We start from the raw sequence: 56,084 nt of genomic DNA on the forward strand, positions 1-56,084 counted from the left end.
GCTGTCGATGCGCTCGCGGGAGACGGGCAATCCGCGGCCTGGATGCTGGGCGCGGGCGCTGTGGGGCTGACGGTCGCCTACGGCATGGCGCGGCTGATGACCAACGGGTTCAACCAGCTCCGCGATGTGATCTTTTCGCCTGTGGCGCAGTCAGCGCTGCGGCAACTGGCGCTTGAGACCTTCAACCACATACACGCGCTTTCGATGCGCTATCACATCACCCGCAAAACCGGTGGTCTGTCGCGCATCATCGAGCGCGGTGTTAAGGGCGTGGCCTTTCTGTTGCGTTTTCTGGTGTTTTCCATCGGGCCTCTGGCGTTGGAACTGCTGATGGTTCTGGTGGTCGTCTCCTTTGCCTTCGGGCCGACCTATATGCTCGTGCTGTTGGCTACAATCGCGATCTATATCCTCTTCACCTTCAAAGTCACTGAGTGGCGCGTGAAGCTCCGCAAGGAGATGAACGATCAGGACACGGACGCGAACCAAAAGGCCGTCGACAGCCTGTTGAATTTCGAGACAGTGAAATATTTCGTCGCCGAAAAACGCGAAGCGGCCCGCTATGACAAGGCCATGGAGGCCTATGAAGTCGCCGCCAACAAGACCGCCTATTCGCTTGGGTTCCTGAACTTCGGCCAGTCGTTTTTCATCACGGGCGGGCTGGTGATCGTTATGGTCATGGCCGCCATCGGCGTGCAGAACGGTCAGATGACCGTGGGCGATTTCGTCATGGTCAACGCCTATATGATCCAGATCACCATGCCTTTGAATTTCCTCGGCACGGTCTACCGCGAAATCCGTCAGGCTTTGGTGGATATGGAAGAGATGTTCGAACTGCTGCACCAACCGGCCGAGATCAAAGACGCCCCCCATGCGCCGGACATCAAGGTCACGGGCGGCACGGTCACTCTGAACGCTGTTGAATTCGCCTATGATCCGGCGCGACCGATCCTGAAAGGTGTCGATCTTGAGGTGCCGGCGGGCAAGACCATTGCCATCGTCGGTCATTCCGGCTCTGGAAAATCCACTATCGGGCGGCTCTTGTTCCGGTTCTATGATGTGACCGGCGGAAGTCTTCAGATCGACGGGCAGGACATTCGCGCGGTGACACAAGAAAGCCTGCACCGCGCCATCGGCGTCGTGCCGCAGGACACGGTGCTGTTCAACGATACGATCCGCTACAACATCGGTTACGGGCGCGATGGCGCCACCTATGAAGAGATCGTCGCTGCTGCGAAAAAGGCGCAGATTCACGATTTCATCATGGCCCTGCCGGAAGGCTACGAGACGCAAGTGGGTGAGAGGGGATTGAAACTCTCGGGTGGCGAAAAACAGCGTGTCGGTATTGCGCGCACGTTGTTGAAAGACCCGCCGATCTTGCTGTTGGACGAGGCCACGTCGGCTTTGGACACCCGCACGGAGCAAAGCATCCTTGGCGCGCTGAAACTCGCGGGCGAGGGGCGTACGGTGATCACCATTGCGCACCGCCTTTCCACCATTGCCGACAGCGACGAGATTGTCGTCTTGGACGCGGGTCAGGTGATCGAACGCGGCACGCATGAAGCGCTTTTGAAACAGGGCGGCGCCTATGCGGCGATGTGGTCGGCACAGGCCGAAGACCGCGAGGCGGAAGATGCCGCATAAAATCTGATCCAAATCGCAGGTTCACGCGTTAGCCTTCTAAAGAAGGAAAGACTATGGTTTCGATTTGGTGGATCAGGCGGGATTTTCGCCTCGACGACAACCCCGCGCTGGTCGCAGCTGCCAAGGCCGGGCAGGTGGTGCCGGTGTTCATTCGTGATATCACGGTCGACGGACTTGGGGCTGCGCCGAAATGGCGGTTGGGGCTTGGGCTCGACCATCTCAGGGAGCGGGTCGAAGAGCTGGGCGGCAAGGTGGTCTTGCGCCATGGCTCAGCGAAGGATCATCTTTTGGCATTGGTCGACGAGTTGGGTGCAACAGGCGTCTATTGGAACCGGCTCTACGACAAAGCCGCCATCGCGCGTGATACCGAGGTAAAATCCGCATTGAAAGAGGCGGGTGTTGAGGCGCAGTCGTCAAATTCGCATCTTCTGTTCGAACCCTGGACGGTCGCGACCAAGACTGGCAGCTATTACAAGGTGTACACGCCGTTCTGGAAGTCCGTGCGCGATCATCCCGTGCCGGAGCCTTTGACGAGACCTGAGATACCATGGCCGGACACATGGCCTGCAAGCGACAGCCTGAAGGACTGGCAACTGGGTGCTGCGATGCGTCGGGGCGCCGAGGTGGTCCTGCCGCATTGTCACATCGGCGAGGCGGCGGCCAACGGGCGGCTCTCGGCCTTTCTTCAGCATCATGCGAATGACTACAAAACGCGGCGCGATTTTCCCGCCGAACCGGTCTGTTCCGGCCTGTCGGAAAACCTGACCTATGGCGAAATCTCCCCACGCCGCATCTGGTTCGCGGGCTGGCAATCGATGGAGGAGGGCGCAAAGGGCGCGGAACATTTCCTTAAAGAGCTGGTCTGGCGCGAGTTTGCCTATCATCTTTTTTATCACGAACCCGATCTGCCAGAACAAAACCACCGCGAGGGCTGGGACGATTTCCCGTGGCGTAAGGACAATAAGGACGCCGAGCGCTGGCGTCAGGGCCGCACCGGCGTACGTTTCGTCGATGCTGCGATGCGCGAGATGTTCGTCACCGGCGTGATGCACAACCGCGCGCGGATGATTGCGGCGTCGTATCTGACCAAACACCTGCTGACCGATTGGCGGGTGGGGCTCAGATGGTTCGAGGACTGTCTCATCGACTGGGATCCGGCGTCGAATGCCATGGGCTGGCAATGGGTGGCGGGATGCGGTCCCGATGCGGCGCCCTATTTTCGGATTTTCAATCCCGACGGGCAGGCGGAGAAATTCGATTCCGCTGGCACCTATCTGCGCCGCTGGATCGCCGAAGGGCAGGCGCGCCCGACCAAGACCGCTCTGTCCTATTTTGAGGCTGTGCCAAAATCCTGGGAACTGTCGCCTGAGGACGCCTATCCTGAGCCGGTGGCGAGCCTCAAGGAAGGTCGCGAAAACGCACTTGCGGCCTATGAGACATTGAAAGGGTGACGAAATCTCAGTTTGCGCTAAACTCGTAACAACGAGTGAGGTGAGATGATGCACGACAACAGCAAACTTCCGGCCGAAGAGGTCCTCACCAGCACGGAGGGTCAGGACGGCCTACCGCGCTATTTCAGTAATGTCTTCGCGGTCGCCCAAGAGATGGCGCGCGGCCAGTTAGATTTTGCTCTGCCTGACGGGCGGGTGTTTCGCGCGAGCGGTCAAACACCAGGTCCCGTGGCACGCCTTGAGGTGAAAAGCGACGATGTCTTTGCGCGTCTCATTCGCGAGGGAGATCTGGGGTTTTGCGAGGATTATCTCGATGGTGGCTGGTCGACGCCGGATTTGATGGCTTTCATGGACCTCTTGCATGCGGGCAATGACGACCTTTACGACGGCTTTCCCGGCATGGCCTTTGTGCGCGCCTATGAGCGGATGCGGCATTGGATGAATTCCAACACCAAACGCCAAGCGAAAAAGAACATCTCCTATCACTATGATCTGGGCAATGAGTTCTATGGGCTGTGGCTCGATGACACGATGACTTATTCCTCGGCGCTCTTCGAGACAGGGCAGGAGAGCCTTGAGGCGGCACAGATCGCGAAATACAAAAGCATGGTCGATGAGATGGGCGTGAAGCCCGGCGATCATGTCTTGGAGATCGGCTGTGGCTGGGGCGGCTTTGCCGAATATGCGGCGGGCGAGCGCGGGCTCAAGGTTACGGGGCTGACCATTTCCGAGGAGCAGTTCAAATTCGCTGCCGAGCGCATTCAAAAGGCGGGGCTCTCGGAGCAGGTTCAACTCAAGCTGCAAGATTACCGCGACGAGACGGCGCAATATGACGGCATCGCCTCAATCGAGATGTTCGAGGCGGTGGGCGAAAAATACTGGCCGGTGTATTTCGGCAAAATTCGCGAGTGCCTGAAGGCGGACGCGCAGGCGACGCTTCAGATCATCACGCTGCAGGACAAGCGCTTTGAGACCTATCGAAAAGGCGTCGATTTCATCCAGAAATATATCTTCCCGGGGGGTATGTTGCCCAGTCCGACAGTGCTACGCGAAGAGATCGGCAAGTCCGGGCTTAAGACCGTGAAAAGCAAGGAGTTTGGCGAAAGCTATTCGATCACGCTGCGGCGTTGGTATGAGACGTTCAACGCGAAATGGGATCAAATCGAAGCCATGGGTTTTGACGAGCGGTTTCGTCGGATGTGGAATTTCTATCTGACCTCTTGCGCCGCGACCTTTCACGGGGGAAACTGTGACGTAACACAAATCACAATCGCCCACCCGAGCAGGTAAACATGCCCACAGCCGCAAAACTCGTTGCCGCCATTTGGTTCGCCCTTTTGGCCTGGTTCGCCGCAGAACTTGCTAAGAATTACCTGCCTGAAGGCACACGCTACGGTCTCATGACCTATATCGCCGGTTTTTTCGGCCTTTTGACCGGCTGGGTGTTCTTAGGCAAACGTGCGGGCGACACGATGGCGGCGGCCTATAGCTACGGGTTTTCGTCCTCGGTGATCCTGACTTTCTGGTCGGTGTTTTATTTCGCCTTCGAGACCATGATCCATCGCTCGCTCGATAAACGCTATCGCGGCCCGACAGAGGCGTTGATGTCGATGGTCGATCTGATGCGCGAATACGTCATGTATGTGCTGAAACCGGATGTGCTGTTCATCCTGATCGTCGGAGGGTTCTTTGGCGGATGGCTGACGGAAAAGGCCGCGCGCAAATGGGCGTGAGTGATCCTTTCGGGCCATTGAGCCGACGCTATGCGCCCGATCAAATCGACTTTCTGCGTGAGGTTCTGGACGGCGACGAGCCATTCCTGTCTCCTGAATTCATTACGGCTGCGGCGCATGAGGTGGTTCATTATCACGGCGAGCGCAGCGTTGAAGAATTGCGTCCGCTACGTCCGATGATCTTCACCCGCGCCTGGGCAAGACTGACAGCGGAGGCGGGTGGCCGGCCGCGCGCGCCTCAGCGTGTCGATATGACCCGCGATGACGTAACATCTCTGCGTCGAGAGATCCCTTATAGCTTTTTCTTCGCCCTTGATGATCGCACCATCAAGCATCGGCATTTCGACGGTTCTGAGTCCAACGACATGACCCGCGCGGCTTTTTTGATGGCCGATGCGGTCACGGTGCTGCCCTATGATCCGGTGCGCGACCGTGTTCTGGTGATCGAACAGTTTCGCTTTGGCCCGTTTGCGCGGGGCGACAAACGTCCGTGGATGTTGGAGCCCATCGCGGGGCGTGTGGATGCGGGCGAGGGACCCGAGGCCACGGCCCGGCGTGAGGGCGAGGAAGAAGCCGGTGTCACGATTGGCGCGCTTCATAAGATCGCGGAATACTACCCGTCCTCAGGGGCGATCACCGAATATGTCACATCTTACATCGGGATTGCCGACTTGCCGGACGGCATCACCCAAACCGGCGGCGGACTTGATCATGAGCACGAGGACATTGCGTCCTATCTCATGTCCTTCGACGATCTGATGGCGATGTGTGACGCGGGCCAGCTCGATGTCGGCCCGCTCTATATGTCAGCGCTTTGGCTTGCGCGTCACAGGGAAAAGATCAGAGCGCACGGGTGAGGGCGGTTCAGCCGCGCTCTTTCGACTGCATCCATAGCCAGATCAACGCCCCGCCCGCCAATGTCAGGAAGGGCACCATGGCGAGGTTCACCGCCGCCCAGCCGTCTTGCGCGGAGCCGCCGGAACAGTTCATCAAACCGCCCGAGGCCAGTGACGCCATGGTGACGCCACCGAAGACGATCAGGTCGTTCATGCCCTGAACACGGCCCCGTTCAGACGGCGTGTGCGCCGACGACAGCATTGCAGTTGCACCGATAAAGCCAAAGTTCCAGCCGATGCCCAAGAGGATCAGCGCGACGAAGAAGTTTTCAAGATCAACGCCGATCATGCCGGTGATGCCTGCGCAGGCGAGGATGACGAGCCCTGTTGCCATGATACGCTCGACCCCGAATTTCGAGATCAGGAAACCGGTGAAGAAGGACGGGATGAACATCGCCAAGACGTGCGCGGAGACCACATCGGCGGCGGTGTTTTGTTCGAACCCACAGCCCACGACTGCGAGGGGCGTTGAGGTCATGACGAGGTTCATCAACGCATAAGAGACCATAGCGACGATGATCGCCACCGCCACGCGCGGGGTTTTCAACAGCTCCATCCGCGAGCGCCCGATCAGATGATCATGGGTCGAGACCGGTGGTTTTGGGATGTCGAGAAAGAGAAACAACAACGACCCCACGAGGTTGATCACGATCACCGCCAGATAGGTGCCCAAGAATGGCACGACCATGGCTTGCGACGTCACTTTGACAAGCTGCGGCCCGATGATGGCCGACGCCAGACCGCCCGCCAAGACGTAGGAAATTGCCTTGGGTTTGAAGGCGTCATCAGCGGTGTCGGTGGCGGCGAAACGGAAGAACCCTTGCGACGATTGGTAGACGCCGGTGAAGAGGCCGCCCAAAACGAACAGCCAGAAATTCTGCTGCATCAAGGCAAAGGCGCCGATCCCTGCACCAACGGTCCCCGCGCCCGTGCCGATCCAGAAGCCCACACGACGGCCGTATTTTTGCATCGCACCCGACAAAGGCGTGGCGGCCAGCATGGAGCCCAGAACGGTTGCGGAAATTGGCAGCGTGGCAAAGCAAAGGTTCGCGGCCAGAGATTGCCCGGCGAGCCCGGCGATGGTGAAAATCATCGACATTTGCGCGCCCAGGAAAGCCTGCGCCATGACGAGGATCATCACGTTGCGGCGGGCCTTGGACATGTCCGGCGTGGGCTGCGTTTGGGAAATATCGCTCATCGGGATCTCGTGCGCATTTTTGAATGTGTCGCATAGCGTTTAACGACAGAGGCGCGTTCTGAGAACCCGCGTTCTTGAGGACTGCATGTGCAAAAACGTCTCACGCGATGAAATGCTGTGGGGAAGGGGCTTAGCCTTCTTGCGCAGGTTTGCCGCGTTTCAACGGGTCGAGATCGCGCGGCGCCTCGCCCCGCATGAGCGCCTGCCAGTCCAAAACCTGCCGCATCAAGACGGCGCGCCCGATACAAATGATCGCAGGCGGCTCCATTGCGGCTTTGGCGATGTCCTCGACCATGGCGCCCAGCGTGGTTTCAATCACTCTCTGATCCGGTGTCGTCGCCTGAGAGACCACCGCGACGGGTTCGTCCTCGGGGCGACCTGCGGCCAAGAGACCGGCCTGAATGGTGGGCGCGTGTTTCATGCCCATGTAAATCACCAAAACCCCCGCCGCACGGCCCATGGCGGCCCAATCGAGCTGGGTCGCGGCACCGGTCTTGTCGTGGCCAGTGACAAAGGTGACGGATTGGTTCACGTCGCGATGCGTGACGGGGATGCCGGCATAGGCCAGCCCCCCTATGCCTGCCGAGATGCCCGGAATGATGCGCACCGGCACGCCGTGTTGAATGAGGGTCTGCGCCTCTTCGCCGCCGCGTCCAAAGACAAAAGGATCGCCGCCTTTGAGGCGCAACACCCGCTTTCCGGCCTTGGCCAACTCTACGAGCTGCAGCGAGATATCCGCCTGTTTCGCCGAAGGTTTGCCGCCGCGTTTTCCGGCATAGAGCATCTCTGTTTCAGGCCCGGCCCAACTCAGGATGTCTTTGGACACCAGCGCATCATAGACGATCACATCGGCCTCTTTGAGTGCGTGCACTGCATGCAGCGTCATCAGCCCCGGATCACCCGGACCCGCACCGCAAAGCCAAACCCAGCCGGGTTCTAATGTGGGCCAGTCGCCAGAGGGCAGGGTGAGGGTCGAATCTGTCATGCTTTCTTTATGGCGCAGAGCCTTGCTTCGCGAAAGCGGCTTTCTAAAAGACGTAGTGGAGAAGAGTGCATGCAAAAGAAGCAGCCCGAAACTTGTGCAAACGAAATCCCTGGGGCTGACAAACGCCTGCAGATCGCGCATGACTGCGAGGAGTTTTTGAGGGAATGCACAAATGATCTTACTTTTGGCTGGCACGATTGAGGCGCGCAATCTGGCGGATCATCTGCGCGAGGCCAGCATCAAGGCACTGGTGCGAATGCCCGATGAGACGGAGCCGCTGACGGCGACGCTCACGCGCGAAGAGGTTTCCGCTGTGATCGACGCAAGCCCCGCCTGTTCCGATCTGACGGCGGAAAGCTATGCGCTCTGCGAGGCACGAGGACTGCCGTATCTGCGGTTCGAACGGGCGGCGTTGCGCTCGCGTCCCGGTGATATGTGGCAGGCGGTTTCCGAGGCAGGTGAACTTGCGGCGCTGATCCCAGAGGGCGCGCGGATTACCTGTTCTGAACCACTCTTGCGGGATCGGATCGCGGCGGATCTGCCGGGTCGTGAATTGTCCATTTTGTCGGGGGATATGCTGGGTGAGCAGCCGACAGATTGGCTCGTGGTTTTTGGCACCGAAAGCCATCGCGGGCTTCTGGACAATGCGCGGGAGCGCGCGGTCAAGGTTGCCTTCCTGAGCTGTCCGCCGCCGTTGGGTGCCACCCGACGCGAACATCTTTTGGACGCGTTGGAATGGGCCGAGAGCCACGCCATTGCCTCCGGCGGAATGGTGTGAAGGCGCGGATCATCACCTGTGACGCCGATGTGGCGGAAGGCGCGGCGCATCTGGCCGCAACAGACACGCGCTTTGCCGAGGCGCTGCGTCTCACCGGACCTTTGCCTTTGAGGCGCCGCAAAGACGGGTTTGAGGAACTTCTGGCCGCTATCGTCAGCCAGCAAATCTCGGTCGCCGCTGCGAATGGTATATGGCGCCGGATGAAAGCCGCGAAGCTCACCGGTCCGCGCAAGGTGCGTTGGGCCACAGAAGACGATCTGCGTGCCTGCAGTCTATCTCGGCAAAAGGTGCGCTATGCCAAAGCGTTGGCCGAGGCCCGAATTGACTACCGCGCACTCAGAGAGGCGCCGACAGAGGAGGTTGTCGCAACTCTCACGCAAGTGCCCGGAATCGGCATCTGGACAGCGGAAATCTACGCGATGTTCTCGCTGGGCCATGCCGATGTCTTCGCGCCCGGCGATCTGGCGCTGCAAGAGGGCGCGCGCCTGTTGTTCGATCTGCCAGAGCGTCCAAAAGAGCGCGCCTTACGGCAGATGGCCGAAGAGTGGTCGCCGTGGAGAGCGGTTGCGGCACGCACGCTTTGGGCCTACTACCGTGTGGCAAAGCAACGCGAAGGGGTGCGCTGAATCATGTCCGAACTGACTAACCACAAGCGTGACAGCCTGTCGGGCCGCACGAACTCTGCCGTGATTTTCCTGCATGGCTATGGCGCCGACGCCAACGATCTGTTGGGGCTGGCCGATCCTCTGTCCGAACATATGCCCGACACGATGTTCTTTGCGCCTGATGCGCCCGAACGCTGCATCGGCAATCCGATGGGTTTCCAATGGTTTCCGATCCCTTGGATCGACGGCTCGAGCGAGGAAGAGGCCCGCGCAGGCATGCTTCGCGCCGTCGACGAGCTGAATGATTATCTCGACACCATCATGGTCGATTACGGGTTCGAAGCCGATCAGGTTGCGCTTTTGGGATTCTCGCAGGGCACGATGATGTCGCTGCACGTCGCGCCGCGCCGTGAGGAGGCCGTGTCCTGTGTCGTCGGTTTCTCGGGACGCATTCTTGAACCCGAAATGCTTGAAGACGAGATGCAGGTGAAAATGCCGGTGCTCTTGATCCATGGCGACGAAGATCAGGTGGTGCCGCCGCAATCACTGCCCGAAGCCGGTCAGGCGCTTCAGGCGGCAGGTTTTGAGACCTACGCCCATATCATGCGCGGCACCGGCCACGGGATTTCGCCCGATGGTTTGGGGGTCGCCTTGGCGTTTCTGCGCAAAAATCTCGGCTACGAAGAAGCCTGACATAAGGGAAAATTGCGGGGTCAATTAAGAATTTTGGCAAAAATTAGGCAAGACCCCGCTTTTTTGCGCAAAGGCCCTCGCAATCCCCTTGACCGCCGGCTTTGGAGTGTTACCTAATTTACATATAGTTTGGAGGGATGACCCATGGACATGATCGTGACGACCGCAATCGCCTTTGCTGCAATTGGTGTCATGGTGAGCTATGCCCTCTTCTCAGCTCCGTCTGAGCAACGTCTTCCTATCCGCATCCGTGTTGAGGACCGCCGCAAGCGCCGCTAATGCGCCTGGTTCCAACGGATTATCTGGACAAGCTGCTGGCTTTGACCTGACCTTGGGGTCGGGATTGACGGGTCTTGTCGGGCGGAACGGCTCGGGGAAATCCACGCTTTTAAAATTCATTGCGGGTCGTCTCTCTGAGAAACGTAGTGGTCCACCTTTGATTTCAGGTGACGTTATCCGATCTGGTGCCGTACGCTTGTTGGATCAGACGCCCGATCCCACTATGACGCTCAGCGATCTCTTTGAAGCGACCGAGGCATTGGCCGATCTGCGCCGCGCGCAAAGAGGCGAGGCCACATATGGTCCGTTTGAGGCGGTTGATTGGGGGCTGGAGGATCGCATTCGCGCTCAGTTGGACCGCTTTGGCCTACCGGATTTGGCGCTTGACCGGAGTGTTGGAACGCTTTCGGGCGGACAGCAATTGCGGGCCGCATTGGCCGCGCTGTTTTTTGATCCGCCAGTTTCTGCCCCGCCTGAAATTTTGCTGTTGGACGAGCCAACCAATGCGCTTGATCTGGATGCCCGCGAGGCGCTCATTTCAGCACTGACGCAGCATAAGGGGCTGATCCTGATCGCGAGCCATGACCGTGCACTGCTAGAACATATGGACCGGATCGTGGCGCTGGAGCCGGATGGCTCTGTCTCGGTGACGGGCGGTGGTTGGTCGGCCTATTCGCAAGCCCGTGAGGCCGAGCTAACACGTCTGACGCAGGCCTTGGGGCGGGCTGAGCGCGATCTGAAGCAGCAGAAATCCCACGCCCACGAAGCCCAAGTCCGCCAAGACCGTCGCGCGCGGCAGGGAAAACGGCTGCGCGATGGGTCGCAATCGAAGATGTTGCTCGATAAGGCCAAGGAAGGTGCAGAACGAAGTTCCTGCGGGCGCCTGCGCGCAGAAGAGCGACGGGCCAGCGGACTCGTTGAGCGGCGCGACGCCATGTTGCAGAGGGTCGAAGCGATGACCCCGGTGAGGATGGGCTTTCCAGCTGTGAACTTGCCCGCGTCTAAGGTGGTGCTGGAGCTCGATGAGGCGTGCTTTGTTGCGGGCGCTCACCGGATCGGCCCGCTCAGTTTCTCTATCACCGGGCCGGAGCGGGTTTGGCTTAAAGGGCCGAACGGTTCCGGGAAATCGACGCTGTTGCGTGGGATTTCAGGGGAGATCGCACCCGTTGCGGGGCAGGTTTTACGCCAGACAGAGTTGATGCGTCTGGATCAATCCGGGGGATTACAAGGAGCTGGGACGCTTTTGGAGGTGGCACAAGATGAGCACCCTGAACTCACCTCTGCCGATATTCGTGCAACCCTTGCGCGCGCCGGGTTTAGAGGGGATGCCGCAGAAAAACCGGCCAATGCTCTTTCAGGCGGCGAACGGCTGCGCGCCGCGATTGCATTAATGGGCGCGCGCGATGATCCTGCGCCGCTTTTACTCTTGGATGAACCGAGTAATCACCTTGATCTCGACGCCATTGAAGCGCTGGAAGCAGGCCTGTCGACTTGGGGAGGCGCGATGATTTTGGTGTCGCACGATCCGTCTTTTGTTCAAAATTTGGGGTCTTTTCGCGAAATTGCGCTAGATATTGCCTAATGAAGCGTCACATCGACGTCACGAAAGCGCTGTAGAGAACAGAGCATGACCTTCGCATATACAGGGGCTTGTCAGGTTCAAGCCGCGATATATAGTGAACCTATACAGGGAAAATTCTCAGGGGCGGGTGGCTCCCGGCCTTGATCCCGACAATCAGTTGGCAGATCGACAGACGGAGTACACTCGGAAGATGGACGGGAATTTCAGGACAGAGTTTGTCAGACAACCCAATGCGACGCGAGCGCATCCGGCCTTGGTGCTCAACGCGGATTACCGACCCTTGTCCTATTATCCGCTTTCGCTTTGGCCCTGGCAGGAGGCGATCAAGGCGGTGTTCCTCGACCGGGTCGATATCGTCGCCGAATATGACGACTATGTGCACAGTCCGAGTTGCAAGATCAGAATTCCTTCGGTCGTCGTCCTCAAAGATTATGTGAAACCTCAAAAGCGCGTGGCCTTCACGCGCTTTAATTTGTTTTTGAGGGACGAATTTTGTTGCCAGTATTGCGGCTCGAAGGGCGAGTTGACCTTTGACCATGTGATCCCGCGGGCGCGGGGCGGCGTGACATCTTGGGAAAATATCGTGGCGGCCTGTGTGCCGTGCAACCTCAAGAAGGGTTCTAAGTCGCTGCAACAGGCGCATATGAGTCTGCGCAAACCGCCGCGTGCGCCCGGCGCCGAACAGCTGCGCAACATTGGCCGCAAATTCCCACCGGGGCATTTGCATGAAAGCTGGATGGATTATCTCTATTGGGACACCGAGCTGGAGATGTAATTCAGGCGGAGCAGGACGCGCCGCCCAGCACACAGAATTTCGCACAATGCGGATGGTTGAGCGCGACCGCGCCTGACGCCTCCGCCAAGGTCGATCCTAGATCGAAATCCGCCTCATAGGGCAAAAGCGTACAGGCCACGACAGAGGGGCTTTGCCCCTTGCGCTTCACCACCATACGCTGCGTTGCGCACATCACATCCGAGGGGCTTTTGTTCAATATGCCCCAGCAGGCGGTTGTGATTTCGGGCACTTCGGCACGCATGTCCATTTCTGGAAAAATCACCGTCATGCCGGGATGTTGCGCGTCGATCTTATAGTCGCGCTCGGAAAAGAGCGCCGCAAACCCGGCGCGCGTCTCGGCCTCAGTCTCATGCCAAAGCGAGCGCGCCGCGACAGCCAATCGAAAACCATTGTCGCGCAGCCAATCCATGCCTTCCAAAGTCACCGCGTAACTCCCTGCGCCGCGCATGTCGTCGTGAGGCTCTTGGGCGAAATGATCGAGAGACACGCGAAGCGTGAGCTGCCCGGGAAACTCGGCGTTGAGCGCCAAAAGACCGGCCTGAACGAGAGGGCGCTGCATTGGGCGCATGGCATTGGTGAGGATCAACACCTCATAGCCGCGTTCCAAAGCGGCGCGGGCCATGTTGATCATCTCGGGGTTCATGAAAGGCTCGCCACCGGTAAACCCGATCTCGCGCGGTCGGGGTTCCAGCGCATCGGCCTCGTCAAGATAGCGTGCGACCTCTTCCGTTGTCAGGTAGGTCAGCGCATCATTGGTGGGCGAGCTTTCGATATAGCAGTTCACGCAAGTGATGTTACAGAGCGTCCCGGTGTTGAACCAAAGCGTCTCCATCCGCTCCAAAGCGACCTTCGCCCTGGCCTCGCCATTGGCGGTGAACTCCGGATCGACAAATTTGCCTTCGTTGGCGGCAAAATGTGGAAGGCTTTGATCTTTCATCGCAAATGTCCCGCGCAATTTGCGGTAATCTACTGGTTGGGGAACGTTGTGAAAAGGCCTCACTCCGGCGCCCGCGGCTTTGTGATTGTGAAATTGTCCAACTCGAGACTTGAGAGGTGCACGGGCAATGCTAGACTTCTCGGAGACTGAGCGCTAAGAGGTAAGCGTTAGCGCTAACCATCAAAGCGCTGTGGATCGCAAAAGCTCGCGGCTTCAAGCAAGGTTCGGACACGCCTACGGGCAGAACTGGCAAAGACGAAAAGGAACACAGACATGGTCTCACGCGTCATTCCGGTCGATGATTTCGATCTGGTGATTTTCGGCGGCACGGGGGATCTGGCACGACGCAAGATCCTTCCGGGGCTCTACCGGCGGTTCTGTTCTGGTCAGATGCCTGAGACGGCGCGGATCATCGGGGCTGCGCGCTCCGATCATGATGCCGATGAATTTCGCCAAATGGTGCGTGAGGCGATCCTTGAATTTTCGTCGAAGAACACCTGCGACGAGGGGCAGATTGGCGCGTTTTTGAAACGGCTTGACTATGTGCAAGTCGATGCGCGTGGTGAAGGCGGCTGGAACGATCTTAAAGGCATGATGCGACCGGACGTCATCAAGGCCTACTATTTCTCCGTCGCGCCCTCGCTCTTTGGCGACATCGCGGAGCGACTGATGAGCTATGGCATCGCCGATGAGGCGGCGCGTATCGTGGTTGAGAAACCCTTTGGCCGTGATCTGCAAACGGCCAAGGCGCTCAATCGATCCCTCGCGCAACACTTCGACGAGACACAGATTTATCGCATCGACCACTATCTGGGCAAAGAGACAGTTCAGAACCTGATGGCGGTGCGGTTCGGCAATATCCTCTTCGAGCCTTTGTGGAATTCGCAATATGTCGACCACATCCAGATCACGGTGGCGGAGACCGTCGGCGTCGGCGGGCGAGGCGAATATTACGACCGCTCGGGCGCGATGCGTGACATGGTGCAGAACCACCTGATGCAGCTCTTGTGCCTGATCGCGATGGAGCCGCCGTCGCGGTTTGATCCGGACGCGGTGCGCGACGAAAAGCTGAAAGTGATCCGGGCTTTGGAGCCGATTGATCACCATCACATTGTGCGCGGCCAATATGACGCCACGGATGATCAGCCGTCCTATCGCGAGGATGCGGGCGATCCGCGCTCGCGCACCGAAAGTTTCATCGCTCTGCGCTGTATGATTTCCAACTGGCGGTGGGCGGGCACGCCGTTCTACCTGCGCACCGGCAAGAAGCTCAAGGCACGCACGTCCGAGATCGCGGTGATGTTCAAGGATGCGCCGCATTCGATCTTTGGCGAAGAGGCCGGGCGGCACGCAAACGTGCTCTCGATCCGGTTGCAGCCGAACGAGGGGATGACTCTTAAGGTCACGATCAAAGAACCCGGACCGGGCGGGATGCGCCTGATCGACGTGCCTCTTGACATGTCTTTCGCTGAGGCTCTGGGCGACGATGCCGAAGAGATTACAGATGCTTACGAGCGTTTGATCATGGATGTGATCCGCGGCAACCAGACGCTCTTCATGCGCGGCGACGAGGTCGAAGCGGCTTGGGCATGGACCGATCCGCTGATCCAAGGCTGGGAGGCACGCGGCGATGTGCCGAAGCCCTATGACGCCTATTCCTCAGGCCCCGAGGAGGCAGCGATCATGTTGCACCGCGAAGGGCGTCGCTGGCGGGAGATTAAAGAATGAACTTTCTCGAATATCCAGACCGCGATGTGATGCTTTTAGATCTCGCGAATAAGATCGCAGGCGAACTGCGTATGGCTTTGGAGGCGCAGGAGCGGGTGAGCTTTTGCGTTCCCGGCGGCACCACGCCCGGGCCAGTTTTCGATACGCTATCGGCCGTGTCGCTCGACTGGGATCGGGTGGATGTGTTGTTGAATGACGAACGCTGGGTGCCGGAAAACTCCGAGCGATCCAATACCGCTCTGTTGAAACGCCGCTTGCTGGTCGGGAAGGCCGCTGACGCGCATCTCGTGCCGCTTTACCGCGATGTGCCGACGCCCGAAGAGGGGTTGGAGGCGCTGATGCCTGCGATTGAAGCGGCTTTGCCGCTCAATGTGCTTTTGCTCGGTATGGGCGCTGATATGCATACGGCGAGTCTGTTCCCCGGCGCGGATCAGTTGGAGTTGGGCCTCTCGGACGCGGCGCCGACGCTTTTGGCGATGCGCGCGCCCGGCGCCCCTGAACCCCGGATCACACTCTCGGCCAAGGCACTGAAATCCGCGATCTCGACCCATATCCTGATCACAGGCGCCGAAAAACGTGCCGCTCTGGAACGTGCGCAGAGTCTCGATGAAATGGAGGCCCCGGTGCGCGCCGTGCTGTCGCAAGCGACTGTGCATTGGGCAGAGTGACATCCGGGGCGCAAAATACCCTGACGCTGTCAGGTTAAAACGTGACGCCTTAGTGAGACTGTAATACTTTCGCGTTAAGCGAAGAGCTGCAATGACATCGGGTCCGCATGACCCAAGAAGGAGACGACATGACCGTTGATTTTTCCGCTCTCAAATCTAAGGCAGAGGCGGCGAAGTCCCGTCATATCCTCGATCTTTTTGCCGCGGATGAGACACGCGCCGCCAATTTTTCGGTGCTGAGCGACGGTCTTCTGTTCGATTATTCCAAGACGAACATTGACGCCGAAACGCGCGAGGCTTTGTTCGATCTGTTGGAGCAATCGGGTCTGAAAGACAAACGTGCCGCGATGTTCGAAGGCGCCAAGATCAACGACACCGAGGGCCGCGCCGTGCTTCATACCGCGCTGCGCAATCTCGATGGCGGCCCTGTGATGGTTGACGGGAAGGATGTCGTGCCGGGCGTGCGTCACACACTTGCACGAATGGATGATTTCGCGGATCGGGTGCGACGTGGCTCGATTGCGTCTGTTTCTGGCGTGCCTTTTGAGAATATCGTCAACATCGGCATTGGTGGCTCAGATCTCGGGCCTGTGATGGCCTATGAGGCGCTGAAACCCTATGTCGATGGGCCGCGCTGTCACTTCGTCTCCAACGTCGATAGTGCGCATATCCATGACGTTTTGTCGGGGCTCAATCCGCAGACCACGCTGATCATTGTCGCGTCCAAGACCTTTACCACGATCGAAACGATGACCAACGCGCAGACCGCGCGCGAGTGGTTGGTGAAATCCGTCGGCGAAGAGGGCGTCGCGAAACATTTTGCGGCTCTGTCCACTGCGCGGGACAAGACCGCTGAGTTCGGCATTGACCCCGATCTGGTGTTCGGGTTCGAGGATTGGGTTGGTGGACGCTATTCCGTTTGGGGGCCGATCGGGCTGTCGCTGATGATCGCCATCGGGCCTCAGCGTTTTGCCGAGTTCCTGCGCGGCGGGCAGGCGATGGATGTGCATTTCCAGACTGCCGATTGGATCGACAACCTTCCGGTGCTCTTGGCGCTGGTCGGCGTCTGGCACAATCAAGCCTGCGGGCATGCGACCCGCGCAGTTCTGCCCTATGAACAACGCCTGCTGCGCCTTCCGGCCTATTTGCAGCAGCTTGAAATGGAATCCAATGGCAAACGTGTGGCGATGGATGGCACGACTCTTCCGTTTGACAGCGGTCCTGTGGTCTGGGGCGAGCCGGGCACCAACGGCCAGCATGCGTTTTATCAGCTGATTCATCAGGGCACGCGGGTGATCCCCTGTGAATTCATGGTTGGCCGCGTCGGCCATGAGCCGGGATTGGCGCATCAGCACGAGTTGTTGGTCTCCAACTGCCTGGCGCAATCGGAGGCTTTGCTGCGCGGCAGGTCTTTGGAAGAAGCCACGGAAATCATGTCGAAAAAAGGGTTTGAGGGGCCAGAGCTTGAGCGTCAGGCGCGGCACCGGGTTTTCCCGGGCAATCGCCCGACGACGACGCTCGCCTATGAAAAACTTACGCCCTATGTGTTGGGGCAAATCGTGGCGCTGTATGAGCACCGCGTGTTTGTCGAAGGCGTGATCCTTGGCATCAACTCCTTCGACCAATGGGGGGTTGAGCTGGGCAAGGAACTTGCGCTGGCGCTGCAACCTGTGTTGGCCGGAGAGGCCGATGGCGCGGGCAAAGACGGCTCGACGCTGCAGCTGGTCTCCTATCTGAAGGCCTGATTTTGGCGGCACCCTCCTTTCGTGGTATGCTTTCACATGCTGCCATGGGGAGGGTGTAGCTATGAAAGTTGCTGTTGTCCAAGAAGCGCCAATCTATCTCAACAAAGAAAAGTCCCTGAACAAGGCGGTCACCCTGATCGAACAGGCGGCCGCACAAGACTGTCATCTTATCGTGTTTCCGGAAACCTGGCTGCCAGGTTACCCGACATTCGTCTGGCGTTTGCCGCCTGGTGCCGGAATGTCGAAAACGGATGAATTGTTTGCCTTATCACAGGCCAATTCCATCGACCTGAGCCGCGATGATCTGGCACCAATCAAGACGGCCGCCCATGACAACGATATGGTCGTGGTTATGGGGCATCAGGAAATCGATGGCACCTTGAGCGGCAGTACGCTTTTCAACAGTGTCGCAATCATTGATGCAGACGGCAAGCTCTTGAACAACCATCGCAAACTGATGCCGACAAATCCGGAACGTATGGTTTGGGGATTTGGAGATGGCTCGACTTTGAAGGTCGTGCCGACCGCCGTCGGACGAGTTGGGGCTTTGATCTGCTGGGAGAATTACATGCCTCTGGCGCGCTTCACGCTCTATGCACAGTATATCGACATCTATTGCGCCCCGACCTGGGACAATGGCGCAACATGGCTCGCGACGATGCAGCATATCGCCCGCGAGGGTGGCTGTTGGGTGATCGGATGCGCCACGGCGCTGGAGGCCTCCGACATTCCGGATGACGTCCCTTATCGGGATGAAATATTCCCGGATCCTGAGGAATGGATCAATCCGGGCGATGCGATCATGTATCGCCCGTTCGGTGGGGCTGTCGCCGGTCCCATGCACCGGGAAAAGGGGCTGCTCATTTCCGACTTTTTCCCCGAAGAGGCCCGCGCCTCACGGAGAAAATTCGATGTATCTGGGCATTACGCGCGACCGGATGTGTTCACGCTGCACGTAAACCAAAAGCCGCAACGACCTGTTTCTTTTGACAGTTAGAGATTCACGGACGGATCACCCAAAGAGTGCGCCGAATTTCATCGCGGTTTTCGCGTCGCCTGCGATCTTGAGCTTGCCGAACATCGCGGCTTTCATCGGGTTCAACTCGCCTTTGAGGATTTTCTCAAACGTCGGCTGATCCGCAATGATCGCACAATCGGCGCGTTCGTCGGAAATTTCCGCTTTGTCGCCCGAAATGATCAGATTGCCGATCTCTTTGATCCTGAGCGAGACGGATTTCTCGAAGTTCTCGCCTTTGAGACGCTCCAAAAGCGCGGCCTTTGCAGTGTCCAGAAAGTCTGTCGTCATGTTGCGTCCTCCCTCTGACTTCAGCCGTAGCGGGCAAAGGCACGCGCGCATAGCGAAACCCTGCGTCACGAACGTGCGGAGCGGTCATATGCAATTTAGGGAGAAACGTCTTGGAGCGGGTAACGGGAATCGAACCCGTAACTAAAGCTTGGGAAGCTGCCGTGATACCTTTTCACCATACCCGCGGTGACGGTTTACCTAAGCAAAGCGGTGAGGCCGGTCAAGTGGATTTGCGGCGCCCAATGATGAAAAAGGGCCATCCCCGAAAGGACGGCCCTCATGCTCAGGATTTGGACCACACCTGAGACTTATTGCTTTCCAAAGCGGGTGTTAGAACTCGCCTTAGGAGACGGGCATCAGCACGCCATCAACGAAATACATCACGCCGTTGGACTGTTCGATATCCTTCGCGAGCGTGGTCACGATGTTGCCCGCTGCGTCACGCAGGACCAGCTCTTCGCCAGTGCCTTTTTCCACACGGATCGGGTCGCCGGAGACGGTCGTCAGGGTCACGGTGTTGTTGTCGTAATCGACCTGAACATTGGCCGGGATTGCGACCGCTTCAGACGTATCGTCGGAGACCAGAAGGTCATCGATCATCTGCGGCGTGAATTCGCCTTCGATCAGGTGGGCATTGATCACGTCCTGAAGCATCTCACGGTTTTCCGGTTTCAGGAGCTCTTCAACAGCGCCCTGCGGAAGCGCGTCAAAGGCCTCATTGGTCGGTGCGAAGAGCGTGTAAGGACCTTCCCCCATCAGCTCATCGGCCAGACCGGCAGCCTGCACTGCGGCGATCAGAGTGGTCAGGTTCTGCACCTTCATGGCGTTGTCCGCGATGGTGGCATTCTCGTCGAGAGCCTGTTCATTGATGATTTCCGCACCGTTCACGGCCTCTTGGGCGAATGACGCCATCGGGGCAGCGGCGATGAGAGCAGCGGTGGAGAGGGCGAGAAGTTTACCATGGGTTTTCATAAGAAAGCTCCAATTCGTTGTTCGTCACATTTGGCACAAGCGGCGGTCCCGCTGGCCTTCTGGGGGATCAACTCAGGGGCTTTCGGAAAAGTTTCGCGATCTGCGTTCACATGTTTTTCAACATAAGTGTCGGAACTTTTTGCGAAGTTTTGAAAGTCGACGCGGCCTTGTGATGGCTTGGTTATCGCTTCTTTGAGGGCGTCCATGCCATGTTCGGATCCTCATCGCGCCAGGCGCCATGCTCCAACCCGTTGAGATGCCACGGCCCGATGGAAAGGCGGATAAGACGCAACGTTGGAAAACCAACGGCGGCAGTCATGCGGCGCACCTGGCGGTTACGACCTTCGGAGATGGTCAGTTCCAGCCAGCTGTCAGGCACGGATTTGCGGTAGCGTACCGGCGGCGTGCGTGGCCAGAGCCAATCGGGCTCAGAAACGCGTTTGGCGCGGGCAGGGCGGGTCATGCCGTCTTTCAACTCTACACCCCGTCTGAGTGCCGCCATGGCCTCCTCACTCAGATCTCCCTCGACCTGTGCTAGATAGGTCTTTTCCATCTTGTGGCGGGGGTTCGAAATTCGCGCCTGCAGTTTGCCGTCATCGGTCAAAAGCAAAAGCCCCTCGCTGTCGCGATCGAGCCGACCTGCGGGATAAACTTTTGGTACGTTGATGAAATCGGACAAAGTTTGACGCGTTGTGCCTTCGGTTCCCTTGTCGGTGAATTGCGACAAAACGTCGAAAGGTTTGTTAAGGGCGATCAGTCGCGCCATGTCGATGTCCTGAGGTTTGAACAGAGAAAATTCGAGCGATGACGCAGGACATAAAAGAAAGACCCAACAAAAGAAAGGCGGTGTGCTGTCCTGCACAGTGAGTGTCAGAACATTGTGATAATGTGCGGACATCAGAACACTTGCCCGACGCGCGGAACTTCGCTTATGTTGGGGCTAACTTGATATGGAGGGCGTGACCAATGACGCCCAAGCGTCCCAAAGGTGCGGGCGCGTTCCCGAAAGCGGTCGAGCCTCTCGCACCCAAACCCGCCGATCCGGCCGAGCTTTATGCCGCGCTGGATCTCGGCACAAACTCGTGCCGCATGCTGATTGCCCAACCCAAGGGCAGCCAGTTTCATGTGGTCGACAGCTTCTCGAAATCGGTCCAGCTCGGCAGCGGGCTAGAGGCCTCAGGACGGCTATGCCGGTCCTCGATCACGCGGACCATTCAGGCTCTGCGGGTCTGTCGCAAGAAACTCGAGAAACACGAAGTCAAACACATGCGCCTCGTGGCGACAGAGGCCTGTCGGAGGGCGCGCAACACGCGTGACTTTCTACGCCGAGTACAACGCGAGACCGGCCTGAAACTTGAGATCATCAAGCCGGAGGAAGAGGCGCGTCTGGCGGTGATCTCTTGTGCGCCGCTGGTCTCGACGAAAACCGAACAGCTTTTGGTGGTCGACATCGGTGGCGGCTCGACGGAGCTTGTCTGGATCGACCTGACCAATGTGCCGCGCGCCGAGCGTCCGCGGTCTATCATGCGGCTTCACACTGGGTTTCAGAATTCCGACAGCCGGTTTCCGCATGCCAAGGTCGTGGACTGGATTTCCGTGCCTCTGGGCGTCGCAACCCTGATGGAGCAATTCTCCGATGTAGAAGACGACGCCGCGCGCTTTGCGCTGATGTCTTGGTATTTCGAGGAAAAGCTGGCCGATTTCGCGCCCTATGCCAATGAATCCTGCCGTGAAGGGTTTCAGATCATCGGTACGTCAGGGACGGTGACCACGGTGGCCGCCTCGCATCTGGGGCTCAAACGCTACGACCGCAACAAAGTTGACGGGTTGCGTATGACCTCGGAACAGATTGACCGGGTGATCCGCGATTATCTCGAACTTGGCCCGGAAGGGCGCAAGCGTGATCCTCGCATCGGGCGCGACCGTCAGGAATTGATCATGTCCGGATCCGCGATCCTTCAGGCGCTTTTGCGGATTTGGCCGACAGATCGCCTGTCTGTGGCGGATCGGGGCCTGCGCGAAGGACTGCTTTATGCGCAGATGTCGGCGGATGGCGTGCTCGAAGAAGCCGTTCCGTAGGATTTTTGCAGGAAATACATAAACAAAAAGCGGGCCTTGGCCCGCTTTTTTCATGCAATGATTTAATTGCGGAATTAAGGAATGATCCGCGTGTATTTCGTACCCTCGACGGTCGCGCCCGCGATCAGTCCGGCCTGACCAAAGACCACGGCAATCACAGGCGAGAGCGAGGTCATGGTTTCCGCAGAGAGGTTCTCGCCACGGTTGGAGATCGCATACTCCATATCGGCGCCGGCGGACCAGCCCGGGGAGTTGCGGAAATCGGCCAATGCTTCGTTGGTCATGAAAAACAACACATGGGCATATTGCTGGGCGCCGATCTGAAGCCCGAATGTGGCCTGCGTGGAGGAATAATAATCCACCGTCACACCGCCCACGCGCAGAGCGCCACGTCCATAGGAGCCACCGACGCCAAAACCCGCCTTGGTGATCAGCGGCATCACCAGCATACCGACGGATTTGTCGCGCAGCGCCTGCGTGCCGGGATAATCGGAGTAGAGGTAGTTCAGCGTGCTATCGACACGTGCATCAATCGTGGCCGCGCCATTCGAGCGCATGGAGTTGTCGCAGGCGGCCAAAAGACCGGCGCTGCCCAGACCGATCATGAAGGTCCGGCGATTGGAAATCGTCATAAGGGTATCCCTTTACTGCTTTGCCTCAGGAGGGCTCTGAACGGCCCGATTGCGAATACTATAACCGCAATCTTTCGCCTATGTCATCGGCAAAACACCACCTATGGTGTGCTTCGGTGAGGTTTTGCCGATCTGTAGCCGCTATTTTGCGAGCAGTTTTGCGGCTTCCGGGGCGAAATAGGTCAGAATGCCGTTACAGCCTGCGCGTTTGAAACACATGAGGCTCTCCAGAATGATCTTTTCTCGGTCGAGCCAGCCGTTCTGAAATGCGCCTGCCAACATCGCGTATTCGCCGGAGACCTGATAGGCGAAAGTCGGCACTTGGAACGTGTCCTGAACGCGGCGGCAGACATCGAGATAGGGCATGCCGGGTTTTACCATCACCATGTCGGCGCCCTCCAAAAGATCACGCTCGACGAGGCGCAGCGCTTCGTCCGTGTTGGCCGGGTCCATCTGATATGTCTTCTTGTCGCCTTTGAGCGCGCCCGATGCGCCCACCGCATCACGGAACGGGCCGTAAAAACCAGAGGCGTATTTCGCGGCGTAGGACATGATCGAGACCTTGTCATAGCCTTCGGTTTCCAAAGCGCGGCGAATGGCGCCGATGCGCCCGTCCATCATGTCCGACGGCCCGATGATATCGGCGCCCGCTTCGGCCTGTGCCACGGCCATCTTGACCAGTGCCTCGACAGTCATGTCGTTGACGATCTCGCCATTCACCACATAGCCGTCATGGCCGTTGATGTTATAGGGGTCCAAGGCGACATCGGTCATGATCGCAAGCTCCGGCACCTCGGCCTTGATCGCGCGAATGGCCCGGTTCACGAGGTTGTCCGGGGCCCACGCGCCCGCGCAATCCTCGGTTTTCAGCTCAGGCTCGATATAGGGAAAAAGACAGATCGCCGGAATCCCAAGAGCATAGGCTTCGGCTGCGGCCTTCACCAGCCGGTCGATGGTGAGACGCTCGACGCCGGGCATAGAGGCGATCGGCGTCGCATCATTCACGCCTTCGCGCACAAACACCGGCCAGATCAAATCCTCGACCGACAGGTGGTTTTCCCGCACGAGACCGCGCAGTGCCTCCATCTTTCGCGTGCGACGTAGGCGGGTCAGCGGGAAGGGGGCGGTGGTGCGGTTCATGGGACGGCCTCAGGTTGCGATATTTCCTTTGAGGTGGCATGGATTTTCCGGCGCTTCAAGGGTAGGAATCGGAGATCGGCGCCTCCAACCGGTTCAAAAGGTGGGGAGCGCCCTCGCTATGCCGCGACATATGCGCGCCACGATACAGATAACACGACAGAAAAGAGCAGAGCTTTGGACATCTACGCAACCCTCTTCGAAGTGATCGACATGCGGTCCTTTTCGAATATGTGGTATTGGATCGCCTTGGCGGTGCTTTGGTCCACGGCCTCACATTTTGTGCTCGGTGTGCCCTTCGATCTGGCGCTCAAGGCCAAGCGTCAGGGCGGCGACAGGATGCGCGATCTCGAAGATCTCGTACGGATCAACTGCGGGCGCCTGTCGAATATCGCCGAAGTGTCCGGTCTCGTACTGACCGCTCTGGGGGGCGCGTTGATCTCTATTCTCGCGATCACGGGATTTGGATACGGCGTGCAATTTTCTCAGGCTGTCTTTCTAATGGCTTTTCCGATGACCTTTGTTGGCGCACTTAACATTCGCACCGCGCAAAAGATCATTGCGGCAGAAACCAAGGGCGAGGCGCTGGTCGCCGAATTGCGCCAACATCGTTTCTACGTCCAGCTGATCGGCATGTTTTCGATCTTCGTGACCGCCATGTGGGGCATGTATCAGAACATTGCCACCGGGCCTTTGGGGGGCTGAACCCATGAGCAAATCCACTCATCTGACCGTCGGGGGCGCGCCCGAAGGGTTCGACGCGCATCTTTTGGCTCGCGAGGTCACACGCACAGGCGGGCCCGTGATCCATGTGGCGCGTGATGACAAACGGCTTGCGGCACTACGCGAAGGACTGAAATTCTTCGCGCCTGACCTGCCGGTGATTGAGTTTCCGGCTTGGGACTGTCTGCCGTTTGACCGGATGTCGCCCAATGCCGATCTTTCGGCGCAGCGGATGGCGACTTTGGCGGCACTTGCACATGGCTCGGTCCCAAAGCGTTTCGTGCTTTTGACCACGCTTTCGGCCGCGACGCAAAAGCTGCCCGCGCGTGAAACGCTCGCAGGCGCGGCTTTTACACTTGCAAAAGGACAACGCGTCAATGAGGCGGAGCTGCGCGCATTTTTTGTGCGCATGGGCTTCACCCAAGCGCCAACCGTGGTCGAACATGGCGATTACGCGATCCGTGGCGGCATTATTGACGTTTTCCCGCCGGGGCAGGTTCTGCCTGTGCGGTTGGACTTTTTTGGTGACGAACTGGACGGCATCCGACGCTTTGATCCCGCTTCTCAGAAGACCGTCGATAGCCTCAAAGAGGTGAGTTTTACGCCGGTCTCCGAAGTCATTCTCGACGAGGCTGCGATCACTCGGTTTCGGCAAAACTACCGCATTGAATTCGGCGCAGCGGGCACTGACGATCCGCTTTACGAGGCGGTCTCGGCCGGGCGCAAACATGCGGGGATGGAGCATTGGCTGCCCTATTTCCACGACCGTCTGGAAACGCTGTTTGACTACCTGCCGGACGCACCAATCTCTCTGGATGATCAATCGACTGCGGCGCGTCTTTCACGTTGGGATGGCATTGAGGATCAATATCAGACCCGGCGCGAGGCGCTGAATGCAAAGGGGCGGATGGACTCGGTCTATAAACCCTGTCCGCCAGGCATGTTGTATCTGGATGACGCCGCGTGGGAGACCGCGACCGAGGGGCGTCGTGTGATCCATTTCCATCCCTTGCCACAAGCCACAGGCCCCGGCGTGCTTGACGCCGGAGGGCGTGTAGGTCGCAATTTCTCGCCCGAGCGCCAGATGGAAGGTGTCAATCTTTTCGAAGAGCTAGCGGTCCATGTTCAAAAGCGCCGCGCCCTTGGCCAAGTCGTGCTGGCGAGTTGGTCCGAAGGTGCGCGGGATCGCTTGAAATCCCTGCTCGAAGATCAGGATGTCGCGGGCAAGGAAATCTCCGATTGGCGCGATGTACCGGAGGGCAAGGGCGGGGTCTATCTGTCAGTTTGGGCGCTGGAGCAGGGGTTTGAGGCGCCCGTCGGCGAGGGACAATCCGTCACGGTCATCTCAGAGCAAGACGTTTTGGGCGACCGCCTTGTGCGGCGTCCGGGACGGCGCAAAAAAGCCGAGAACTTCCTGACCGAACACAGCTCTCTGAGTCCCGGAGATCTGATCGTCCATGTCGAACATGGCGTGGGGATTTTCCGCGGGCTTGAGGTCGTGACCGCCCTAGGCGCCGCACATGAGTGTCTTTTGCTCGAATATGCGGGCGGGGATCGGCTTTACCTTCCCGTTGAAAACATTGAACTTCTAAGCCGCTATGGCCATGACGAAGGGCTTTTGGACAAGCTCGGCGGTGGCGCATGGCAGGCCAAGAAAGCGCGGATGAAGGAACGCATCCGCGAGGTGGCCGAAAAGCTCATCCGTATCGCCGCCGAACGCCACATCCGCAAAGCGCCGATCATGGAGCCGCCCGCCGATATGTGGGAGGCCTTCTGCGCGCGTTTTCCGTATTCCGAGACCGAGGATCAGCTGAAAGCCATCGAGGATTGCCTCGACGATCTGGAGCGCGGGATGCCGATGGACCGGCTTGTCTGTGGCGATGTGGGCTTTGGCAAGACCGAGGTGGCGATGCGCGCGGCCTTTGTCGCGGCGCTGTCGGGCGCGCAGGTTGCGGTGATCGCGCCGACAACGCTTTTGGCGCGGCAACACTTCCGCAGCTTTGCCGAGCGGTTCCGGGGTTTTCCGATCAATATCAGGCCGATGTCGCGCTTTGTTTCAGCAAAAGACATGGCGAAAACCCGCGAGGATCTGGCCGAGGGCACCGTCGATATTGTCGTCGGCACCCACGCTTTGCTGGCGAAATCGGTGAAATTCGCCAATCTCGGCCTGCTCATTGTGGATGAGGAACAACGCTTCGGCGTTACACACAAAGAGCGCCTTAAGTCATTGAAATCCAACATTCATGTGCTAACTCTTTCGGCCACGCCGATCCCGCGGACGCTGCAAATGTCGCTTACAGGCGTGCGGGACCTCTCCATTATTGGCACGCCGCCGGTCGATCGGCTGTCGATCCGCACCTATGTGTCGGAATTCGACACGGTGACGGTGCGCGAGGCGCTGTTGCGCGAACATTATCGCGGCGGGCAAAGCTTTTTCGTCGTGCCGCGCGTCAGTGATATTCCGGAGATCGAAGAATTCCTGAAAGCTCAGGTGCCAGAGTTGACCCATGTGGTTGCCCATGGGCAAATGGCGGCGGGCGAGTTGGACGACAGGATGAACGCCTTTTACGACGGCAAATATGACGTGCTTTTGGCGACAACGATTGTGGAGAGCGGCATCGACATTCCTACCGCGAACACGATGGTGGTGCACCGCGCCGATATGTTTGGTCTCTCGCAGCTCTATCAAATCCGGGGCCGGGTGGGCCGCGCCAAGACGCGGGCCTATGCCTATCTGACCACGAAACCCCGCGCACCTTTGACGCCTCAGGCGGAAAAGCGGCTGCGTGTGCTCGGATCTCTCGATACCCTTGGGGCCGGATTTACCCTTGCGTCTCAAGATCTTGACATACGCGGCGCAGGTAACTTGGTGGGCGAGGAACAATCCGGTCACGTGAAAGAGGTCGGCTTTGAACTCTATCAATCCATGCTCGAAGAGGCGATTGCCCGGATCAAGTCAGGTGAGGAGGCGGTAAGCCTTGAGGACGACGGTCAATGGGCACCGCAGATCAATCTCGGTGTGCCGGTTCTGATCCCGGAGACCTACGTTCCCGATCTCGACGTGCGCTTGGGGCTCTATCGGCGCCTGTCTGGTCTCAAGACCAAAGTGGAGTTGGAAGGCTTTGCCGCAGAACTGATCGACCGGTTCGGGAAATTGCCCAAAGAGGTCAATACCTTGCTGCTCGTTGTTCGGATCAAGGAAAAATGCCGCGAGGCGGGCATCGCGCGGCTGGACGGCGGACCGAAGGGCGCCACGCTCCAGTTCCACAACGACAAATACGCCAATCCGGCGGGGCTTGTGGAATTCATCCACGCGCAAAAGGGTCAGGCGAAGGTCAAGGACAACAAGATCATCATCCGCCGTGACTGGAAAAAAGACAGCGATAAGATCAAAGGCGCTTACGCGATTGCGCAGGACCTTGCGAAGTTCGCGAAGGGCGCTGCGCAACCGGCAAAGAAATAAGGATTATTCTGCAGGCTTCGGAGGCGCGCCGTGCGGTGCCGTGGCGCTGTCCTCGAAGCGGAACAGAATGAGCGCCAGAGCTGAGCAGAGCGCACCCGCCATCATCACCGGGATCGGGGTGCCGTTGAAGGCGAGGCCCACCGGGGCGGCGATCAGCACGGAGCCCATCGTGAACACCGCGCCAATCAGCGAGTTGGCGAGCCCGGCGAGACGCCCCAGAGGCACCAGAGCCAAGGCGTTCAAGTTGCCGAAGGTGAAGGCGTTGATCGAGAACATCGCCACGGTCCAGAGGAAGAAGACGACAAAGCCGAAGGTGCCGGACCCGAAGCCGAAGAGGTTCAGTGCCAGCGCAATGACGGAGGCGGTCAACGCAATGCCGTAGCCCAGACGGATCAGGAAGTGCATGCCTTTCTCGCCGACGAGACGGCCGTTCATGATCGCGCCAACGGCGGAGATCAGGGCGGTCGCGCCGAAGAAGTAGGGGAAGACCTCCTCGAGATCGAAGGTATCCGCATAGATCTGCTGGACGGAGGAGAGGATGGAGAACATCTGGCCGAAGCCCAGCATCAGGATCACGGTGTAGATACGGACGTTATAATTGCCGAAAACTTCTTTGGTGCCGGATTTCAGATCGGCAAAATTGAGGTGGCGTCGGTTCTCCGGATCCAGCGTTTCGCCTTGGCGCAGGCTCATCCAGGTGGCGCCGATCAGGGCAACCAGAACGAAGGCGGCGAAGATGCCGTGCCAACCAAAGTCAGCAATGATCATCGCACCGATCGAGGGGGCCGCAGCCGGCACGACCATGAAAATGGTCATGACGAAAGAGGTGATCTTGGCCATTTCGCGGCCCTCATAGAGGTCGCGCACCATGGCAATCCCGACAGTGCGGGGGAATGCGCCACCAACACCCTGAATGGCGCGGCCGATCAGCATCATCTCCATCGTGTTGGAAAGCCCCGCGATCACAGCGCCGACAATATAGAGGCCGAGGCCAAAAAGGATGACGGGTTTGCGCCCGAAGTGATCCGAAATCGGACCCGAGATCAACGTGCCACCGCCCATACCAAAAACAAAAGCGGTGAGCACAAGCTGCGCGCGGTTCACATCATCGGGCGACAGATCGGCGGCGATTTGCGGCAGACCGGGCAGCATCGCGTCAATGGAAAAGGCCACGGTCGCAAACAGCATGGCAAGCAGGATCGTAAATTCGAGTTGCGGCAAACGACGCGGCATAGGAGACACTTTCAATAAGGAAACTATCGGGGACCCTATTGGCCTCCGAGTGATTTGAACAGTCTGTGACTTGGCGGGGCGGCTCTGCGGGAATGCACAGATGCCGCCTGCATGGGGACTTAGAGCGTGTTGCGAACGGTCAGTTCGTCGATCACCTCGAGCCACAATTCGGTCGGCTGCGCCCCCTCGACCGCGTGGAGGTTGTCGATGATGAACATCGGAACGGCCTTGATCCCGCGCTCGCGGGCGTGAGCGTCGCGAGCGACGATTTCTTCGATATCCGCGTCAGTCTCGAGCAGGCGGGCGATGGCATCCGGGTCCATCTCAATCTCACCAGCGATCTCGGCCAGCACAGCACGGGATCCGATGTCGCGGCCTTCCTTAAAGTAAGCGCGGAAGAGGGCGGAGACGGCAGCCGTCTGGCGCCCGTCGATGCCTGCCCAATGCACGAGACGATGCGCGTCGAGTGTATTTGGTGTGCGTTTGATTTTGCCCAGATCGGCCTGTGGGATTTCCTTGTGAAGAACGTCGATGATCGGGCGATAGGCCTTCATCGCGCCCTCAGTGCCGTGAAATTTCATCTCGAGATAGTTGAGGCGATCCATGCCCTCTTTCGGCATCGTCGGGTTCAGTTGGAACGGATGCCATTGGATCGAGAAGGGGTGATCCGGGCGCGCTTCGAGGGCGCGATCGAGGCGGGTTTTGCCGATGTAGCACCAGGGGCAGATCGGGTCGTGAAAAATGTCGAGCGTGATCATCGGAGCCTCGTGAGGGTTTCGGAGTGAAATTCGAGTTGCGTGGTTTTAGCCGATCCGCACGGCGGAGGGGAGGGGTGAGAAAAGGAAAATATTCTCCCACCTCACAAATCGCGCAAATTCGGATGTTCTCATTGACCCATATCTTGTGTTTGGGGTGGGTTTGCAACTTTGCAAACTGCGTGAATTCTCGATTTGTTCCCCATTTGATCTTCCAACTCCGCGCCGCCCAGCAATGAGAATTATGTCAGGCCAGCGCGCATGACATAAGCACCAGAATCGTGATTAACTCATTGCAACATATAAGTTTCTACGGGTATCGAGGGTTCTCTCATGGCAGCGCAGGACATCAATCACTTCTCCACATTTCAGGGCCGGTCGCTTCAGGCGATGCTCAACGCGAAACATCGTCGCTTTCAGGTGCCGGTGGCCACGCTGGTTCTGGGCTTTATTGCTGCTGTCGCGATTGCCGGCGGGGCGCTCGACAGTCTGGTGGCACATCAGGTGACCGGCGGATTGACGGAGGTTGAATTCCTCATCACGCCGCTTCCCGATCTGGAGTGACCCGAACTTGGACTTAGGGCAGGCATAAAACCTCACGAGCAGTCCCCCCAACTGACCCTGCCCCTAAAGAGCCCCCGAAGATGCGGTAACAGCATCCGGGGGTTTTCTTTTGTCGTTTCACACATTCCCTTTGCCAAGCCGCCGCGATAAAAAGCGCCCATGCAAGACGATCACGCCCAAGATCACACCCCGAGCCTCATCCGGTTGGCCCGCGAAGGTGTCGAAGGCGCGCCCGAAGAGGCGCGGCCTTTGGATTTGGGGTTGCGGGTGCGGGAGCTACGCAAAGCGCGCGGATGGACTTTGGAACAGGCGGCAACACATGCTGGTCTGGCGCGTTCAACACTTTCCAAGATTGAAAACGGGCAGATGTCGCCCACCTATGATGCGCTCAAAAAGCTCGCCGTGGGGTTGGAAATTTCTGTGCCTCAGCTGTTTACCCCGCCACAGAAGGCGCAGATCTCGGGCCGCATGGCGGTGACAAAATCAGGCGAAGGTGCGGCCCATCCGACCGCGACCTATGAGCATGAGATGCTGGCGGGGGCGTTGACCAAAAAGTCGATGCTGCCTTACCGCGCCACCATTCGGGCGCGTGCATTCGAGGAATTCGACGGCTGGGTGCGCCACGACGGCGAAGAATTTCTTTATGTGCTCACCGGCGTCATCAAGCTGATCACCGAGTTCTACGAACCGGTCGAGATGCGACGCGGCGACAGCGCCTATTACGACGCCTCGATGGGGCACAATGTGATCTCGGTCAGCCCGGAGGATGCGACGATCCTTTGGGTCACATCGCTCAGCTGAACTTATCTAACTGATCACGCGCGCGGTGGTTTTGACCGTTGCCTTTGTGGCTTTGGCGCCAACACGGGCGACCGCGCAGCCGGAGAGGCTGGCGATCACCAGAGCCGTGACAGTCCAACGTAAAATCACCGATCAGAACCAACCCTGAACCGTGCGCGACGCGCCGGTGATGTCTTCGCCGACGCCAGCGACGGTGCCGCAAGCGGTTAAGGAGAGGGTGAGGAGGAGGGCGACTGCTGCTTTTTTCATGTTCATTCTTCCCATGCCTAAAGGGGGCTGTGTCCCGGACCTCATTGGTGTTTAGATCCGGCTCTTGAGGGTTATTCTTCCCAGTACCAAGTCATTTCCCGCCACATGATCCAATCGCCATACAAAGGCAAGGGCTCAGGATAGTGCAGCTCCTTCACATGTGCGTTGAAGCTTTCGTTCCAGGCGTAAAGCGGGATTGCGTAGCGGCCGGCGGTCAAGAGGCGATCAAGCGCGCGTGTGGCGGCGAGACTGTCTTCGCGGTCGGTGGCGTCGAGCATCTTGGCGATCATCGCGTCTACCACCGGGTCCTTGACGCCCGCAACATTGCGTGATCCGGGCTGATCGGCGGAGGTCTGTCCGAAATAGGCGTATTGTTCGTTGCCGGGGCTTAGAGAGGTGCCGTAGCGCACAGGCGTCATGCCAAAATCGAAGGTTTCCATGCGCTGGATATATTGCGGTTTGTCGACGACGGAAATCTTCGGTTGGATGCCCAACTGGTTGAGCATCTGCGTGTAGGTGTCGATGATGGATTGGTTTTCATCGTCACCCACCATCAGTAAGATTTCAAAGGTGAAGAGCTGGCCGTCGGCGTTCTTCATCTGGCCATTGTCGATGGTCCAACCTGCCTCTTCCATCAATCCAAGCGCACGGCGCATGGCGCCGCGGTCGATCTCGCGGCCCGAGGTCTCGGGCAGAGTGTAGCCCTCCATCACGCCGGGGAGCAGTTCGTCCAAATAGGGCTCCAAAAGTTCCTTCACACGCCCCTCGGCAGGACCCGGTCGCATGCCCAGCGGTGAGTTGGAGAAGTAAGAGGTGATGCGGGTCTGTTGGTTCTCGGTCTGGGCCTCGTTGATATAGTTGAAATTAAATGCCTCGATCATGGCCTGCCGCACGCGCCAGTCGGAGAATTGCGGCAGGCGGGTATTCATCGCAAAGCCGGTCATGCCGGTGGGGCGTTGGTGTGGAATTTCGGATTTCACCACATCGCCGCGCTCGACGGCCGGGAAATCATATTGATCCTGCCAAGTCTGCACGTTGAATTCGCGGTGTGCGTTCAGCTCTCCGGCTTTGAAGGCCTCGATCACCAGAGAGGGATCAGCGAAGAACTCGAACCGGATGGTGTCGAAATTTGCCTGCCCTTGCATCACGGGCAGGTCCTTGCCCCAATAATCGGGATTGCGGGTCATTTCGATGAACATACCCGGATTTGCATCTGTCACTTTGTAAGGTGCGGAGGTCACCGGGATCTGGTCCATACCGGATTGCGTAAAGTCTTTGTCGTCCCAATAGGCTTTTTTCAGGATCGGACGCGTGGCGACCAAAAGCGCCAATTCGCGGTTTTCCGTGTTGAAGGTGAATTTCACGGATCTGTCGCCGGTCTGCTCCACGCTTTCGATCTGGTTCCAGAGCGAGGCGTAACGGCCGTGGCCCTCTGTGCCCAAGGTCTCAAAAGACCACATCACATCCTCAACCGTCACCGGCGTGCGGTCGGAGAATTTGGCTTCGGGACGCAGGGTGAACTCGACCCAAGTGCGATCTTCATCCGTTTCGACGGTTTCACACAGGAGGCAATAGAGCGAGAAGGGTTCGGAGTAGGCCTGCAACATCAGGCTTTCGGCCATCATGTAGCGCAGCTGCCAAGGCACGTTGCCTTTCTCGATATAGGGGTTGAGGCTGTCGAAGGTGCCACCTTCACCGGTGACGATTTTGCCTCCCTTGGGGGCATCCGCGCGCACATAGGGCAGAGCGGCGAAATCAGCGGTCAATTCCGGGTCGCCATACATGGCCAACCCGTGAGTCGGCTCCGCCAAAGCGGCGCCTGAAAGGCAAGTCGCCAGTATGGTGGTTTGGGCCAGAGCGGCTGCGCCGGTCTTGACCAGAGAAAGATACTGCTGTGCCATGGTGTTGTGACTGCCTCCGCCCGTCTTGTTCTTGACCATCAAACTAAGCCGCCTCGGATGTGTTTTCAAACTTTTAGCTTGGAGTACGGCGTGGAACCGCGTATAAAGAGATCACTGCTCGATAGGTTTCTTGCCTGTATGAAACCTGCCTCAATAACTCAGCGCCCGCCTCGTGCGGGCGTTTTTTTTGGTTCAAAATTGGCGGTATTTCCAAGCGGGCTTGACCAAAAGCGCCTTTTGAACAGGCAGATAAAAATCTTATCCGTCAGCGCCTTCCCAAAGATTTGTCGCCGAATTTACCGATTCTCATACGGTTACGGCGATTCTCCCCTTTGATTTGCAGATGCAGCATCTAAAGTCGTGCGCAAAGACATGGGAGAGATAAATGACTGTTCAAGGTAAAACCGCCGTGATCACCGGATCGAACTCTGGAATCGGGCTTGGCGTGGCGCGCGAATTGGCGAAAGCCGGCGCGAATGTTGTGCTCAATTCCTTCACCGATCGCGACGAAGACCACGCGCTGGCCGACGAGATCGGCAAGGAATTTGGCGTCACCGCGCGCTACATCAAGGCGGATATGTCGAAGGGCGACGAATGCCGGTCGCTGATCGAGAAGGCCGGGACCTGCGATATCCTCGTCAACAATGCGGGCATTCAGCACGTCGCGGGGATTGATGAATTTCCGACCGCGAAATGGGACGCGATCATCGCGATCAACCTCAGTTCCGCCTTTCACACGACGGCGGCGGCTTTGCCGACGATGCGCGCGGCTGGCTGGGGGCGGGTGATCAACATCGCTTCCGCCCATGGCCTGACCGCCTCGCCCTATAAATCGGCTTATGTCGCCGCGAAACATGGCGTGGTGGGGCTGACCAAGGTGACCGCACTTGAGACCGCCGAGGAGCCGATCACCTGTAACGCGGTCTGTCCGGGCTATGTGCTGACTCCGCTGGTCGAGGCGCAAATCCCCGATACGATGGAGAAATACGGCATGGACCGCGAGACGGTGATCCGCGAGGTTCTGCTGGATCGCCAACCGTCGAAACAATTCGCCACGGTCGAAGAACTGGGCGGCACCTGCGTGTTCCTTGCCTCAAGTGCGGCCAATCAGATCACCGGGACGACGATCTCGGTCGATGGTGGCTGGACCGCTCTGTAATGGCCAAAAAGGCGTCGAAACCCGTCAACAGCGCTGTCAAGCGGATCAATCTCGCGCTTCAGGGTGGGGGCGCGCATGGCGCCTTCACTTGGGGTGTGCTCGACCGGATGCTGGAGCATGACGAGCTGGAGATCGCTGCGATCTCCGGCACCTCTGCGGGGGCCTTGAATGGAGCGGCGCTGAAATCCGGACTGGTACAGGGAGGGCGCGCAGGCGCGAAAGCCGCGCTCGATGGCGTCTGGGCGCAGATGGGCGCGGTGTCGGACATGCGCCTCAATGCCTGGATGTCGCAATTCGGCCCGACGACCGAGCTCTTCACCAAGATGATGCAATACACCGTGCCTTTTGCGTTCCTCGATTCCATCGCCACGGTGACCAGCCCCTATGTTTACGGCGCCTTCTATCAAAACCCGCTGAGCGACGTGGTCGAAGGCCTGAATTGCAGCGTCCTGGGTGCCGAAGATGGCCCGGCACTTTTTATTTCCACCACCAATGTGCGGACCGGAAAGATCCGGGTGTTTTCAGGCGATGAGGTGAACACGGATGTGATCCTCGCCTCGGCATGCCTGCCGGAATTGTTTCAGGCGGTGCAGATCACCGACCCGGTGACCGGGGTGACCGATCCCTATTGGGATGGCGGCTACACGGGCAATCCGGCGCTGTTTCCGCTGTTCGAGCCGGAATTTCCTGCGGATGTGGTGATCGTCAACATCAACCCCCTAGAACGCCCCGGCACGCCCAAAACGCCCGAGGAAATCCAGAACCGGATCAACGAGATTTCTTTCAACTCATCTCTCCTGCGCGAATTGCGCGCGGTGCAATTCGTGCGCGAACTGATCGCGGCGGAACGTCTCCCGCGGGGCACGATGAAAGATGTGTTGGTGCATATGATCGCTGATGACACGCTGATGCAGGAACTGTCCGCGCGCACCAAATTGGTGCCATCGCCATTGATCCTGTCGCGGCTGAAAGCGGCGGGCAGGGCGGCCTGCGATATTTTCCTAAAGGCGCATTTCGACGATCTGGGCGAACGCGCCAGTGTCGATCTTCATGAGATGTTTACTTGAGCGACGTCACTCGGCCTTTTCGAGGCTTTTCTCTGCAGGCGGCTGTGTCGGGTCCTTGGCGTTCGGGTAAACGAGACCGGCGGAAATCACCAGCTTCGCCGCATCCTCGACCGACATGTCGAGCAAAATCACGTCGCTCTCCGGAAAGAACAGCAAAAAGCCCGAGGTCGGGTTCGGCGTGGTTGGCACAAAAACAGAAAGATATTTCTCATCCTCAGGCGTGCGGCGCGCCACCTCGCCCTTGGCCTTGGTGGAGACAAAACCGATCGCCCAAATCCCGCGACGTGGATATTCGATGAGACAGGCCTTGTCGAAAGAGGTGCCAGATTGCGAAAACACGGTTTCCGCGATCTGTTTCACGCCATTATAGATCGACCGCACCACGGGCGTGCGGTCCACAAGGTTCTCCGCCCAGCGAATGAGTGACCGACCCACGAGACCCTTGGCGATCCAGCCGACCACCACAGTGAAAATCAGGAAAATCACAACGCCCGCACCGCGCAGGTTGATGTGAATTTGCTCGCCCGGCTCGGTGTAGCCAAGGAAGCGGTTGATCAGCGCATCCGGATGATAGCTTGACGGCACAAAAGTCAGCACCCAGCCGTCGACCCAGCCTATCACGGTCCAGATCACATAGGCGGTCAGCCCAATCGGCGCGACCACGACAAGCCCGGTAAGAAACGCCGCACGCAAATGCGCGAAAAGCCCCGGCTTGCGCGGTTGGGGCGGGTGGGTTTCGTCTTCGAAAGGGTTGTTCATGTGTCGGGATCTGACCGTTAGAGGGGCGCGGGTGTGAGGAACTTAGGGGGGCATCTGTTAAGACACAATAAGCCCCCCGGCGTTTTTCAACACTGTGACGTTTATTTCACGTATTTGCGTTTATTTAGCGGTCAATTCAGAGGCGATTTGGGCCGCAAGCCGCGCGTTGTTGCGCACCAATGCGATATTGGCGACCAAAGATTTGCCCTCGGTCAGCTCGAACATGCGTTGAAGCAGGAAAGGCGTGACCTCTTTCGCGGCGATGCCCTTGTCTTCGGCCTCTTTGAGGGCGGTTTCGACATAGGGCATGATCACCTCGCGCGGAATCTCATCCGCTTCGGGGATCGGGTTGGCCACCAGTTGACCGCCCTTAAGCCCCATCGCGGCGCGCATCTCCATGGCGCGCGCGATCTCACCGGCGCTGTCCATGCGCAACGGCGCGGGCAGGCCAGAGGCGCGCGACCAAAACGCCGGGATCTCGTCCTGTCCATAGGCGATCACCGGCACGCCATGGGTTTCCAGCACTTCGAGCGTCTTCGGAATGTCGAGAATGGCTTTCGGACCGGCAGCCACAACGGTGACGGCGGTTTCGCCCAGCTCCAAAAGGTCGGCGGAGATGTCAAAGGTCTCTTCGGCACCGCGATGCACGCCGCCGATGCCGCCGGTGGCAAAGACTTTGATCCCGGCAATCTCAGCCGCAATCATGGTGGCGGCCACGGTGGTCGCACCTGTCGCGCCGCGCGCAATACAGACCGGAAGGTCAGCGCGGGACACTTTCATCACGCCCGTCGCCTGACCAAGCGCTTTGAGCTGTGTCTCTGTCAGGCCGATATGGAGCACACCGTCAAGCACCGCGATGGTCGCAGGAACGGCGCCCGCGGCACGAATGTCCTCTTCGACCGTCTGGGCGGTCTCGACATTTTGCGGGTAGGGCATGCCATGAGTGATGATCGTGGACTCAAGTGCCACGATCGGACGGCCCGCCTCCAGCGCGTCGGCGACTTCGGGGGCGTACATCATCGGAAGGGTCATAGGGGGGTATCTCCGGAAACATAGTGAGCGGCCGCTTCAAGCGCCGCCGTCAAAGCGTCGGCGGCATCTGCGCCACGCATTTCGGCGGCAATATGCGCCGCCATGAACGTATCGCCCGCGCCGGTCACACGCGCGACCAGAACTTCGGGCGGGGTTTGGGTCAGCACTTCTCCGTTGCCGGCAATCGAGGCGCCTTTGCCGCCGTTGGTCACCAGCACGCGATGCGCGCCACGGTCTTCGACGAGCACCTTTGCGGCCTCCGCCGAGGTCTCAAACTGGGTCTGGGCCAAGAGCCCGGCCTCTTCGAGATTGACATAAAGCGTTGCCCGCGGGTGATCCAATAGCGGCAACAATCGCTCGGCCTTGCCCGGCGAGGCGGGAGCCACTCGTAGATCGGCCTTCGCAAACAAAGGTGATTGCGCGATCTCTCGCAACAACTGGGTCGTCAGGTTGCCATCAAGTGCGACGGGGCCCTCATAGGGTGCATTTACCGTCCCCAGACGCCCGTCGGCCAAAGGGCGCAGGATTTTGTCGCCCGCGCGCTCAAGCGAATGCGCATCCGCAATGGCAGCGATCAGCCCGTTGGCGCCTTCGACGGCCATATAGCTGTCGGTCGGCAGGTCTTCCGACAGGTAGACGTGATCGGTGCCGATGCCGCGCACTTTCGCCGCCTCAATCAACTCGGCGCCTGCCGGATCGCGCCCAATGGCGGTCAAGAGATCGGGCACCATCCCAAACCGCGCCAAAGCCATGGCAATATTCATCGCCACACCGCCCGGCACCCGCACGATGCGTCCCGGCACGTCAGAGCCCACGCGCATCGAACGATCGGTGCGCCCGATCACGTCCCAAAGCACCGAGCCGATGCACAGAATGTCATGTGATTTGTCCATAGGACTATTGCGCCTGTTTTTGACCAAATGGCAAGAGATGCCGTGCAGGATAGACTGGGCTTTGTATTTCCTTCGCTGTAAAAATACTCAAAGCTGACCCTGAACAAGGGGTAGGGGTTGCCAAGCCCCACAATCCTCTCTATATGCGCGATCACTTCACAGGCGGAGGCGGGTCCTCGGGGGAGACATCCTCGAACGATCCACCGGTTGGGGCATATGCCCTGAGACCCTCCGCTCAGGCGTTAAACCGGAAAGGAAACACGAATGGCGCTTCCCGATTTCTCCATTCGTCAGCTCTTGGAAGCTGGCGTCCACTATGGCCACCAAACTCAGCGTTGGAACCCGCGTATGCAGGAGTTCATCTACGGTGAGCGCAACGGCATCCACATTTTCGACCTTACCCAGACCGTCCCGATGCTGGACCAGGCTCTGCAGGTCGTGCGCGACGTTGCTGCCAAAGGCGGCCGTATTCTTTTCGTCGGCACCAAACGTCAGGCTGCTGGCGCAATCGCCGAATCCGCTGAGAAATGCGCTCAGTACTACATGAACCACCGTTGGCTCGGCGGCACGCTGACCAACTGGAAAACCGTGTCCCAGTCGATCCAGCGTCTGAACGCCATTGATGAGACCCTCGCCTCCGGCGCAGAAGGCCTCACCAAAAAAGAGCGTCTGAACATGGAACGCGACCAGCAGAAACTGCAGGCGTCCCTGGGCGGCATCCGTGAAATGGGCGGCGTGCCGGATCTTCTCTTCGTCATCGACGTGAAAAAAGAAGACCTCGCCATCCTCGAAGCCAAGAAACTGGGCATCCCGGTTGTGGCTGTTGTTGACTCCAACTGCTCCCCCGAGGGCGTGGACTACATCATCCCGGGCAACGACGACGCCTCCCGCGCGATCTCGCTCTACACCGACCTCGTCGCTCGTGCGGCTCTCGACGGCATGACCGCTCAAATGGGCGCAGCTGGCGTGGACATCGGTGCTTTCGAAGAAGCGATCGCTGAAGAAGCCGTCGCAGAAGAAGCGTCCGCTGAGGCCTGATTTTTTCGACCGTGAAGGGATAACCCTACGCGGTCGTTACAAAATTGATACGGGGGCAGGGTATCCCGCCCCCGATACTTCTATCCTAGACATTCGAGGAGAGCCGACATGGCAATCACTGCTGCTCAGGTGAAAGAACTGCGCGAATCCACTGGCGCGGGCATGATGGACGCGAAAAAAGCGCTGGTCGAAACCGATGGCGACATGGAAGCCGCCGTTGACTGGCTGCGTACCAAAGGTCTGGCGAAAGCCGCCAAGAAATCCGGCCGTACCGCTGCCGAAGGCCTCGTGGCCGTCGCTGTGAACGGTGGCGTGGGTGTCGCTGTCGAAGTGAACTCCGAAACCGACTTCGTTGCGAAAAACGCTGAATTCCAAGCCATGGTGAACGACATTGCCGCGGCCGCTCTGGGCGTGTCCGACGTCGAAGCTCTGAAATCCGCTGACGTGAACGGCAAACCGGTCTCCGAGCTGATCACGGACAAAATCGCCACCATCGGCGAAAACATGTCCGTGCGTCGCATGGCGAAAATCGAAGCTGAAACCGTTGTGACCTATGTCCACAACGCAGCCGCTGACGGCCTCGGCAAAATCGGTGTGCTCGTCGGTCTCAAAGGCGGCGACGAAGCCTTTGGCAAGCAGGTTGCGATGCACATCGCGGCTGCCAACCCGCAGGGCCTCGGCGAAGCCGATCTCGACCCGGCTGTGGTTGAGAAGGAAAAGCAAATCCAGATCGACATCGCTCGCGAATCCGGCAAGCCGGAAAACATCATCGAGAACATGATCAAAGGCAGGATGGCGAAATTCATCGCCGAATCCACCCTGCTTGGTCAGGCTTTTGTTGTGAACCCGGATCTGACCGTCGAGAAAGCCGCGAAAGAAGCAGGTGCTGAAATCACCGGTTTCGTGCGCCTCGAAGTTGGCGAAGGCATCGAGAAAGAGACCGAAGATTTTGCTGCTGAAGTCGCGAAAGCGATGCAGGGCTGATCTCAGTCATCTCTGACGACATCGAAAGGGCTGCCTTCGGGCGGCCCTTTTTTCATTCCAGACAGAAGTCTGACGCTCTGTTTCTGCGGTGGGGATGAGTTATCTGAGGAAAAGTGAAGGACCGCAAAGCCGAATATAAACCCGCGGTCCTCATGAAGTGTCGGTAAGCCGAATGACCCTGGCGATCCCGCCACCCCAGTCCCAAAGGCCAAGCCTTAGAAAGCCGGAACAGGGTCAATTTCTCTTTATATTCATAGTTGTGCAACTACGGACATCCTTACCTTTTACTCACAGGTAAAAGATGCGATCATCCTTCGGTTGCGAGATAATCATCCCGTTCACAGCAACATCCTCTTAAGCGGCTAAACCGATTAGAACGTGAAAATCTGATTATGCATCGAGGCCTTCAACACGGCCTGCGCCGTCGTGTCCACACTCAGAGACTCGCGCGCGAGCCGCAAATGCTTTTCCACCGTGGCCTTGTTCAGCCCCATGATCTGAGCCGTGTCGGCGACCGTCTTGCCATCGCCGATCCATTCCAAGACTTCACGCTGACGCTTGGTCAGAATACGTTTCGGAAGGGGCAGGCTGATCAATTTGAGATGCGCCACACCACAGATGAGCTCCAACTCATCGCCATGACGGGCCCAGATATCATCAGCCTCTTCTTGCGTTCCCACATGCGGTTCAAGGCACATGCCAATCGCGCCCTTTGCGCGTTTCAAAGAATGCGGGAAGGCGATGGTGTAGCCACTGGTCACCCCCAAGGATTGGTTGAAGGCCACAACCTCACGCTCTTGATCGTTGAAGCTGTCGATATTGTCCTTGATCCAGCTCCACGGACAGGCACCGGTATTCTCGACGGACCAACGCACCATAGGGGCATGACGGTAGCGCCCGTCGAGAAAATACCCCTGCATGTAGTCCGAACCGAAATTGGTGAGAAACAGATGATCCTTGTCATCACCAAAGCCGGAGGACGTGTGAAATCTGGTAAACCCATAAAGGGCGTGATGAAAGCCGAGTTCCATCAATCGAGAGAGCAGACAGTCCCATACCTCGGCAACGGTCGAGGCATAAAGAATAGTGTGAACGTGGTCTTTCAGGTGCGTGTCCCCCATGGCCCGACCGTAGAAAGAACGCCTCGGCAACGCAAGATGTCCCGTGGGTCAACGGGCCGGCGCGTTTTTGCAGAGGATGCCATCTCGTCGGCCTTTCGATGCACAGCTTTTACCCCACAACATGGGCCAAGAGAAGACAGCTTTCCGAGTTCACGACGCCCGGAACCTCCCGAATTTCCCTAAGAATTCGGTCAAAATGCACCAGACTGTCGGTGCGAATATCCGCCACGAGATCCCAGGCCCCGTTGGTCGCATAAACGGTGCTGACACCCGGAATACGACTGAGCGCTCGGATCACCTGCCGCGACATTTTACCCTGCAGCGCGACCAAGGTGATGGCGCGCACCTCGCCTTCAACATCCACATCAGTCTCAATGGTAAAGCGTCTGATTCTGCCCTCAGCCACCAAGGCATCAAGCCGCGCTTTTGCCGTGTTGCGTGACAACCCGGTATGCTGCGCCAACTCGGTGATCGACATGCGGGCGTTGTCGCGCAAGGCGGCGAGGATGGCGTGGTCGCTTCGGCTCAAATCGGCGTTGGACATATAGACCCCATCACTTTGTTCACTGGGCTTATCATTTTGCTCAAATTTAAGATCGAAATGCGCAATTTAAAAGCATGAAAGCCTCCCAAAGCGGTGCATAATCGACGCAACGCACATCTTTTTTTGAGGGATTCATTCACATGCGCAAATCCTGCCACATCCTTGGCGCACCGATTGAGACCGGCGCGTCTCAGCGCGGCTGCCTCATGGGCCCCGCAAGCCTGCGCACGGCAGGGCTCATGGAAACGCTCACAAGCCTCGGCTGGGATCTCACCGATCTTGGAGATGTCCAAATTGCGCAGCAAGCCGAGACTCCGCACGACAATCCTGCGGTGCACAATCTCTCGGAAACCCGCGCGTGGATTGAAGCGCTGGAACCCATGGCCTATGAGGCGGCGCGGAACAGCGATTTGCCGATCTTCATGGGTGGCGATCATTCCATGTCTGCGGGCACTGTGCCCGGTGTTGCGCGCGTCGCCGCGGAAGAAGGCCGTCCGCTTTTTGTTCTCTGGCTTGATGCACACCCGGATTTGCACACGCTGGCGACCACGGAAAGCGGCAACCTGCACGGCACGCCGGTGGCTTACTTTACCGGACAAGGTGAGTGCGACGCCTATCCTGCGCTCTCGCAGACCGTCGATCCGGCACATATTTGCTTCATGGGCATTCGCTCCGTCGACCCGGCAGAACATGCACGGATCAAGGATCTGAACATGGAAGTCCATGACATGCGCGCACTCGATGAAACCGGCGTTCTGGCACCGCTTCGGGCGTTTTTGGAGCGGGTGAAGGCCGCCAACGGACGTTTGCACGTCAGTTTCGATGTCGATTTCCTCGATCCCGGGATCGCACCTGCCGTTGGCACCACCGTTCCAGGAGGGGCCACGTTCCGCGAAGCGCATCTGATTATGGAAACACTCTGCGACAGCGGGCTTGTCGGCTCGCTTGATCTTGTTGAATTGAACCCTTTCCTCGATGAACGCGGTCGCACAGCGAAACTGCTCTGCGACCTGACGGCCAGCCTCTTTGGCCGCCGCGTGCTTGACCGTATGACCCGGAGTTTCGGATGATGGACCTTTCGCCTCTCGCACCCTCAAAATTGGCTTTCGTGCCCTTCGTATCTGTTCACAACATGATGCGGTTGGTGAATTCCATGGGGGCAGAAGCCTTCATGACCGAACTCGCGGGCTACATCGAAGAGGATTTCAAACGCTGGCCGGAGTTCGACAAAACGCCGCGCGTCGCCTCGCATTCGCATGAGGGTGTGATTGAGCTGATGCCGACGGCGGATGCCGAGCTATATGGCTTCAAGTATGTGAACGGCCATCCGAAGAACATGAAAGAGGGCTATCAGACGGTGACCGCCTTTGGTGTTTTGTCATCCGTTTCAAATGGCTATCCGGTGTTATTGACGGAAATGACGGTGCTGACCGCGCTCAGAACAGCGGCGACCTCTGCGCTCGTCGGCAAATATCTCGCGTCGAAAGGGGCCGAGGTCATGGCGATGATCGGCAATGGCGCGCAATGCGAGTTTCAGGCACTGGCGTTCCGGGCGCTCTGCGGTATCAACACACTGCGCCTTTATGACGTCGATCCGGCTGCGACGGAAAAGGCCAAACGCAACCTCACGGCGCAAGGCTTTGACATCACAACCTGTTCCTCCGCTCAGGAGGCGGTCGAAGGGGCGCAGATCGTCACCACCTGCACCGCCGACAAGCAATATGCAACGATCCTGACCGACAACATGATTGGACGCGGCCAGCACATCAACGCCATCGGCGGCGATTGTCCGGGCAAGACCGAACTGCACAAAGACATCCTTTTGCGTGCCGATATTTTCGTGGAGTATCCGGAGCAAACCCGCATCGAGGGCGAGATTCAACAACTCGCCGAAGACCATCCGGTCACCGAACTTTGGCAAGTGATGCGTGGTGAAGTGCCGGGACGGCGGGATGAGACGCAGATCACACTGTTCGATAGTGTGGGATTTGCGATCGAAGATTTCTCCGCACTGCGCTTTGTGCATGACAAGGTGGCGGGCACGGATTTCGCCGAACCTCTTGATATGCTAGCCGATCCGGACGATCCGCGCGATCTCTTTGGGATGGTGGAACGGGCAAAGGGTTAAGCCTTGCCCGTTTTCCAAGCTCAGCCAATCCCAAGCGCGCGGTAGATCTCCGCGATGCGTTTGACAGCAATGATGTAGGCGGCGGTGCGCAGATCAGGAATGTCATCGCTGCTGTTCCACAGCCGGGACATTTCGCCGTAGGCCGAGCGCATTTTCTCGTCCAACCCAGAGCGCACCAAATCAATCTCACGCGCGCCCGACAGGAAGGGCTCGGCACTCTCCGCCGGGAAATGACAGCCTGTCATGTTTTCGATCTGGCGGGCCAGCATGCGGCTACCTTGCTCGTCGCGACGGCGTTCCATCAGGCCAAAGGGAATATGGGTCAGGTTTTTGACCCATTCGAAATAGCTGACCGTGACGCCGCCGGCATTGGCGTAGAGATCGGGTATGATGACCACGCCGCGTTCGCGCAGGATGGTGTTGGCGGCATAGGTCACTGGGCCGTTCGCAGCCTCGACGATCAGCTTTGCCTTGATTTCATGGGCATTTCCGTCGTGGATCGCACTTTCCAAAGCCGCCGGAATGAGAATGTCACAGGCGTCACTCAAGGCCGAGCCGCTGTCAAATTCGCCGCCCTCAAAGCCGCTGATGCCGCCCGTGTCGGTCATATGTTTGCGCAGCGCCTCGATGTCGAGGCCGTCGGGATTGCGGATAGAGCCATCACGCTCCACCACGGCGATGATCTTACAGCCGCTGTCCTCGCTGAGGAATTTCGCGGCGTGGTAGCCGACATTTCCGAGCCCTTGCACAACGACGGTTCGGCCCTCAAGGCTTTCATCAAGGCCGATCTTGGCCACATCCTCAGGCGTCTGGAAAAAGGCTTCGATCGCATATTGCACCCCGCGCCCCGTGGCCTCAATCCGGCCTTCGATACCACCCATGGCCAAGGGTTTGCCCGTTACACAGGCGCTTGCGTTGATGTCATGGGATTTCATCCGCCGGTATTCATCGGCAATCCAAATCATCGTCGTCTCATTGGTGCCGACATCCGGGGCAGGGACGTTCTGTGAGGGGCTGAGGAATTCGTGCCGCGCCAGCTCCTGGGCAAAGCGGCGGGTGATGCGTTCCATCTCATGCGGGGCCCATTCCGTTGGGTCGACCTTGAGCGCGCCTTTTGAGCCGCCGAACGGCAGGTCCATCAACGCACATTTGTAGGACATGAGCGCGGCGAGCGCCTCAACCTCTTCATGGTTGGCGTAGGGCGCAAATCGAATGCCGCCCTTGGCGGGGCTTGGATGGTTGGAATGCACCGAGCGCCAGCCTTCGAAGGTGTACATTTTACCTCTGAGCCGCACGCCGAAGCGGGTCGTCAGCGTCGTGTTGCAGACCGCGATTTTTTCGGCGAGGCCTTCTTCGAGTGCCAAAATCTCGGCCGCATCGTTGAACATACTGGTGACGTCAGCCAAAAATCCGTGACTGTTGGACATAAAACCCTCCCTAAATTGAAAAAAGGGCGGCTAAGGCCGCCCTCATGGATCAGTTCAACCCGCCGAAGCAGAGGTTCTTGATCTCCAGATAGTCGTCGCAGCCGTATTTCGAGCCTTCGCGGCCCATGCCGGACTGTTTGACCCCGCCAAAAGGCGCCATTTCCGTCGAGATCGCGCCGGTGTTGATGCCGACCATCCCGGTTTCCAAGGCTTCGCCCACACGCCATGCGCGTTTCAGATCGTTGGTGTAGAAGTACGACGCCAACCCGAATTCTGTGGCATTGGCAAACTCCAGCGCCTCGTCTTCGGTGTCGAATTTCACCAGCGGCGCCAGAGGGCCAAAGGTTTCTTCCGTGGCGACTTTCATGGCTTGCGTCACGCCCTTGAGCACGGTCGGCTCAAAGAAGGTCTGCCCGAGGTTGGACCGATTGCCGCCGACAACGACTTCGGCGCCTTTTTCGACCGCATCCTTGATGTGATCCTCGACCTTGGCCACGGCAGCTGCGTTGATCAGCGGGCCGGTGTTGACGCCCTCAGCAAAGCCATCGCCCAATTTGAGCGACCCCAAAGCCGTGGCGAGTTTTTCAGAGAACGCATCGTAAACGCCCGCCTGCACGTAAATCCGGTTGGCGCAGACACAGGTTTGGCCGTTGTTGCGGAATTTGGCGAGCATGGCGCCTTCGACAGCGGCATCCACATCGGCGTCGTCAAAGACGATAAACGGCGCGTTGCCGCCCAGTTCCATCGACATTTTCTTAACCGTCTCGGCGCCCTGCGAGAGCAGGATTTTGCCCACGCGGGTCGAGCCGGTAAAGGTGATCTTGGCCACTTTCGGGTTGGCGCACATCTCAACGCCCATCCCAGCGGCATCAAGACCCGTGAGCACGTTAAAGACACCCGCCGGAATGCCCGCACGTTCGGCCAGAACCGCCAGAGCCAGCGCGGACAAGGGCGTGAATTCGGAAGGCCGCGCCACCATGGAACAGCCAACGGCAAGGGCAGGGGCCATCTTGCGCGCCAGCATGGCGTTGGGGAAGTTCCACGGCGTAATCGCGCCCACAACACCCACGGCTTGCTTGACGATCACCATCCGCTTGTCGTTTTGAGGACCGGGGATCACGTCGCCGTAGATGCGCTTGGCCTCTTCCGCGAACCATTCGATGTAGGACGCACCATAGAGGATTTCCCCGCGTGCCTCAGCCCAGGGTTTTCCCATTTCAGCGGTCAGGATGGTCGCCAGATCATCGGCATTTTCAACCATGAGATCAAAGAGTTTGCGCAGGGTGTTCGCGCGGGTTTTGACATCCGCGCGCGCCCAGGCGCGCTGCGCCACATAGGCCGCATCAATCGCCATGGCGACATCTTCGGCGCTGAGGTCGGCGACATGGGCGATCACTTCGCCCGTGGCCGGATTCTCCACCGGAAATGTCTTTTTCCCCTCAACCCAAACGCCATTCACATAGGCGCGTGTTTCCATCAGGCTGGGATCGTTCAAAGCCCGCATATTAGCTCTCCCGCGCGGCTTTCACCGCATCTTTCAGAATGTTCATTGCCTCATCGAACACCGGCTCGTCGATGGTCAGAGGCGCGAGGAACCGGATCACATTGCCATAAACGCCGCAAGTCAAAAGCACGAGACCGCGCTTGAGCGCCTCGACGCGGATTTTGCCGGTCAGTTCGGCGTTGGGTTTACCGTCCGCGGTCATGAACTCGGCGGCGACCATGAAACCGGGGCCACGAATGTCGGCAAGTTCGGGCGTGGTCGATTGAATATTGCTCAACACCGCTTTGAGTTTGTTGCCAAATTCCTCGGCGCGCGCACACAGACCTTCCTCTTCGATCACGTCCAGAACGGCGTTGCCCGCAGCAATCCCCAGAGGGTTGCCGCCATAGGTGCCGCCCAGACCGCCCGGGGCCGCCGCGTCCATGATCTCGGCCTTGCCGGTGACCGCAGAGATCGGCAGACCGCCACCCAGACCTTTGGCCATGGTGGTGATGTCGGCGGCCACGTCGTAATGTTCCATGGCAAAGAGTTTGCCGGTGCGGCCAAAGCCGGTTTGCACCTCATCGGCGATCATCACCATGCCGTGGGCGTCGCAGAGTGCGCGCAGGCGGGTGACGAATTCGGCAGGCGCCGGGTAGAAACCGCCTTCGCCTTGCACAGGTTCGAAAATCACGGCCGCAACGCGGGCCGGATCGACATCGGCTTTGAACAGCGCATCCAAGGCGGCAAAGCTGTCGTCGACGGAGACACCATGCAGCGCGCAGGGGTAGGGGACGTGGAACACATCGGGCATCATAGCGCCGAAGCCGACCTTGTAAGGCACCACTTTGCCGGTCAGGGACATGCCCATGAAGGTCCGGCCATGAAAGCCGCCACCAAAGGCGATCACCGCCGGGCGCCCAGTATAGGCGCGAGCACATTTCACTGCGTTTTCAACAGCTTCTGCGCCGGTTGTGACAAAGACGGTTTTTTTGTCAAAGGCGCCCGGAACCTTGGCGTTCAACCGTTCGGCCAGCGTCACATAGGGCGCATAGGGCAAAACCTGATGGCAGGTGTGGGTGAAACCGTCGAGTTGGGCTTTGACAGCGGCCATGACTTTCGGGTGGCGGTGGCCGGTATTGACCACGGCGATACCTGCGGCGAAGTCGATCAAGCGATTGCCGTCTTCGTCCCATACTTCGGCATTTTCGGCGCGGGTGATGAAGTGGTCGGTCATGACGCCGACGCCACGGGCCATGGCGTCTACGCGGCGGGCGGCGAGATCTGCGTTGGTCATTTTTGCTATCCTGTTAGATGAAGTGCGAGAGTGCAGTTCGTGATTGATGTGACGCTACGCGGTTTCCCGATCTTTAAAAACTCTGTTTCTTATTCTTCGTAATGCATTATAATTATGCAAAAAATATCTAGGGTTTGGTGAATAATGAACGGATCAAACACTCCAAAGGATGACTTCGATGATTTGGCCCTGGGTCAAAGGCTACGCGCTGTGCGGGAACGCGCCGGGCATTCTCAGCGCGCTTTGGCCAAGAGAGTCGGCATTCCGAACTCGACAATTTCTCTCATTGAATCCGGCAAGATGAACCCATCCGTCGGCGCGCTTCATAAGATCCTCGCGGGCGTTCCGATCAGCCTGTCGGAGTTCTTTGCCTTTGAGCCGGTGACCGAACAACAGGTGTTTTACGCCGCCGAGGAGCTCACAGAGATCGGCAAAGGCAAGCTCTCGCTGAAACAGGTCGGCAAGTCGCTCTTTGGGCGAGCCTTGATGATGCTGCGCGAGCGCTATGAGATCGGCGCCGACACGGGACGCGTGATGTATGGTCACGAAGGCGAAGAAGCCGGAATCGTGATCTCTGGGCGCATCGAGGTCACCGTAGGCGAGCAACGCAAGATCCTTGGCCCAGGAGACGCGTATTATTTCGAGAGCCGCACACCACATCGCTTTCGACAGATCGGGCCAGAACCGAGTGAGGTGGTCAGCGCCTCAACGCCTCCAAGTTTTTAAAAGCGCGACAAAACAAAGGGTCAGACGCATATTTTCATGTTTGTGCATACCAAAGATTATACATAATACAGATTATAAGATATGCGCACGAGCTGAAATGCCCAAGCGGCCTCTTGCACGCATCTGCCCCTGACGTCCTGTAAACGTTGATCTGGAGGCCCTCTCAGCGCGGCCGTGGATTTGCCGATACATGTCGACTGCAATACGCACGAATTTTCTTCCAATACCTCCAGACGTCCGACGGAGCGCTCTCGTTGCTTCGAAAATATGCAGAGCCGTCTTCTCCGAGACGCATTCACCGCAGATCCCTTGACCGTAAAATAATTTGATCATATTTCTCGGTGGTAGATTTTCGGGCGAAACCGCCCGTCCACCCTAAAGACCTCGACCGGATCGTCTGAAGGCACAACTTTCACTTTGTGCCGTAGAGGTTTTCATGGTCGAGAAAGGATCAGACGCATGAGCGACAATCACTTGCCCACTGCAGAGCTTCAGGCTCTCGACGCAGCCCACCACATGCATCCGTTTACCGACGGCAATGAGTTGGCGAAAAAAGGTGCCCGGATCATTACCAAGGCAAAGGGCGTCTGGCTGACCGACAGCGAGGGCGAAGAGATTCTCGACGCTATGGCCGGTCTGTGGTGTGTGAATGTTGGCTACGGGCGCGAGGAACTGGCCGATGTGGCCGCACGCCAGATGAAGCAACTGCCCTACTATAATACGTTTTTCCAGACCTCTCACGTGCCCGCAATCATGCTGGCGAAGAAACTCGCCGAGATCGCGCCGGGCGATTTGAACCACGTCTTCTTCAACGGCTCGGGTTCGGATTCCAACGACACCAACCTGCGTATGGTGCGGCATTACTGGGAGCTGAAAGGCCAGCCGGAACGCTTCAACGTGATCTCGCGCTGGAATGGCTATCATGGCTCGACCATGGGCGGTGGTTCCCTTGGCGGGATGAAGGGCATTCACGCCCAAGGTGGCCTGCCCATCCCCGGCATTCATCACATCGACCAGCCCGATTGGTGGTCCGAAGGCGGCGATCTGAGCGCCGAAGAGTTCGGCCTAAAACGCGCGCAGGAACTTGAGGCGAAAATCCTCGAACTTGGCCCCGAAACTGTCGCCGCCTTTATCGCGGAGCCGGTGCAAGGCGCCGGTGGCGTGATTGTGCCGCCGGAGACCTATTGGCCGGAAATTAACCGCATCATCGAGAAATACGGCATCCTCTTGATTGTCGACGAGGTTATCACCGGCTTTGGCCGCACCGGCAATTGGTTCGGGTCTGAAACCATGGGCATCACGCCCGACATCATGACCTGTGCCAAGGGCATCACCTCCGGCTACATTCCTCTCGGCGCCTCCATCGTGTCCGACGAAATCGCCTCTGTCATCAACGGCAGCGAATTTGCTCACGGCTACACCTACGCGGGCCATCCGGTGGCCTGCGCTGTGGCTCTGGAGAACATCCGCTTGCTCGAAGAAGAAGGCATCGTAGAGCATGCCAGCAAAGAGATCGCACCCTATCTCAAGGAAAAATGGGAGGCTCTGGTCGATCATCCTATGGTTGGCGAGGCCAAGATCGTCGGCCTCATGGGCTCAATCGCCTTGACGCCGAACAAGGCCACGCGCGCCAAGTTTAAGGCCCCCGGCGGCACCGTCGGCTATATCTGTCGCGAGCGCTGCTTTGCCAACAATCTGGTGATGCGCCATGTCGGGGATCGTATGATCATCTCCCCGCCGCTGACCATCACCAAAGCAGAGGTCGACATCCTGATTGAACGCGCCCGCAAGTCTCTGGACGAGGCGCTTGAGCGGATCGAGGCGGAGGGGCTAAACGTCTGATCTCATGGACATCCTGACCATCAACGACCGGCCCGGCGAACACGCCTCCTCATGGTATGCCGCCACAGCTGAGGCGCCCGGCCCCTACCCGACTGCCACTGGCACGCTCAAGGCGGACGTCTGTGTCATCGGCGGAGGCTACGCGGGCCTGTCGGCGGCGCTTCATATGGCGCGCCGCGGCCTTGACGTGGTGCTGTTGGAGGCCTCGCGTGTGGGCTCTGGCGCCTCGGGGCGCAACGGTGGTCAGGTGTCGATGGGGCAACGGCTCGAACAGGACGAGCTGGAAACCCATGTTAGCATGGATGACGCGCGGATGCTCTGGGATCTGGGCGCAGAAGCCGTTGATCTGGTCAAGACGATCCTCGCCGAGAGTGGTGATGACTGCGACTGGCGCGATGGTGTGATCCACGCCAACCATCGCGCGCGGTTTTCCGATCATTCGCAAAAGCATGTGGACCACATGCACAGGGTCTACGGTTACGAAAAAATCCGCTACCTCGACCGCGACGCGGTGCGTCACGAGACCGGCTCAGAGGACTATTACTCCGGCACGCTCGACATGGGCTCCGGTCACCTGCACCCGCTGCGCTACGCCTTCGCGATCGCGCGTCTGGCCGAGGCCGCTGGCGTGCGCATTCATGAGCTGTCGCGGGTCACGCGCGTTGAGACCGAGGGCAAACCGCGCGTCCACACCGATCAAGCCGTGATCGAGGCCGATCACCTGATCCTCGCGCTCAATGGCTACCACAACAATCTCGACCACGACGTCGCGCATCACGTAATGCCGATCAACAATTTCATCGCGGTGACAGAGCCCCTGCCCTCTGATCTCGCCGCGCGTCTGATCCCGAACCGTTATGCCGTGGCGGACAGCCGGTTTGTGATCAATTACTACCGCATGTCGCCGGACAACCGGATGATTTTCGGCGGCGGCGAGAGTTACGGCTATAAGTTCCCTAGCGACCTGCGCGCCAAGGTGCGCGGGCCGATGCTGGGCGTCTACCCGGAGTTGAAAGACGCCAAACTCGACTACGCCTGGGGCGGCACTTTGGGCATCACCATGTCCCGCTTGCCGCATTTTGCGCGTCTCGGGCCGAACGCCATCTCCATCGCGGGCTTCTCCGGTCAGGGCGTTGCTTTGGCCACGCTTGCCGGGCAAATCGCGGCGGAGGCCGTCGAAGGCCACGCCTCGCGTTTCGATCTCATACAATCGCTGCCATGCCCGCGCTTTCCCGGCGGGCCGAGACTTCGGACGCCACTTCTGGCGCTTGCGATGACGTGGTATGCTTTGCGCGACAAACTATAAGTTTCAAAAGGATAAGAGGCATGACGGAATTGAAAACCGACCGGTTCTATATCAACGGCGCGTGGGTTAAGCCGCTCGGCGACACGATGATGGACGTGATCAATCCGGCGACTGAAGAGGTCTTTGCCGAGGTCGCGATGGGCGCATTGGCAGATGTGGACGCCGCCGTGGCGGCCGCCAAAGCCGCCTTCCCGTCGTTTTCGCGCACGACAAAGGCTGAGCGCCTCGATCTTCTGGCCTCGATCCGCGAGGTCTATCAAAGACGCTACGACGAAATGTCCGCCCTCATCACCGAAGAAATGGGCGCGCCGATTTCTCTGTCGGACCGAGCGCAGGCCGCCGTAGGCATCGGGCATCTCGACGGTGTTGTAAAAGCGCTGGAAGAGTTCGAGTTCGAATACCCCAACGGTCCCGGCGATCTGATCGTGCACGAGGCCATCGGGGTTTGCGGTTTCATCACGCCGTGGAACTGGCCGATCAACCAGATCGCTTTGAAGGTCATACCCGCGCTGGCTGCTGGCTGCACGATGGTGCTGAAACCCTCGGAACTCACTCCGATGAACGCGCTTTTATATGCCGAGATTCTACATGAGGCGGGCGTGCCGAAGGGCGTATTCAACCTCGTGAATGGCGACGGCCCGGGCGTGGGTGCTGCGATCTCCGCACATCCCGATATCGCCATGGTCTCCTTCACCGGCTCTACCCGCGCGGGTGTCGAGATTTCCAAAGCCGCAGCACCCACGGTCAAACGTGTGACGCTCGAGTTGGGCGGCAAATCTCCGAACGTGTTGCTGGACGATTGCGATTTCGAAGAGGCGGTGAAACGCGGCGTGCGCCATTGTTTCCAAAACACCGGCCAATCCTGCAACGCCCCGACGCGAATGCTGATCCCGGAAAGTCATTACGAGACCGCAATGGAGATCGCCAAGGAAGTGGCCGAGGCGACCGAGGTCGGCCTGCCCTCCCAGACCGGCAACCACATCGGCCCGCTTGTGTCGCAGATGCAATATGACCGGGTGCAGAGTCTCATTCAGGTTGGGATCGAAGATGGCGCGCGACTTGTTGCTGGCGGTCTTGGTCGCCCCGAAGGGTTCAATCGCGGCTATTTCGTGCGCCCGACCGTGTTTGGCGACGTGACCAACGATATGCGCATCGCACAGGAAGAGGTCTTTGGTCCGGTTCTGGCGATGATCTCCTACCAAGACGATGCGCAAGCCGTCGAGATTGCCAATGACACGCCCTACGGCCTCGCTGCCTATATCCAGACCGGCGCGTCCGAAGAGAGCAAAGCGCGCGGTCTCGCCATGGCACGAGACATTCGCGCAGGCATGGTGCATTTGAACGGGTCTGATATTTCCTACGGCTCGCCGTTCGGAGGTTACAAGCTTTCCGGAAATGGTCGCGAAGGCGGAGAATACGGCATCGAAGATTTCTGCGAAATCAAGGCCATATCTGTCTAAGTTTACGCGTCTTCCGCGCTTTCGGCGACGATGGCGCGGATATTTTCCATGCCCTGAAGGATGTCGCGACGAATGGCCTCTGCCACGCCGTCGCCATCGCCGTTGCGCAGGGCATCGATCGCGATTTGGTGCATGTCCGGCAGGTTCTGTGACCCGAACCGTGTGCACATCACCCGAAGCGCCGGACCGGACCGCAGCCATAGCGTGTCGACGATGGGGCCGATGACCTCAGTGCGCGCTGCGCGGTAAAGCATCATGTGGAACCGATGGTTGTGGATCATGTAGCCGCGCATGTCGCCCTTCCGCATGGCCTCGTCGATCTCGCCGTCCACCATTGTGAGCGCGGCAATCTCTGCCTCTCCCATCTGTTCAGCGCCGCGCTTCGCGAGCTCAGGCTCAAGAGCCAGACGGGCAAAGATCAACTCGTCCACTTCCGAAAGGCTCAGCACCGGAACCGTCACCCGGCGGTTGCCATGAAACACCAAAGCGCCTTCTGAGGTGAGGCGCCGGATCGCCTCGCGCACCGGTGTCATGCCGGCATTCAACCGATCCGTGAGACCCTGAATCGTCACCGGCTCCCCCGGCACCAGATCGCCCGACAGGATCAGATCCCTGATCCCGCGGTAGGTCCGCATATGCGCCGGTTCCTTGGTGAAGATTTCTGACATTTGGGCCTCTGAGAATTTGCTCAAATGATTTGAGCATATATTCCAAGAGTTCGGCAAGCCGTGGCGCGCCTCTTCATGTCGGAAATGTAAAAATGCGCCGAAGCCCATCGGACTTGGCGCATTTTCTGATCTTCTGGATCGAAGCTCGTTAGCCCAAAGCGTAACCCGCGCCGCGCACGGTGCGGACGGGATCCTGGCCACCATGCTGACAAAGTGCTTTGCGCAGCCGACCAATGTGCACATCCACCGTGCGGGTGTCGACATAGATGTCGCGGCCCCAAACACGATCCAGTAACTGTTCGCGCGACCAAACACGCCCCGGCTTTTCCATGAAGGTGGACAGCAGGCGGAATTCCGTCGGACCGAGTTTCAGCGCATCATCACCACGAGTGACGCGATGGGTCTCCGAGTCCAAACGAATATCTTCGAATTCAAGCACTTGCCCCGTCGAGGCCGGACGCACGCGGCGCAGTTGGGTGCGGACGCGAGCCATCAGTTCGATCACGGAATAGGGCTTCACCACATAGTCATCCGCGCCGGTTTCAAGACCGCGCACCCGATCCACCTCTTCGGAACGGGCCGAGAGCATGATGATCGGAATCTCGCGCGTGTCAGGCCGGGTTTTGAGGCGACGACAAATCTCGATGCCGGAGACGCCCGGCAACATCCAGTCGAGGACGATGATGTCCGGGCTGTCTTCGTCGACATACAACAGCGCATCATCGCCGTTTTCCGCCTTCGACACCGCAAAACCTTCAGCTTCGAGATTGTAGGCGAGGACTTCCCGCTGAGCAGGCTCATCCTCCACCACGAGTACACGGGGTTGGTCGGCAGACATCAGACTTCCTCAGCGCCCAGAGCGGTTTGCGAGGTGACATCGCCTTTCGGACGCGCATCTTCGGGCATCTCGCCGGTGGTCAGGTAGATCACCTGCTCGGCAATCGAAGTGGCGTGATCGCCCATGCGCTCAATGTTTTTGGCGATGAAATGCAGGTGCATACAGGCGGTGATGTTGCGCGGGTCTTCCATCATATAGGTCAGGAATTCGCGGAACAGCGCATTGTACATCTGATCGACGTCGAGATCGCGGTGACGCACCTCATTGGCGAGGCCTGTGTCGCGCTGGATATAGGCATCGAGCGCCAGACGCAGCATTTCCTCAACCTCACGCGCCATACGACGGATCGACGGCGCGGCGCCCTCGATCGGCGACATGTTGACCAGAACACCCGTGCGTTTCGCCAGGTTCTTCGCATAGTCGCCACAGCGTTCGAGGTTGGTGGAGATCTTCATCACGGTCAGAACCGTCCGCAGATCGGAGGCGGTCGGAGAGCGCAGCGCGATGAGGCGCGCGGCCTCTTCGTTGACGCTTTCCTCGAGCTGATCGATGGCCTTGTCGGAGCTGCGCACCTTTTCGGCCAGCTCGACGTCACGCTCTTCGAGCGCTTGAGCGGCGTCCTTGATGGCGGCCTCAACCAGACCGCCCATTTTCATGATCATCGCCTGAATGGCTTCGAGATCACGGTCAAACGCCGAGGCGATATGTTTGCTATCGTTATGCATCAATTTGCTCCTTACCCAATCCGACCGGTGATGTAGCTCTCGGTGCGCTCATCATGC

The 56,084-nt window shown here is 58.7% G+C and carries 56 protein-coding genes and 1 tRNA gene (2 of these 57 cut by a window edge); 30 read left to right on the forward strand and 27 right to left on the reverse strand.

The annotated features are described in order from the left end of the window. The 5 genes in view from J5Y17_RS05400 to J5Y17_RS05420 are tightly spaced (at most 53 nt apart) and all read left to right on the forward strand, a layout consistent with a single transcriptional unit that may run on beyond the window. Positions 1-1,641 carry the 3' portion of an ABC transporter ATP-binding protein/permease gene (locus tag J5Y17_RS05400; protein ID WP_219784216.1) on the forward strand. Its footprint begins 198 nt before the window's first position, so the window shows 1,641 of its 1,839 coding nt (coding positions 199-1,839); its start codon lies beyond the left edge, outside the window; it ends in the stop codon at positions 1,639-1,641. 53 nt (positions 1,642-1,694) lie between these two features. Then, complete coding sequence (locus tag J5Y17_RS05405; protein ID WP_219784217.1) at positions 1,695-3,092, forward strand: deoxyribodipyrimidine photo-lyase; 1,398 nt, start codon at positions 1,695-1,697, stop codon at positions 3,090-3,092. Positions 3,093-3,140: 48 nt separating this feature from the next. After that, positions 3,141-4,382: a cyclopropane-fatty-acyl-phospholipid synthase family protein gene (locus tag J5Y17_RS05410; protein WP_219784218.1), complete on the forward strand. Its 1,242-nt coding sequence runs from the start codon at positions 3,141-3,143 to the stop codon at positions 4,380-4,382. Between the two features lie 2 nt (positions 4,383-4,384). Beyond that, positions 4,385-4,825: a TrgA family protein gene (locus tag J5Y17_RS05415; RefSeq protein WP_219784219.1), complete on the forward strand. Its 441-nt coding sequence runs from the start codon at positions 4,385-4,387 to the stop codon at positions 4,823-4,825. Next, positions 4,789-5,682, forward strand: coding sequence for an NUDIX domain-containing protein (locus tag J5Y17_RS05420; protein ID WP_219784220.1), 894 nt, complete (start codon positions 4,789-4,791; stop codon positions 5,680-5,682). Before J5Y17_RS05415 ends, J5Y17_RS05420 begins: the two co-directional genes overlap by 37 nt. Before the next feature lie 7 nt (positions 5,683-5,689). Here J5Y17_RS05420 and J5Y17_RS05425 read toward each other — a convergent pair whose 3' ends face one another. After that, positions 5,690-6,919 (reverse strand): MFS transporter, encoded by a 1,230-nt coding sequence (locus J5Y17_RS05425; RefSeq protein WP_219784221.1) that lies wholly within the window; start codon positions 6,917-6,919, stop codon positions 5,690-5,692. Between the two features lie 130 nt (positions 6,920-7,049). Next, a complete protein-coding gene (gene cobA / locus J5Y17_RS05430) occupies positions 7,050-7,904 on the reverse strand; it encodes a uroporphyrinogen-III C-methyltransferase (protein ID WP_219784222.1) in 855 nt (284 codons plus the stop codon). Positions 7,905-8,076: 172 nt separating this feature from the next. Here cobA and J5Y17_RS05435 point away from each other — a divergent pair, with 172 nt between their 5' ends. From J5Y17_RS05435 to J5Y17_RS05455, 6 genes are all read left to right on the forward strand, one after another. Further along, positions 8,077-8,682: a hypothetical protein gene (locus J5Y17_RS05435; RefSeq protein WP_219784223.1), complete on the forward strand. Its 606-nt coding sequence runs from the start codon at positions 8,077-8,079 to the stop codon at positions 8,680-8,682. Next, positions 8,679-9,308: a DNA-3-methyladenine glycosylase gene (locus J5Y17_RS05440; RefSeq protein WP_370628871.1), complete on the forward strand. Its 630-nt coding sequence runs from the start codon at positions 8,679-8,681 to the stop codon at positions 9,306-9,308. Before J5Y17_RS05435 ends, J5Y17_RS05440 begins: the two co-directional genes overlap by 4 nt. A 3-nt stretch (positions 9,309-9,311) precedes the next feature. Then, positions 9,312-9,980, forward strand: coding sequence for an alpha/beta hydrolase (locus J5Y17_RS05445; RefSeq protein WP_219784225.1), 669 nt, complete (start codon positions 9,312-9,314; stop codon positions 9,978-9,980). Between the two features lie 144 nt (positions 9,981-10,124). Continuing rightward, positions 10,125-10,259: a hypothetical protein gene (locus J5Y17_RS19160; protein ID WP_255571892.1), complete on the forward strand. Its 135-nt coding sequence runs from the start codon at positions 10,125-10,127 to the stop codon at positions 10,257-10,259. Continuing rightward, a complete protein-coding gene (locus J5Y17_RS05450; RefSeq protein ID WP_370628873.1) occupies positions 10,231-11,841 on the forward strand; it encodes an ABC-F family ATP-binding cassette domain-containing protein in 1,611 nt (536 codons plus the stop codon). Before J5Y17_RS19160 ends, J5Y17_RS05450 begins: the two co-directional genes overlap by 29 nt. A gap of 190 nt (positions 11,842-12,031) precedes the next feature. Then, the gene (locus J5Y17_RS05455; protein ID WP_219784227.1) at positions 12,032-12,616 is read left to right on the forward strand and encodes an HNH endonuclease; all 585 of its coding nucleotides are present in this window, start codon (positions 12,032-12,034) and stop codon (positions 12,614-12,616) included. A gap of 1 nt (position 12,617) precedes the next feature. Here J5Y17_RS05455 and J5Y17_RS05460 read toward each other — a convergent pair whose 3' ends face one another. Continuing rightward, positions 12,618-13,574, reverse strand: a complete 957-nt coding sequence (locus tag J5Y17_RS05460) for a radical SAM protein (RefSeq protein WP_219784228.1) — start codon at positions 13,572-13,574, stop codon at positions 12,618-12,620. Between the two features lie 273 nt (positions 13,575-13,847). Here J5Y17_RS05460 and zwf point away from each other — a divergent pair, with 273 nt between their 5' ends. From zwf to J5Y17_RS05480, 4 genes are all read left to right on the forward strand, one after another. Then, a complete protein-coding gene (gene zwf / locus J5Y17_RS05465; protein ID WP_219784229.1) occupies positions 13,848-15,302 on the forward strand; it encodes a glucose-6-phosphate dehydrogenase in 1,455 nt (484 codons plus the stop codon). Continuing rightward, positions 15,299-15,970 carry a 6-phosphogluconolactonase gene (pgl, locus tag J5Y17_RS05470; RefSeq protein ID WP_219784230.1) on the forward strand — a complete coding sequence of 224 codons (672 nt, stop codon included), beginning with the start codon at positions 15,299-15,301 and terminating at the stop codon, positions 15,968-15,970. The genes zwf and pgl overlap by 4 nt, the downstream gene beginning before the upstream one ends. Before the next feature lie 128 nt (positions 15,971-16,098). Continuing rightward, positions 16,099-17,715 carry a glucose-6-phosphate isomerase gene (pgi, locus tag J5Y17_RS05475; RefSeq protein ID WP_219784231.1) on the forward strand — a complete coding sequence of 539 codons (1,617 nt, stop codon included), beginning with the start codon at positions 16,099-16,101 and terminating at the stop codon, positions 17,713-17,715. 61 nt (positions 17,716-17,776) lie between these two features. After that, positions 17,777-18,712: a carbon-nitrogen hydrolase family protein gene (locus J5Y17_RS05480; RefSeq protein ID WP_219784232.1), complete on the forward strand. Its 936-nt coding sequence runs from the start codon at positions 17,777-17,779 to the stop codon at positions 18,710-18,712. A gap of 15 nt (positions 18,713-18,727) precedes the next feature. On the opposite strand, the gene J5Y17_RS05485 is transcribed toward J5Y17_RS05480, so the two are convergent. The 5 genes from J5Y17_RS05485 to J5Y17_RS05505 all read right to left on the reverse strand — a co-directional run bounded on the left by J5Y17_RS05485 (position 18,728) and on the right by J5Y17_RS05505 (position 20,759). Next, a complete protein-coding gene (locus J5Y17_RS05485) occupies positions 18,728-19,021 on the reverse strand; it encodes an SCP2 sterol-binding domain-containing protein (RefSeq protein ID WP_219784233.1) in 294 nt (97 codons plus the stop codon). A gap of 111 nt (positions 19,022-19,132) precedes the next feature. Then, positions 19,133-19,206, reverse strand: a tRNA-Gly gene (locus tag J5Y17_RS05490). Positions 19,207-19,363: 157 nt separating this feature from the next. Then, entirely contained in the window at positions 19,364-19,993 is a 630-nt protein-coding gene (locus J5Y17_RS05495) for a fasciclin domain-containing protein (protein ID WP_219784234.1), read from the reverse strand. Then, a complete protein-coding gene (locus J5Y17_RS05500; RefSeq protein WP_219784496.1) occupies positions 19,990-20,199 on the reverse strand; it encodes a hypothetical protein in 210 nt (69 codons plus the stop codon). The genes J5Y17_RS05495 and J5Y17_RS05500 overlap by 4 nt, the downstream gene beginning before the upstream one ends. Next, positions 20,175-20,759 carry a pseudouridine synthase gene (locus J5Y17_RS05505; protein WP_219784235.1) on the reverse strand — a complete coding sequence of 195 codons (585 nt, stop codon included), beginning with the start codon at positions 20,757-20,759 and terminating at the stop codon, positions 20,175-20,177. The genes J5Y17_RS05500 and J5Y17_RS05505 overlap by 25 nt, the downstream gene beginning before the upstream one ends. A gap of 200 nt (positions 20,760-20,959) precedes the next feature. Between J5Y17_RS05505 and J5Y17_RS05510 the strand changes: the two genes are divergently transcribed. Continuing rightward, positions 20,960-22,072 (forward strand): Ppx/GppA phosphatase family protein, encoded by a 1,113-nt coding sequence (locus J5Y17_RS05510; RefSeq protein WP_219784236.1) that lies wholly within the window; start codon positions 20,960-20,962, stop codon positions 22,070-22,072. Positions 22,073-22,146: 74 nt separating this feature from the next. Here J5Y17_RS05510 and J5Y17_RS05515 read toward each other — a convergent pair whose 3' ends face one another. Then, on the reverse strand, positions 22,147-22,704 hold the full coding sequence (locus J5Y17_RS05515) for a YSC84-related protein (RefSeq protein WP_219784237.1): 558 nt from the start codon (positions 22,702-22,704) through the stop codon (positions 22,147-22,149). A gap of 141 nt (positions 22,705-22,845) precedes the next feature. After that, positions 22,846-23,844, reverse strand: a complete 999-nt coding sequence (hemB, locus tag J5Y17_RS05520) for a porphobilinogen synthase (protein WP_219784238.1) — start codon at positions 23,842-23,844, stop codon at positions 22,846-22,848. 174 nt (positions 23,845-24,018) lie between these two features. Between hemB and J5Y17_RS05525 the strand changes: the two genes are divergently transcribed. Together J5Y17_RS05525 and mfd are read left to right on the forward strand one after the other, a co-directional pair. Further along, positions 24,019-24,546, forward strand: a complete 528-nt coding sequence (locus J5Y17_RS05525) for a component of SufBCD complex (RefSeq protein WP_219784239.1) — start codon at positions 24,019-24,021, stop codon at positions 24,544-24,546. Between the two features lie 4 nt (positions 24,547-24,550). After that, positions 24,551-28,027, forward strand: a complete 3,477-nt coding sequence (gene mfd / locus J5Y17_RS05530) for a transcription-repair coupling factor (RefSeq protein ID WP_219784240.1) — start codon at positions 24,551-24,553, stop codon at positions 28,025-28,027. A 3-nt stretch (positions 28,028-28,030) separates the two neighbouring features. On the opposite strand, the gene J5Y17_RS05535 is transcribed toward mfd, so the two are convergent. Together J5Y17_RS05535 and J5Y17_RS05540 are read right to left on the reverse strand one after the other, a co-directional pair. Next, positions 28,031-29,260, reverse strand: a complete 1,230-nt coding sequence (locus J5Y17_RS05535; RefSeq protein ID WP_219784241.1) for a multidrug effflux MFS transporter — start codon at positions 29,258-29,260, stop codon at positions 28,031-28,033. A 119-nt stretch (positions 29,261-29,379) separates the two neighbouring features. Further along, complete coding sequence (locus J5Y17_RS05540) at positions 29,380-30,018, reverse strand: DsbA family oxidoreductase (RefSeq protein ID WP_219784242.1); 639 nt, start codon at positions 30,016-30,018, stop codon at positions 29,380-29,382. Between the two features lie 330 nt (positions 30,019-30,348). On the opposite strand from J5Y17_RS05540, the gene J5Y17_RS05545 reads away from it, so the two are divergent. Both J5Y17_RS05545 and J5Y17_RS05550 read left to right on the forward strand, forming a co-directional pair. Next, on the forward strand, positions 30,349-30,579 hold the full coding sequence (locus J5Y17_RS05545; protein ID WP_219784243.1) for a hypothetical protein: 231 nt from the start codon (positions 30,349-30,351) through the stop codon (positions 30,577-30,579). Between the two features lie 159 nt (positions 30,580-30,738). After that, positions 30,739-31,380, forward strand: a complete 642-nt coding sequence (locus tag J5Y17_RS05550) for a helix-turn-helix domain-containing protein (protein ID WP_219784244.1) — start codon at positions 30,739-30,741, stop codon at positions 31,378-31,380. Positions 31,381-31,386: 6 nt separating this feature from the next. Here the strand turns inward: J5Y17_RS05550 and J5Y17_RS19165 are convergent, their stop codons facing one another. The 3 genes from J5Y17_RS19165 to J5Y17_RS05560 form a co-directional block, all read right to left on the reverse strand. Then, positions 31,387-31,509 carry a hypothetical protein gene (locus J5Y17_RS19165; protein WP_255571894.1) on the reverse strand — a complete coding sequence of 41 codons (123 nt, stop codon included), beginning with the start codon at positions 31,507-31,509 and terminating at the stop codon, positions 31,387-31,389. A 3-nt stretch (positions 31,510-31,512) separates the two neighbouring features. Continuing rightward, positions 31,513-31,629, reverse strand: a complete 117-nt coding sequence (locus J5Y17_RS05555) for an entericidin EcnA/B family protein (protein ID WP_219784245.1) — start codon at positions 31,627-31,629, stop codon at positions 31,513-31,515. A 71-nt stretch (positions 31,630-31,700) separates the two neighbouring features. Further along, the gene (locus tag J5Y17_RS05560; protein ID WP_219784474.1) at positions 31,701-33,530 is read right to left on the reverse strand and encodes an extracellular solute-binding protein; all 1,830 of its coding nucleotides are present in this window, start codon (positions 33,528-33,530) and stop codon (positions 31,701-31,703) included. A gap of 385 nt (positions 33,531-33,915) precedes the next feature. Here J5Y17_RS05560 and J5Y17_RS05565 point away from each other — a divergent pair, with 385 nt between their 5' ends. Both J5Y17_RS05565 and J5Y17_RS05570 read left to right on the forward strand, forming a co-directional pair. Continuing rightward, on the forward strand, positions 33,916-34,689 hold the full coding sequence (locus J5Y17_RS05565) for a 3-hydroxybutyrate dehydrogenase (RefSeq protein ID WP_219784246.1): 774 nt from the start codon (positions 33,916-33,918) through the stop codon (positions 34,687-34,689). Continuing rightward, the gene (locus J5Y17_RS05570) at positions 34,689-35,756 is read left to right on the forward strand and encodes a patatin-like phospholipase family protein (protein WP_219784247.1); all 1,068 of its coding nucleotides are present in this window, start codon (positions 34,689-34,691) and stop codon (positions 35,754-35,756) included. Before J5Y17_RS05565 ends, J5Y17_RS05570 begins: the two co-directional genes overlap by 1 nt. Positions 35,757-35,762: 6 nt before the next feature. Here the strand turns inward: J5Y17_RS05570 and J5Y17_RS05575 are convergent, their stop codons facing one another. From J5Y17_RS05575 to J5Y17_RS05585, 3 genes are all read right to left on the reverse strand, one after another. After that, entirely contained in the window at positions 35,763-36,515 is a 753-nt protein-coding gene (locus J5Y17_RS05575; protein WP_219784248.1) for a DUF502 domain-containing protein, read from the reverse strand. A gap of 120 nt (positions 36,516-36,635) precedes the next feature. Beyond that, a complete protein-coding gene (locus J5Y17_RS05580; protein WP_219784249.1) occupies positions 36,636-37,547 on the reverse strand; it encodes a pseudouridine-5'-phosphate glycosidase in 912 nt (303 codons plus the stop codon). Further along, entirely contained in the window at positions 37,544-38,440 is an 897-nt protein-coding gene (locus J5Y17_RS05585) for a PfkB family carbohydrate kinase (RefSeq protein WP_219784250.1), read from the reverse strand. Before J5Y17_RS05585 ends, J5Y17_RS05580 begins: the two co-directional genes overlap by 4 nt. Before the next feature lie 264 nt (positions 38,441-38,704). Here J5Y17_RS05585 and rpsB point away from each other — a divergent pair, with 264 nt between their 5' ends. Both rpsB and tsf read left to right on the forward strand, forming a co-directional pair. After that, positions 38,705-39,478, forward strand: a complete 774-nt coding sequence (rpsB, locus tag J5Y17_RS05590) for a 30S ribosomal protein S2 (RefSeq protein WP_167600352.1) — start codon at positions 38,705-38,707, stop codon at positions 39,476-39,478. A gap of 108 nt (positions 39,479-39,586) precedes the next feature. Further along, on the forward strand, positions 39,587-40,462 hold the full coding sequence (tsf, locus tag J5Y17_RS05595; protein WP_219784251.1) for a translation elongation factor Ts: 876 nt from the start codon (positions 39,587-39,589) through the stop codon (positions 40,460-40,462). Positions 40,463-40,833: 371 nt separating this feature from the next. Here tsf and J5Y17_RS05600 read toward each other — a convergent pair whose 3' ends face one another. Both J5Y17_RS05600 and J5Y17_RS05605 read right to left on the reverse strand, forming a co-directional pair. Beyond that, the gene (locus J5Y17_RS05600; protein ID WP_219784252.1) at positions 40,834-41,583 is read right to left on the reverse strand and encodes a LuxR family transcriptional regulator; all 750 of its coding nucleotides are present in this window, start codon (positions 41,581-41,583) and stop codon (positions 40,834-40,836) included. 109 nt (positions 41,584-41,692) lie between these two features. Continuing rightward, positions 41,693-42,127 carry an Lrp/AsnC family transcriptional regulator gene (locus tag J5Y17_RS05605; protein WP_219784253.1) on the reverse strand — a complete coding sequence of 145 codons (435 nt, stop codon included), beginning with the start codon at positions 42,125-42,127 and terminating at the stop codon, positions 41,693-41,695. Between the two features lie 140 nt (positions 42,128-42,267). On the opposite strand from J5Y17_RS05605, the gene rocF reads away from it, so the two are divergent. Both rocF and J5Y17_RS05615 read left to right on the forward strand, forming a co-directional pair. Further along, entirely contained in the window at positions 42,268-43,197 is a 930-nt protein-coding gene (rocF, locus tag J5Y17_RS05610; protein ID WP_219784254.1) for an arginase, read from the forward strand. After that, entirely contained in the window at positions 43,194-44,255 is a 1,062-nt protein-coding gene (locus tag J5Y17_RS05615; protein ID WP_370628874.1) for an ornithine cyclodeaminase, read from the forward strand. Before rocF ends, J5Y17_RS05615 begins: the two co-directional genes overlap by 4 nt. Before the next feature lie 20 nt (positions 44,256-44,275). Here the strand turns inward: J5Y17_RS05615 and J5Y17_RS05620 are convergent, their stop codons facing one another. The 3 genes from J5Y17_RS05620 to J5Y17_RS05630 are packed head-to-tail and all read right to left on the reverse strand — an operon-like array spanning position 44,276 to position 48,462. Beyond that, entirely contained in the window at positions 44,276-45,682 is a 1,407-nt protein-coding gene (locus J5Y17_RS05620) for a Glu/Leu/Phe/Val dehydrogenase (protein ID WP_219784255.1), read from the reverse strand. A gap of 49 nt (positions 45,683-45,731) precedes the next feature. Further along, positions 45,732-47,186 (reverse strand): NAD-dependent succinate-semialdehyde dehydrogenase, encoded by a 1,455-nt coding sequence (locus tag J5Y17_RS05625; RefSeq protein ID WP_219784256.1) that lies wholly within the window; start codon positions 47,184-47,186, stop codon positions 45,732-45,734. Position 47,187: 1 nt separating this feature from the next. After that, positions 47,188-48,462, reverse strand: a complete 1,275-nt coding sequence (locus J5Y17_RS05630; protein ID WP_219784257.1) for a 4-aminobutyrate--2-oxoglutarate transaminase — start codon at positions 48,460-48,462, stop codon at positions 47,188-47,190. Positions 48,463-48,606: 144 nt separating this feature from the next. Between J5Y17_RS05630 and J5Y17_RS05635 the strand changes: the two genes are divergently transcribed. From J5Y17_RS05635 to J5Y17_RS05650, 4 genes are all read left to right on the forward strand, one after another. Further along, positions 48,607-49,188, forward strand: coding sequence for a cupin domain-containing protein (locus tag J5Y17_RS05635; RefSeq protein WP_219784258.1), 582 nt, complete (start codon positions 48,607-48,609; stop codon positions 49,186-49,188). A 459-nt stretch (positions 49,189-49,647) separates the two neighbouring features. Continuing rightward, positions 49,648-51,030 carry an aspartate aminotransferase family protein gene (locus J5Y17_RS05640; RefSeq protein ID WP_219784259.1) on the forward strand — a complete coding sequence of 461 codons (1,383 nt, stop codon included), beginning with the start codon at positions 49,648-49,650 and terminating at the stop codon, positions 51,028-51,030. Positions 51,031-51,034: 4 nt separating this feature from the next. Beyond that, positions 51,035-52,336: an FAD-binding oxidoreductase gene (locus tag J5Y17_RS05645; RefSeq protein ID WP_219784260.1), complete on the forward strand. Its 1,302-nt coding sequence runs from the start codon at positions 51,035-51,037 to the stop codon at positions 52,334-52,336. 20 nt (positions 52,337-52,356) lie between these two features. Next, positions 52,357-53,796: an aldehyde dehydrogenase family protein gene (locus J5Y17_RS05650; protein WP_219784261.1), complete on the forward strand. Its 1,440-nt coding sequence runs from the start codon at positions 52,357-52,359 to the stop codon at positions 53,794-53,796. A 2-nt stretch (positions 53,797-53,798) separates the two neighbouring features. Here J5Y17_RS05650 and J5Y17_RS05655 read toward each other — a convergent pair whose 3' ends face one another. The 4 genes from J5Y17_RS05655 to pstB all read right to left on the reverse strand — a co-directional run. Next, entirely contained in the window at positions 53,799-54,464 is a 666-nt protein-coding gene (locus tag J5Y17_RS05655) for a GntR family transcriptional regulator (RefSeq protein WP_219784262.1), read from the reverse strand. A 148-nt stretch (positions 54,465-54,612) separates the two neighbouring features. Beyond that, on the reverse strand, positions 54,613-55,302 hold the full coding sequence (gene phoB, locus J5Y17_RS05660) for a phosphate regulon transcriptional regulator PhoB (RefSeq protein WP_219784263.1): 690 nt from the start codon (positions 55,300-55,302) through the stop codon (positions 54,613-54,615). After that, positions 55,302-56,027, reverse strand: a complete 726-nt coding sequence (gene phoU / locus J5Y17_RS05665; protein WP_219784264.1) for a phosphate signaling complex protein PhoU — start codon at positions 56,025-56,027, stop codon at positions 55,302-55,304. The genes phoB and phoU overlap by 1 nt, the downstream gene beginning before the upstream one ends. Before the next feature lie 11 nt (positions 56,028-56,038). After that, a protein-coding gene (gene pstB, locus J5Y17_RS05670; protein WP_219784265.1) for a phosphate ABC transporter ATP-binding protein PstB crosses the window boundary here: on the reverse strand, positions 56,039-56,084 show its end. Its footprint extends 752 nt past the window's final position; the window shows 46 of its 798 coding nt (coding positions 753-798); its start codon lies beyond the right edge, outside the window; it ends in the stop codon at positions 56,039-56,041.

The organism is Celeribacter sp. PS-C1 (assembly GCF_019429625.1).
In the GTDB taxonomy this organism is placed as follows: Bacteria; Pseudomonadota; Alphaproteobacteria; order Rhodobacterales; family Rhodobacteraceae; genus Celeribacter.

Excerpts from the sequence above, each read along its gene's own strand:
- rpsB (WP_167600352.1), top strand. The coding sequence starts at position 38,705 with ATGGCGCTTCCCGATTTCTCCATTCGTCAGCTCTTGGAAGCTGGCGTC.
- J5Y17_RS05565 (WP_219784246.1), top strand. The coding sequence starts at position 33,916 with ATGACTGTTCAAGGTAAAACCGCCGTGATCACCGGATCGAACTCTGGA.
- J5Y17_RS05635 (WP_219784258.1), top strand. The coding sequence starts at position 48,607 with ATGAACGGATCAAACACTCCAAAGGATGACTTCGATGATTTGGCCCTG.
- J5Y17_RS05640 (WP_219784259.1), top strand. The coding sequence starts at position 49,648 with ATGAGCGACAATCACTTGCCCACTGCAGAGCTTCAGGCTCTCGACGCA.
- J5Y17_RS05435 (WP_219784223.1), top strand. The coding sequence starts at position 8,077 with ATGATCTTACTTTTGGCTGGCACGATTGAGGCGCGCAATCTGGCGGAT.
- mfd (WP_219784240.1), top strand. The coding sequence starts at position 24,551 with ATGAGCAAATCCACTCATCTGACCGTCGGGGGCGCGCCCGAAGGGTTC.
- J5Y17_RS05650 (WP_219784261.1), top strand. The coding sequence starts at position 52,357 with ATGACGGAATTGAAAACCGACCGGTTCTATATCAACGGCGCGTGGGTT.
- J5Y17_RS05455 (WP_219784227.1), top strand. The coding sequence starts at position 12,032 with ATGGACGGGAATTTCAGGACAGAGTTTGTCAGACAACCCAATGCGACG.
- J5Y17_RS05560 (WP_219784474.1), bottom strand. The coding sequence starts at position 33,530 with ATGGCACAGCAGTATCTTTCTCTGGTCAAGACCGGCGCAGCCGCTCTG.
- J5Y17_RS05575 (WP_219784248.1), bottom strand. The coding sequence starts at position 36,515 with ATGAACAACCCTTTCGAAGACGAAACCCACCCGCCCCAACCGCGCAAG.
- zwf (WP_219784229.1), top strand. The coding sequence starts at position 13,848 with ATGGTCTCACGCGTCATTCCGGTCGATGATTTCGATCTGGTGATTTTC.
- pgl (WP_219784230.1), top strand. The coding sequence starts at position 15,299 with ATGAACTTTCTCGAATATCCAGACCGCGATGTGATGCTTTTAGATCTC.
- J5Y17_RS05615 (WP_370628874.1), top strand. The coding sequence starts at position 43,194 with ATGATGGACCTTTCGCCTCTCGCACCCTCAAAATTGGCTTTCGTGCCC.
- J5Y17_RS05625 (WP_219784256.1), bottom strand. The coding sequence starts at position 47,186 with ATGCGGGCTTTGAACGATCCCAGCCTGATGGAAACACGCGCCTATGTG.
- J5Y17_RS05545 (WP_219784243.1), top strand. The coding sequence starts at position 30,349 with ATGGCAGCGCAGGACATCAATCACTTCTCCACATTTCAGGGCCGGTCG.
- J5Y17_RS05555 (WP_219784245.1), bottom strand. The coding sequence starts at position 31,629 with ATGAAAAAAGCAGCAGTCGCCCTCCTCCTCACCCTCTCCTTAACCGCT.
- J5Y17_RS19160 (WP_255571892.1), top strand. The coding sequence starts at position 10,125 with ATGGACATGATCGTGACGACCGCAATCGCCTTTGCTGCAATTGGTGTC.
- J5Y17_RS05600 (WP_219784252.1), bottom strand. The coding sequence starts at position 41,583 with ATGGGGGACACGCACCTGAAAGACCACGTTCACACTATTCTTTATGCC.
- pgi (WP_219784231.1), top strand. The coding sequence starts at position 16,099 with ATGACCGTTGATTTTTCCGCTCTCAAATCTAAGGCAGAGGCGGCGAAG.
- phoU (WP_219784264.1), bottom strand. The coding sequence starts at position 56,027 with ATGCATAACGATAGCAAACATATCGCCTCGGCGTTTGACCGTGATCTC.
- J5Y17_RS05415 (WP_219784219.1), top strand. The coding sequence starts at position 4,385 with ATGCCCACAGCCGCAAAACTCGTTGCCGCCATTTGGTTCGCCCTTTTG.
- J5Y17_RS05425 (WP_219784221.1), bottom strand. The coding sequence starts at position 6,919 with ATGAGCGATATTTCCCAAACGCAGCCCACGCCGGACATGTCCAAGGCC.
- phoB (WP_219784263.1), bottom strand. The coding sequence starts at position 55,302 with ATGTCTGCCGACCAACCCCGTGTACTCGTGGTGGAGGATGAGCCTGCT.
- rocF (WP_219784254.1), top strand. The coding sequence starts at position 42,268 with ATGCGCAAATCCTGCCACATCCTTGGCGCACCGATTGAGACCGGCGCG.
- J5Y17_RS05505 (WP_219784235.1), bottom strand. The coding sequence starts at position 20,759 with ATGGCGCGACTGATCGCCCTTAACAAACCTTTCGACGTTTTGTCGCAA.
- J5Y17_RS05570 (WP_219784247.1), top strand. The coding sequence starts at position 34,689 with ATGGCCAAAAAGGCGTCGAAACCCGTCAACAGCGCTGTCAAGCGGATC.
- J5Y17_RS05485 (WP_219784233.1), bottom strand. The coding sequence starts at position 19,021 with ATGACGACAGACTTTCTGGACACTGCAAAGGCCGCGCTTTTGGAGCGT.
- J5Y17_RS05585 (WP_219784250.1), bottom strand. The coding sequence starts at position 38,440 with ATGGACAAATCACATGACATTCTGTGCATCGGCTCGGTGCTTTGGGAC.
- J5Y17_RS05445 (WP_219784225.1), top strand. The coding sequence starts at position 9,312 with ATGTCCGAACTGACTAACCACAAGCGTGACAGCCTGTCGGGCCGCACG.
- J5Y17_RS05460 (WP_219784228.1), bottom strand. The coding sequence starts at position 13,574 with ATGAAAGATCAAAGCCTTCCACATTTTGCCGCCAACGAAGGCAAATTT.
- J5Y17_RS05655 (WP_219784262.1), bottom strand. The coding sequence starts at position 54,464 with ATGTCAGAAATCTTCACCAAGGAACCGGCGCATATGCGGACCTACCGC.
- J5Y17_RS05605 (WP_219784253.1), bottom strand. The coding sequence starts at position 42,127 with ATGTCCAACGCCGATTTGAGCCGAAGCGACCACGCCATCCTCGCCGCC.
- J5Y17_RS05510 (WP_219784236.1), top strand. The coding sequence starts at position 20,960 with ATGACGCCCAAGCGTCCCAAAGGTGCGGGCGCGTTCCCGAAAGCGGTC.
- J5Y17_RS05550 (WP_219784244.1), top strand. The coding sequence starts at position 30,739 with ATGCAAGACGATCACGCCCAAGATCACACCCCGAGCCTCATCCGGTTG.
- J5Y17_RS05535 (WP_219784241.1), bottom strand. The coding sequence starts at position 29,260 with ATGCCGCGTCGTTTGCCGCAACTCGAATTTACGATCCTGCTTGCCATG.
- J5Y17_RS05420 (WP_219784220.1), top strand. The coding sequence starts at position 4,789 with ATGGCTGACGGAAAAGGCCGCGCGCAAATGGGCGTGAGTGATCCTTTC.
- J5Y17_RS05500 (WP_219784496.1), bottom strand. The coding sequence starts at position 20,199 with ATGGACGCCCTCAAAGAAGCGATAACCAAGCCATCACAAGGCCGCGTC.
- tsf (WP_219784251.1), top strand. The coding sequence starts at position 39,587 with ATGGCAATCACTGCTGCTCAGGTGAAAGAACTGCGCGAATCCACTGGC.
- J5Y17_RS05410 (WP_219784218.1), top strand. The coding sequence starts at position 3,141 with ATGCACGACAACAGCAAACTTCCGGCCGAAGAGGTCCTCACCAGCACG.
- hemB (WP_219784238.1), bottom strand. The coding sequence starts at position 23,844 with ATGAACCGCACCACCGCCCCCTTCCCGCTGACCCGCCTACGTCGCACG.
- cobA (WP_219784222.1), bottom strand. The coding sequence starts at position 7,904 with ATGACAGATTCGACCCTCACCCTGCCCTCTGGCGACTGGCCCACATTA.
- J5Y17_RS05580 (WP_219784249.1), bottom strand. The coding sequence starts at position 37,547 with ATGACCCTTCCGATGATGTACGCCCCCGAAGTCGCCGACGCGCTGGAG.
- J5Y17_RS05630 (WP_219784257.1), bottom strand. The coding sequence starts at position 48,462 with ATGACCAACGCAGATCTCGCCGCCCGCCGCGTAGACGCCATGGCCCGT.
- J5Y17_RS05405 (WP_219784217.1), top strand. The coding sequence starts at position 1,695 with ATGGTTTCGATTTGGTGGATCAGGCGGGATTTTCGCCTCGACGACAAC.
- J5Y17_RS05540 (WP_219784242.1), bottom strand. The coding sequence starts at position 30,018 with ATGATCACGCTCGACATTTTTCACGACCCGATCTGCCCCTGGTGCTAC.
- J5Y17_RS05515 (WP_219784237.1), bottom strand. The coding sequence starts at position 22,704 with ATGACGATTTCCAATCGCCGGACCTTCATGATCGGTCTGGGCAGCGCC.
- J5Y17_RS05620 (WP_219784255.1), bottom strand. The coding sequence starts at position 45,682 with ATGTCCAACAGTCACGGATTTTTGGCTGACGTCACCAGTATGTTCAAC.
- J5Y17_RS05480 (WP_219784232.1), top strand. The coding sequence starts at position 17,777 with ATGAAAGTTGCTGTTGTCCAAGAAGCGCCAATCTATCTCAACAAAGAA.
- J5Y17_RS05495 (WP_219784234.1), bottom strand. The coding sequence starts at position 19,993 with ATGAAAACCCATGGTAAACTTCTCGCCCTCTCCACCGCTGCTCTCATC.
- J5Y17_RS05645 (WP_219784260.1), top strand. The coding sequence starts at position 51,035 with ATGGACATCCTGACCATCAACGACCGGCCCGGCGAACACGCCTCCTCA.